Annotated in this window: 42 protein-coding genes, 1 pseudogene and 2 riboswitches (1 of these 45 cut by a window edge); of the genes and pseudogenes, 16 read left to right on the forward strand and 27 right to left on the reverse strand. The window is 72.8% G+C overall.

The window, feature by feature from the left end; genetic code table 11:
• The 5 genes in view from IF61_RS0102020 to IF61_RS0102040 are tightly spaced (at most 25 nt apart) and all read left to right on the forward strand, a layout consistent with a single transcriptional unit that may run on beyond the window.
• A protein-coding gene (locus IF61_RS0102020) for an ATP-binding protein (protein WP_030364419.1) crosses the window boundary here: on the forward strand, nucleotides 1–389 show its final stretch. 1,123 nt of this gene lie to the left of the window's left edge; the window shows 389 of its 1,512 coding nt (coding positions 1,124–1,512); its start codon lies beyond the left edge, outside the window; the stop codon is at nucleotides 387–389.
• Between the two features lie 25 nt (nucleotides 390–414).
• Nucleotides 415–801, forward strand: a complete 387-nt coding sequence (locus IF61_RS0102025) for a roadblock/LC7 domain-containing protein (RefSeq protein ID WP_206329087.1) — start codon at nucleotides 415–417, stop codon at nucleotides 799–801.
• Nucleotides 798–1,163, forward strand: coding sequence for a DUF742 domain-containing protein (locus IF61_RS0102030; protein WP_030364421.1), 366 nt, complete (start codon nucleotides 798–800; stop codon nucleotides 1,161–1,163). The genes IF61_RS0102025 and IF61_RS0102030 overlap by 4 nt, the downstream gene beginning before the upstream one ends.
• Entirely contained in the window at nucleotides 1,144–1,782 is a 639-nt protein-coding gene (locus IF61_RS0102035; protein WP_030364422.1) for a GTP-binding protein, read from the forward strand. The genes IF61_RS0102030 and IF61_RS0102035 overlap by 20 nt, the downstream gene beginning before the upstream one ends.
• Entirely contained in the window at nucleotides 1,779–3,227 is a 1,449-nt protein-coding gene (locus IF61_RS0102040; RefSeq protein WP_030364423.1) for a cytochrome P450, read from the forward strand. Before IF61_RS0102035 ends, IF61_RS0102040 begins: the two co-directional genes overlap by 4 nt.
• A gap of 260 nt (nucleotides 3,228–3,487) precedes the next feature.
• On the opposite strand, the pseudogene IF61_RS36775 reads toward IF61_RS0102040, so the two are convergent.
• Nucleotides 3,488–4,387, reverse strand: a pseudogene (locus tag IF61_RS36775) (terpene synthase family protein); the annotation flags it as partial.
• Between the two features lie 248 nt (nucleotides 4,388–4,635).
• Between IF61_RS36775 and lnt the strand changes: the two are divergent.
• On the forward strand, nucleotides 4,636–6,204 hold the full coding sequence (gene lnt / locus IF61_RS0102050) for an apolipoprotein N-acyltransferase (RefSeq protein ID WP_052392317.1): 1,569 nt from the start codon (nucleotides 4,636–4,638) through the stop codon (nucleotides 6,202–6,204).
• On the opposite strand, the gene IF61_RS0102055 is transcribed toward lnt, so the two are convergent.
• Together IF61_RS0102055 and IF61_RS0102060 are read right to left on the reverse strand one after the other, a co-directional pair.
• A complete protein-coding gene (locus tag IF61_RS0102055) occupies nucleotides 6,176–7,081 on the reverse strand; it encodes a Gfo/Idh/MocA family protein (RefSeq protein ID WP_030364426.1) in 906 nt (301 codons plus the stop codon). The genes lnt and IF61_RS0102055 overlap by 29 nt on opposite strands.
• Nucleotides 7,078–8,289 carry an FAD-dependent monooxygenase gene (locus IF61_RS0102060; protein WP_030364427.1) on the reverse strand — a complete coding sequence of 404 codons (1,212 nt, stop codon included), beginning with the start codon at nucleotides 8,287–8,289 and terminating at the stop codon, nucleotides 7,078–7,080. Before IF61_RS0102060 ends, IF61_RS0102055 begins: the two co-directional genes overlap by 4 nt.
• A gap of 100 nt (nucleotides 8,290–8,389) precedes the next feature.
• On the opposite strand from IF61_RS0102060, the gene IF61_RS0102065 reads away from it, so the two are divergent.
• The 3 genes from IF61_RS0102065 (at nucleotide 8,390) to IF61_RS33155 (ending at nucleotide 10,323) form a co-directional block, all read left to right on the forward strand.
• Nucleotides 8,390–9,043, forward strand: coding sequence for a TetR/AcrR family transcriptional regulator (locus tag IF61_RS0102065; RefSeq protein WP_052392318.1), 654 nt, complete (start codon nucleotides 8,390–8,392; stop codon nucleotides 9,041–9,043).
• Nucleotides 9,044–9,048: 5 nt separating this feature from the next.
• On the forward strand, nucleotides 9,049–9,558 hold the full coding sequence (locus IF61_RS0102070) for a DinB family protein (protein ID WP_030364429.1): 510 nt from the start codon (nucleotides 9,049–9,051) through the stop codon (nucleotides 9,556–9,558).
• A gap of 105 nt (nucleotides 9,559–9,663) precedes the next feature.
• Nucleotides 9,664–10,323 (forward strand): hypothetical protein, encoded by a 660-nt coding sequence (locus tag IF61_RS33155; protein WP_052392319.1) that lies wholly within the window; start codon nucleotides 9,664–9,666, stop codon nucleotides 10,321–10,323.
• 84 nt (nucleotides 10,324–10,407) lie between these two features.
• Here the strand turns inward: IF61_RS33155 and IF61_RS0102080 are convergent, their stop codons facing one another.
• The 5 genes from IF61_RS0102080 to IF61_RS0102100 all read right to left on the reverse strand — a co-directional run bounded on the left by IF61_RS0102080 (nucleotide 10,408) and on the right by IF61_RS0102100 (nucleotide 14,181).
• Nucleotides 10,408–11,106: a uracil-DNA glycosylase gene (locus tag IF61_RS0102080; protein WP_030364430.1), complete on the reverse strand. Its 699-nt coding sequence runs from the start codon at nucleotides 11,104–11,106 to the stop codon at nucleotides 10,408–10,410.
• 110 nt (nucleotides 11,107–11,216) lie between these two features.
• Nucleotides 11,217–11,993, reverse strand: coding sequence for an SDR family oxidoreductase (locus IF61_RS0102085; protein WP_030364431.1), 777 nt, complete (start codon nucleotides 11,991–11,993; stop codon nucleotides 11,217–11,219).
• A 14-nt stretch (nucleotides 11,994–12,007) separates the two neighbouring features.
• Nucleotides 12,008–12,769, reverse strand: coding sequence for a 3-oxoacyl-ACP reductase FabG (fabG, locus tag IF61_RS0102090; protein WP_030364432.1), 762 nt, complete (start codon nucleotides 12,767–12,769; stop codon nucleotides 12,008–12,010).
• Between the two features lie 195 nt (nucleotides 12,770–12,964).
• Nucleotides 12,965–13,360, reverse strand: a complete 396-nt coding sequence (locus tag IF61_RS0102095; RefSeq protein ID WP_030364433.1) for a DUF3037 domain-containing protein — start codon at nucleotides 13,358–13,360, stop codon at nucleotides 12,965–12,967.
• Complete coding sequence (locus IF61_RS0102100) at nucleotides 13,357–14,181, reverse strand: HipA family kinase (protein WP_030364434.1); 825 nt, start codon at nucleotides 14,179–14,181, stop codon at nucleotides 13,357–13,359. The genes IF61_RS0102095 and IF61_RS0102100 overlap by 4 nt, the downstream gene beginning before the upstream one ends.
• 159 nt (nucleotides 14,182–14,340) lie before the next feature.
• On the opposite strand from IF61_RS0102100, the gene IF61_RS0102105 reads away from it, so the two are divergent.
• The gene (locus IF61_RS0102105; protein ID WP_052392320.1) at nucleotides 14,341–14,856 is read left to right on the forward strand and encodes a Rieske (2Fe-2S) protein; all 516 of its coding nucleotides are present in this window, start codon (nucleotides 14,341–14,343) and stop codon (nucleotides 14,854–14,856) included.
• Nucleotides 14,857–14,864: 8 nt separating this feature from the next.
• Here the strand turns inward: IF61_RS0102105 and IF61_RS0102110 are convergent, their stop codons facing one another.
• The gene (locus tag IF61_RS0102110; protein ID WP_030364436.1) at nucleotides 14,865–15,518 is read right to left on the reverse strand and encodes a cysteine hydrolase family protein; all 654 of its coding nucleotides are present in this window, start codon (nucleotides 15,516–15,518) and stop codon (nucleotides 14,865–14,867) included.
• A 149-nt stretch (nucleotides 15,519–15,667) separates the two neighbouring features.
• Between IF61_RS0102110 and IF61_RS0102115 the strand changes: the two genes are divergently transcribed.
• Nucleotides 15,668–16,129, forward strand: coding sequence for a pyridoxamine 5'-phosphate oxidase family protein (locus tag IF61_RS0102115; RefSeq protein ID WP_030364437.1), 462 nt, complete (start codon nucleotides 15,668–15,670; stop codon nucleotides 16,127–16,129).
• A 199-nt stretch (nucleotides 16,130–16,328) separates the two neighbouring features.
• On the opposite strand, the gene IF61_RS0102120 is transcribed toward IF61_RS0102115, so the two are convergent.
• Nucleotides 16,329–17,234 (reverse strand): LysR family transcriptional regulator, encoded by a 906-nt coding sequence (locus tag IF61_RS0102120; RefSeq protein WP_030364438.1) that lies wholly within the window; start codon nucleotides 17,232–17,234, stop codon nucleotides 16,329–16,331.
• A gap of 75 nt (nucleotides 17,235–17,309) precedes the next feature.
• Here IF61_RS0102120 and IF61_RS0102125 point away from each other — a divergent pair, with 75 nt between their 5' ends.
• Nucleotides 17,310–18,353, forward strand: a complete 1,044-nt coding sequence (locus IF61_RS0102125; RefSeq protein ID WP_078659906.1) for a DMT family transporter — start codon at nucleotides 17,310–17,312, stop codon at nucleotides 18,351–18,353.
• Here the strand turns inward: IF61_RS0102125 and IF61_RS0102130 are convergent.
• Nucleotides 18,344–19,675 carry an aminotransferase class I/II-fold pyridoxal phosphate-dependent enzyme gene (locus IF61_RS0102130; protein ID WP_043187377.1) on the reverse strand — a complete coding sequence of 444 codons (1,332 nt, stop codon included), beginning with the start codon at nucleotides 19,673–19,675 and terminating at the stop codon, nucleotides 18,344–18,346. The two genes, IF61_RS0102125 and IF61_RS0102130, sit on opposite strands and share 10 nt — an antisense overlap.
• 35 nt (nucleotides 19,676–19,710) lie before the next feature.
• On the opposite strand from IF61_RS0102130, the gene IF61_RS0102135 reads away from it, so the two are divergent.
• The gene (locus tag IF61_RS0102135) at nucleotides 19,711–20,385 is read left to right on the forward strand and encodes a pyridoxamine 5'-phosphate oxidase family protein (RefSeq protein WP_052392323.1); all 675 of its coding nucleotides are present in this window, start codon (nucleotides 19,711–19,713) and stop codon (nucleotides 20,383–20,385) included.
• An 18-nt stretch (nucleotides 20,386–20,403) separates the two neighbouring features.
• On the opposite strand, the gene IF61_RS0102140 is transcribed toward IF61_RS0102135, so the two are convergent.
• From IF61_RS0102140 to IF61_RS0102150, 3 genes are all read right to left on the reverse strand, one after another.
• On the reverse strand, nucleotides 20,404–21,402 hold the full coding sequence (locus IF61_RS0102140; RefSeq protein ID WP_052392324.1) for an EamA family transporter: 999 nt from the start codon (nucleotides 21,400–21,402) through the stop codon (nucleotides 20,404–20,406).
• Nucleotides 21,403–21,485: 83 nt separating this feature from the next.
• The gene (locus IF61_RS0102145; protein WP_030364443.1) at nucleotides 21,486–22,013 is read right to left on the reverse strand and encodes a Clp protease N-terminal domain-containing protein; all 528 of its coding nucleotides are present in this window, start codon (nucleotides 22,011–22,013) and stop codon (nucleotides 21,486–21,488) included.
• Nucleotides 22,014–22,193: 180 nt separating this feature from the next.
• A complete protein-coding gene (locus tag IF61_RS0102150) occupies nucleotides 22,194–22,805 on the reverse strand; it encodes a PadR family transcriptional regulator (RefSeq protein WP_030364444.1) in 612 nt (203 codons plus the stop codon).
• A gap of 200 nt (nucleotides 22,806–23,005) precedes the next feature.
• On the opposite strand from IF61_RS0102150, the gene IF61_RS0102155 reads away from it, so the two are divergent.
• Nucleotides 23,006–23,821 carry a PhzF family phenazine biosynthesis protein gene (locus IF61_RS0102155; protein ID WP_030364445.1) on the forward strand — a complete coding sequence of 272 codons (816 nt, stop codon included), beginning with the start codon at nucleotides 23,006–23,008 and terminating at the stop codon, nucleotides 23,819–23,821.
• 138 nt (nucleotides 23,822–23,959) lie between these two features.
• On the opposite strand, the gene IF61_RS0102160 is transcribed toward IF61_RS0102155, so the two are convergent.
• Complete coding sequence (locus IF61_RS0102160; protein WP_245684369.1) at nucleotides 23,960–24,760, reverse strand: CPBP family intramembrane glutamic endopeptidase; 801 nt, start codon at nucleotides 24,758–24,760, stop codon at nucleotides 23,960–23,962.
• 181 nt (nucleotides 24,761–24,941) lie between these two features.
• A complete protein-coding gene (locus IF61_RS0102165) occupies nucleotides 24,942–26,447 on the reverse strand; it encodes a glutamate-cysteine ligase family protein (RefSeq protein ID WP_030364447.1) in 1,506 nt (501 codons plus the stop codon).
• Nucleotides 26,448–26,952: 505 nt separating this feature from the next.
• Here IF61_RS0102165 and IF61_RS0102170 point away from each other — a divergent pair.
• Both IF61_RS0102170 and IF61_RS0102175 read left to right on the forward strand, forming a co-directional pair.
• A complete protein-coding gene (locus IF61_RS0102170) occupies nucleotides 26,953–27,540 on the forward strand; it encodes a hypothetical protein (protein WP_030364448.1) in 588 nt (195 codons plus the stop codon).
• 310 nt (nucleotides 27,541–27,850) lie between these two features.
• A complete protein-coding gene (locus IF61_RS0102175) occupies nucleotides 27,851–28,057 on the forward strand; it encodes a DUF5999 family protein (protein WP_030364449.1) in 207 nt (68 codons plus the stop codon).
• A gap of 124 nt (nucleotides 28,058–28,181) precedes the next feature.
• Here the strand turns inward: IF61_RS0102175 and gcvP are convergent, their stop codons facing one another.
• The 11 genes from gcvP to clsA all read right to left on the reverse strand — a co-directional run bounded on the left by gcvP (nucleotide 28,182) and on the right by clsA (nucleotide 42,251).
• On the reverse strand, nucleotides 28,182–31,064 hold the full coding sequence (gene gcvP, locus IF61_RS0102180) for an aminomethyl-transferring glycine dehydrogenase (RefSeq protein WP_030364450.1): 2,883 nt from the start codon (nucleotides 31,062–31,064) through the stop codon (nucleotides 28,182–28,184).
• A gap of 64 nt (nucleotides 31,065–31,128) precedes the next feature.
• A riboswitch (glycine riboswitch) is annotated at nucleotides 31,129–31,253 on the reverse strand.
• A 1-nt stretch (nucleotide 31,254) separates the two neighbouring features.
• Nucleotides 31,255–31,364: riboswitch (glycine riboswitch) on the reverse strand.
• 402 nt (nucleotides 31,365–31,766) lie between these two features.
• The gene (locus IF61_RS0102185) at nucleotides 31,767–33,347 is read right to left on the reverse strand and encodes a DNA polymerase IV (protein ID WP_078659923.1); all 1,581 of its coding nucleotides are present in this window, start codon (nucleotides 33,345–33,347) and stop codon (nucleotides 31,767–31,769) included.
• Nucleotides 33,348–33,414: 67 nt separating this feature from the next.
• On the reverse strand, nucleotides 33,415–34,032 hold the full coding sequence (locus tag IF61_RS0102190; RefSeq protein ID WP_030364452.1) for a MerR family transcriptional regulator: 618 nt from the start codon (nucleotides 34,030–34,032) through the stop codon (nucleotides 33,415–33,417).
• 179 nt (nucleotides 34,033–34,211) lie between these two features.
• Nucleotides 34,212–34,685: a bifunctional nuclease family protein gene (locus IF61_RS0102195; protein ID WP_030364453.1), complete on the reverse strand. Its 474-nt coding sequence runs from the start codon at nucleotides 34,683–34,685 to the stop codon at nucleotides 34,212–34,214.
• A gap of 52 nt (nucleotides 34,686–34,737) precedes the next feature.
• On the reverse strand, nucleotides 34,738–35,547 hold the full coding sequence (gene ftsR, locus IF61_RS0102200; RefSeq protein ID WP_030364454.1) for a transcriptional regulator FtsR: 810 nt from the start codon (nucleotides 35,545–35,547) through the stop codon (nucleotides 34,738–34,740).
• Between the two features lie 41 nt (nucleotides 35,548–35,588).
• Complete coding sequence (locus IF61_RS37675) at nucleotides 35,589–36,422, reverse strand: FHA domain-containing protein (RefSeq protein ID WP_397945316.1); 834 nt, start codon at nucleotides 36,420–36,422, stop codon at nucleotides 35,589–35,591.
• Between the two features lie 130 nt (nucleotides 36,423–36,552).
• Nucleotides 36,553–37,314 carry a DUF881 domain-containing protein gene (locus IF61_RS0102210; RefSeq protein WP_052392325.1) on the reverse strand — a complete coding sequence of 254 codons (762 nt, stop codon included), beginning with the start codon at nucleotides 37,312–37,314 and terminating at the stop codon, nucleotides 36,553–36,555.
• Nucleotides 37,315–37,679: 365 nt separating this feature from the next.
• Nucleotides 37,680–38,012, reverse strand: a complete 333-nt coding sequence (locus tag IF61_RS0102215; RefSeq protein WP_030364457.1) for a small basic family protein — start codon at nucleotides 38,010–38,012, stop codon at nucleotides 37,680–37,682.
• Nucleotides 38,009–38,932, reverse strand: a complete 924-nt coding sequence (locus IF61_RS0102220; protein WP_030364458.1) for a DUF881 domain-containing protein — start codon at nucleotides 38,930–38,932, stop codon at nucleotides 38,009–38,011. Before IF61_RS0102220 ends, IF61_RS0102215 begins: the two co-directional genes overlap by 4 nt.
• A 131-nt stretch (nucleotides 38,933–39,063) precedes the next feature.
• Complete coding sequence (locus IF61_RS0102225; protein ID WP_030364459.1) at nucleotides 39,064–41,559, reverse strand: mannose-1-phosphate guanyltransferase; 2,496 nt, start codon at nucleotides 41,557–41,559, stop codon at nucleotides 39,064–39,066.
• Nucleotides 41,560–41,660: 101 nt separating this feature from the next.
• Entirely contained in the window at nucleotides 41,661–42,251 is a 591-nt protein-coding gene (clsA, locus tag IF61_RS0102230) for a cardiolipin synthase ClsA (protein ID WP_030364460.1), read from the reverse strand.
• Nucleotides 42,252–42,450: the final 199 nt, after the last annotated feature.

A 42,450-nucleotide genomic window follows, 5' to 3' on the forward strand; every position in this document is an offset into this window, starting at 1 on the left:
TCACCGCCAGCAAGCACCCCGGCGGCGACATCGCCCGCGCGGCCAAGCTCCCGCCCATCAAGTCCAAGCGCCGCCCGGGCCAGAAGATCCCACCGCCCGCTCCGCAGACCGCACCGCCGATGATGGAGCACCCCATCCCGCCGCCGCTCGGCGACAGCGGGCTGCCGCAGCGGCGGCGGCGCCGCGGCCCCGCGCCGCTCCCGTTCGGCCGGGGCGCGGCCGAGCGGCGGGAGCGGCCGGCCCCGCCCGCCGCGCCGGCCGCTCCGGAGGAGGCCCCCAAGCAGCCAGGGATGTGGCTGGCCGCCTTCAACCGCGGCATCAACGGGGAGTCCCTGGAGCCGGACCCCGGCCGGGCGAACAGTGATATCCCGTCGGACAAGGAAGAGTAGCCAAGTGACGCAGCCGCGGCTCAACATGGACTGGATGCTCAAGGACCTGGCAACCAGTGTTCCGCAGACCCGCCACGTGATCGTGCTGTCCTCGGACGGCCTGCGCATGGCTCAGCACGGCACCGACCCGGACGCGGCGGACCGCCTGGCCGCCGCCTGTGCCGGACTGCAGAGCCTCTCGACGGCGATCGCCGGTGAATTCCCGCACGGGGACGGACAGATGCGCCTGGTCGTGATCGAGGTCGACGGCGGGTTCTTCTATCTGATGGCCGCCGGGGCCGGGGCCTTCCTGGCGGTGCTCGCCGACGACGACGTGGACGCCGAGCTGATGGGCATGCGGATGCGGGATCTGGTGGCCCGCATCGGTTCGCATCTCACCAGCCCGCCGCGGGTCGGCGGGTCGGTGACATGAGCACGGAGGGACCCGGCTCCCCGACGGCGCCCGGCAGCCCCGACCGGCTGTACATCCTCACCGGAGGCCAGGCCCGCGCGGAGCGGAAGACGGAGCTCGACCTGGTGACGCTGATCGTGTCCCGGTCGGAGGCCGACCCCGGGCTGCAGCCCGAGCACGCCGCCATCGTCAGGATGTGTGCCTATCCGCTCTCCGTCGCCGAGATATCGGCCTATCTGGAGCTCCCGGTCAGCACGCTGACCCTGCTGCTCACGGAGCTGGTGGCGGGCCGGCACGTGGAGGCCCGCCCGCCGGTCCCGGCGGCGGCACTGCCCGACGTACAACTTCTGGAGGCGGTGATGAATGGACTACAGAAGCTCTGACTCCCCGGGGCTGGAGACCTGTGCGGGGCCGCGCAGCGAGGACGTGCTGCCGGCCTCGGCCACCGCGGCCGTCAAGGTGGTCATCGTCGGCGGGTTCGGGGTCGGCAAGACGACCCTGGTGGGCTCCGTCAGCGAGATCCGGCCGCTGACCACCGAGGAGCCGATGACCCAGGCCGGCGTCGGCGTGGACGACGTCGCCGGGATCGAGCACAAGACCGAGACGACCGTGGCCATGGACTTCGGCCGGATCAGCATCAACGACCAGCTGGTGCTGTATCTGTTCGGCACCCCCGGCCAGGAGCGCTTCTGGTTCCTGTGGAACGGCCTGTTCGAGGGCGCTCTCGGTGCGGTCGTCCTCCTCGACACCCGCCGCATGGACGTCAGTTACGACGTCATCGGGCGTCTGGAGGAGAAGGGAGTGCCGTTCGTCGTCGGCGTCAACCGCTTCCCCCAGGCCCCCAGATACCCGATGGAACAGCTCCGCGCCGCCATGGACCTCGACGCCTCGGTGCCCATGGTCGACTGCGACGCCCGCGACCGCGCGTCCTGCCGCGACACCCTGCTCACCCTCATGCGCTACCTCTACACGCTCACCACCGCCTCCACGGAGCACCAGTGACCCTCCCTTCCGAACGCCCCCGCGCCACCTCCCCGGCCGGGCCTCCCCCGCAGTGCCCGGCGCACTCCTCCGGCCCCGGGGGCATCACCCGGCTCTTCGGCCCGGAGGCCGAGGCCGACCCGATGGGGCTGTACGAGCGACTGCGCCAGAAGCACGGCCAGGTGGCGCCCGTCCTGCTGCACGACGACGTCCCGGCCTGGCTCGTCCTCGGCTACCGCGAGAACCTCGACGTGGCGCGCACCCCCTCGCGCTTCTCCCGCGACTCCCGGCGGTGGATCGAGGCGCGCGAGGGCCGCGTGGCCCCGACCCACCCGCTGGCACCGATCACCACCTGGCAGCCGATCTGCGTCTTCGCCGACGGGCGGCAGCACGAGCGCTGGCGCGGTGCCGTCAACGACAGCATCGCCCGCTTCGACAAGCGCGGCATCCGCCGCCACGTCACGCAGTTCTCGAACCAGCTCGTCGACCGCTTCTGCGCCTCGGGCCGGGCCGATCTGGTGCACGAGTTCGCGGAGCAGCTGCCGATGATGGCGATGACGCAGCTGCTGGGCATGCCGGAGGCGTACAGCCCCCAGCTGGTCAACGCCGCCCGGGACATGATCAAGGGCACCGAGACGGCGATCGCGAGCAACGAGTTCGTCCAGGAGACGCTGCGCAAGCTGGTGGCGCGCAAGCGCGTCGAGCCGGGCGCCGACTTCACCAGCTGGCTGCTGGAGCACCCCGCCGGGCTGTCGGACGACGAGGTGCAGCAGCATCTGCGGCTGGTGCTGATCGCGGCCTTCGAGACCACGGCGAACCTCATCGCGAACACCCTGAAGATGGTGCTCACCGACCACCGCTTCCAGGCCTCCCTGGCCGGCGGGCACATGACGCTGCCGGACGCGGTCGAGCAGGTCCTGTGGGACGAGCCGCCGTTCATCACGATCCTGGGCCGCTGGGCGACGCAGGACACGGAGCTGGCGGGTCAGCAGATCAAGGAGGGGGACGCCCTGATCCTGGGGCTGGCCGCGGCAAATATGGACACGGTGATCCGCCCCGATCCCGACGCCCCTGTCCACGGCAACCGCTCGCACCTGGCGTTCAGCGGCGGCCAGCACGAGTGCCCGGGCCAGGACGTCGGCCGGGCGATCGCGGGCGAGGGCATCGACGCCCTGCTGCTGCGGCTGCCCGACCTCACCCTCGCGGTGGAGGAGCCGGAGCTGACGTACCGCTCCACGCTGATGTCCCGTCACCTGACGGGGCTTCCGGTCCGGTTCACGGCACGGGCGCCGCTGCCCCCGAAGGAGACGGTGACGCCCGTGCCGGAGCCGCCCGCCCCGGCTCAGCCGGAGCGGGCCGAGCAGCCGGCCATCCCGGCGCCGCCGGTCCGCCCCGGCGGCGTGGAGCCGCCCGGTTCGCGGCGCTCGTGGTGGAGGTCGCTGCGGCGGCTGCTGTGGCGCCGGTAGCAGCCGGTGTCGAGCTGGTCCCACCACCAGGCGATGGCGGGGACCGGCAGCGGGTCCGGGCTGTCGTCCGACGGGGCCGGCTTCCACCACTCCACGTCGGCGCTCCCGTAGGGGTCCTGGTAGCGGGCGCAGCCCGAGGCCCAGTCCAGGTGCCCGCGGACGAAGTGGCCGAGCGCCACGAGGTAGCAGCGCAGTTCCACCCCGGACCGGGGCCAGATCTGCTCGCGCAAGCGCAGGAAGAGCGTCATGACGCGGTCGCGCATCGCCATGGCCTCTTCCTGGGCGCGGGCGGGCTCCCAGCCCCGCTCCTGGGCGAGGACGTCGATCAGGTTGAGGTTGTCTCCGGCACGCTGGATCTCCTTGTTCCGTGAGTAGAAGTCGTTGTCCCAGGCGACGAGCGTCCAGGTCATCTCGGTGAGGGCCCGGACCTCGGGCCGGTCCAGGTCGCGGTCGTCGAGTTCGTAGCCTCCGGCGATGTCCATCAGGGCCGTGGAAGGAGCCATGCCGATGGCGCGCATCCACATGGCGGCGTAGTCGTTCACGGACGGCAGGACCCGGTCACGGCGGCAGGCGGCCTCCCACACCAGGCCGGTCAGGTAGGTGCGCATGCCCTCGGTCCAGTGGCGCAGCTGAGCCGGTGTCGCGTACTCGGCCAGCTCCAGGCGTACGGTCCGCAGCGCCGCGGCGTGGGGTGACTCATCCGGCCACTCGGGCAGCGGTGCTTCCAGGACGCGCATGATGCGGGAGGTCGCGTGCGCCAGGCCGTGGGCGGTGGCGGTCGACTCGTCGCACAGGGCGTCGTCCAGGGAGAACAGCACGGCGTGGAGCTTGGCCACGGCGGTGAGCGGTCCGGACTGGCCGTAGGGCATGGTCCGGGCCGTGAGGCCGCCGAAGTCGCACCGTGCGAGGCGCTGCCGCTGGTGGGCGGAGGTGTCGAGCTGCTGCTGGAGCATCCAGTCGACCGAGGTGCGGTCGATCTCCCGGACGCTCGGGTGCACCGCCGGCGGTATCGGACAGTAGAAGGGCACGATTTCCAAGGGCTGTACTGATATGCGATCTCGCACGCCCGTCACGGCGCCTCCCCAGGCCGGCTCGCAGCGTTCCTGTCCGCTTTTGCGCGGTACCTGCCCATGGTGGACCGGGGATAACCCGCGGCGCATACCCGGTCACATCTTTCCAGCGCGGGATGCAAGGCTCACTTCGGATCGTTTCTGACTGAACCCGACCAAAGGAGCTTTTCCGATGAGTGGCGACGGTGGAATATTGCACCCCGATGTCGGAGTTTTTTCCCCATGATCCTCCGGTGTTCGAAAACATAAGGGTTGGCCGGATCCCGCTCATGCGTCGTACAGACGAATGGCCGGTGATCTACGGCGCCGGTGACCGTTCGGGCCCAGGGAGGCACGCCATGACGACGCGACCGACGGACGGTCCGTACGCCCGGTTGCTGACCCGGCCCTGGCCGCGGGCGGCTGCGGCGGTGGCGGCGGGAGCGCTGCCCGCGCTCACGTTTCCCACGCCTTCCCTGTGGTGGCTGGCCTATGCGGCGCTCGTGCCCTGGCTGTCCCTGATCCGTACGGCGCCGGGTGCGCGGCGCGCGGCGCTCGACGGCTGGCTCGGCGGTGGCGGATTCCTGCTCGCCGTCCACCACTGGCTGCTGCCGAGTCTGCACGTCTTCATCCTGGTGCTGGCAGCGCTGCTGGGGCTGCTGTGGGCACCGTGGGGCGTGCTGGTCCAGCGGCTGCTGGGGGGTTCGCCGACGCCCGCGCGGGCCGCCGTTGCCCTCGTCGCCGTTCCCTCCGGTTGGTTGATGGTCGAACTTGCCCGTTCATGGGAGTATTTGGGCGGCCCGTGGGGGCTGTTCGGGGCGAGCCAGTGGCAGGTGGCACCCGCCCTGAAGCTCGCTTCTGTAGGCGGGATCTGGCTGGTTACTTTCCTCCTCGTGGCTCTCAACACCGCGTTTTCCACGGTCATTTGGGCTTCTCGCGCGCGTATCACCGGACTAGTCGGTCTGGTGGCGTGTGCAGCGGCCGTCGCCGGGGTGTGGATGTGGGCGCCGTCGCCGCGCGCGGCGGGCACCGTCCGGATCGCCCTCGTGCAGCCGGGAGTCGTCGACGGGGCGGGCAGCGTCCAGCGCCGGTTCGAGCGCGAGGAGGCGCTCACCCGGGGGCTGGCCGGGCAGCGGGTGGACCTCGTCGTGTGGGGCGAGAGCGGCGTCGGCGGCGACCTCACGGAGCACCCGGACCTCCGGAACCGGCTCACGGCGCTGTCCCGCGCGGTGGGCGCGGACCTGCTGGTCAACGTGGACGCGCGCCGCTCGGACCGGCCCGGCATCTTCAAGAGCTCCGTGCTCGTCGGCCCCGGCGGGCCGACCGGGGACCGCTACGACAAGATGCGGCTCGTGCCGTTCGGGGAGTACGTGCCGGCGCGCTCGCTGCTGGGCTGGGCCACCTCCGTGGGCAAGGCGGCCGGCGAGGACCGCATGCGCGGGGACCGCCAGGTGGTGATGCGGCTGCCGGCGGCCCCCTCCGCGCCGGAGGGCCTGCGGGTCGGCCCGCTGGTGTGCTTCGAGTCGGCGTTCCCCGACATGAGCCGGCAACTGGCGCGCGACGGCGCCCAGGTGATCGTCGCGCAGTCCTCCACCTCGACGTTCCAGAACAGCTGGGCCCCGTGGCAGCACGCCTCGCTGGCCGCGCTGCGGGCCGCCGAGACCTGGCGGCCGGTGGTGCACTCGACGCTGACGGGAGTGAGCACGGTGGCGGACCCGCGGGGCCGGGCGGTCGGCCCGCCGCTCGGCACCGGCCGCAGCACGGCCGTCGTCCGTGACGTGCCACTGGCCGGCGGCACCAGCCCCTACGTGCGGTACGGCGACTGGGTCGTCCTGGTCTCCGTGGCGGTCGTGGCCGGCACGTGCGCCGCCGGAGGCGCCGCAGCCGTCCGACGCCGGGTCAGGAAGCCTGGTCCAGGGCGGCCCTGACGATGCGTTCGCACAGCTCGTGGGTGCGCAGCGCGTCCTCGGCGCCGAGGTGCTTGCCCGCCCGTACGGCGTCGAGGAAGGCGAGGACGGCCTGCTCGATGCCGCGCTGTCGGGCGACGGGCACCCAGTCGCCGCGGCGGCGGATGGTGGGCTGTCCCTTGTGGTCGATGACCTCGGCGAGGTTGACCACCTGCCGCTTGGTGTCCTGCCCCGAGACCTCCAGGACCTCCTCGGCGGAGCCGCTCATCCGGTTCATGGTGCCGATGGCCGTGAAGCCGTCGCCGGAGAGCTGGAGCACGACGTGGTGCAGGAGGCCGTCGCGGACCCGGGCGCGGACGTCCACGTGGTCGACGGTCCCGGGGACGAGGAAGCGGAGCGTGTCGACGACGTGGATGAAGTCGTCGAGCACCAGCGTGCGCGGGTCCTCGGGGAGCCCGATGCGGTTCTTCTGCATCAGGATCAGGTCGCGCGGGTGGTCGAGGCACTGGGTGTAGGAGGGTGCGAAGCGGCGGTTGAAGCCGACGGCCAGGCTGACCCCCCGGTCCCGGGCGAGCCCGGCGAGCCGCTCGCTCGTGGCGAGGTCGTAGGCCAGCGGCTTGTCCACGTACACCGGGACGTCCGCTTCGAGGAGGCGGGTGACGAGCTCGGGGTGGGCCGCGGTCGCCGCGTGGACGAAGGCCGCGTCGAGGCCGGCCGCGAGCAGGGAGTCCAGCTCGGTGTGGCACTGCGCGTCCGGGATGCGGTGGGTGTCGGCCACGCGCCGGACGGTGGCGGCGGTACGGGTGTGGAGGTGGAGTTCGAGCCCGGGCTGTGCGGTGAGTACCGGAAGGTACGCCTTCTGCGCGATGTCCCCGAGCCCGATGCAGCCGACCTTCACAGCGCCTCCCTGGTGCGTGCCTTCGTTTGGGAAGCATACGGGCGTACGGGAGGGTGCCAGTCCGCTATGCCGTCGTGGCTGCGGAGGACGACGCGGGGGCCGAAGAGGTTGGCGGCGCCGAGGGCGGCGGTGCGCAGGGCCACGGCCGGCGGGGCGGAGAGGGAGATGAGCCGGCTGATCCGCGCGGAGCGGCGGACGACCTCCGTGGTCCTCGGGAGGCGCTGGGCGGTGTAGGCGGGCAGGGCGCGGCCGGGATCGCCTGCGCCTCGGGCGAGGAGGAGGCCGAGGACGGCGCCGTCCTCGATGGCCTGGCAGCCGCCCTGGCCGAGGTTGGGGGTCATGGGGTGGGCGGCGTCGCCGAGCAGGACGACCCGTCCGCGGTGGTGGGCGGGCAGCGGGGTGGTGGCGTGGTGGACGTCGTTGCGCAGGACGGCGGCGGGGTCGGCGGCGGCGAGGATCGCGGGGACGGGGTGGTGCCAGCCGCCGTAGCGGCGGCGCAGCTCGTTGAGTTCGCCGTCGGGCGACCGTCCCCCGGCGGGGGCCTTGGCCTGGGCGTAGGCGTAGACGCGGCCGTCGTGCAGCGGGACCGTGCCCCAGATCATGCCGCGCCCCCAGGTCTCGTGGGCGGGGAAGGGCTCGGCGGGGCGGGGCACGACGACGCGCCAGACGGTGAACCCGGCGTAGACGGGGCCGGGGTGTCCGGGGAAGAGGAGGGCGCGGGTGGCCGAGTGGATGCCGTCGGCCGCCACGACCAGGTCGGCTTCGAGCTCTCCGCCGGGGGTGGTCACGCGGGCGGGGCGGCCGGGCCCGCCGGGGTCGGCGAGGGCGGCGGGGCTGGCGGTGCAGATGGTGCCCTCGGGGAGGCGGGAGGCGAGGACGGCGACGAGGTCGGCGCGGTGGGCGACGACGACCGGGCCGCCGAAGCGCCGGGCCGCCGCCTCGTTGCTCGTACGGGAGAGCCACCGCCCGCCGGGCAGGCGCAGCCCGCCGTCGGCCTGCCAGCCGGACAGGGCGCGGACGGCGTCGCCGGCGCCGAAGGTGTCGAGGGCGCGCAGGGCGTTGGCGGCAAGGGCGATGCCGGCGCCGACGGGTTCGAGTGCGGCGGCGCGTTCCAGGACGGTGACGGCCCAGCCCTGGTGGTGCAGGGCGGCAGCGGCGGTGAGGCCGCCGATTCCGCCGCCGATGACGACGGCGCGGGGTGCTGACATGGGTTTGCCTCCCGGTTCACTACGGATGTAGTGACGCCAGGCTACTACGGCCGTAGCGATGGCGCACTACTTCTGTAGTGCAGGAGGTAGGTTGGGGATCATGCCCCCTGAGAAGCCCTCCGCGCCGGCCCCCTCGCCCCGCACCACGCTCATCGCCGACACGGCCCTCGCCCTGATCGCCGAGCGCGGCATGCGCGGGCTGACGCACCGGGCGGTGGACGAGGCGGCGGGGCTGCCGCCCGGCTCGACCTCCAACCACGCCCGCACCCGCCTCGCGCTGCTGGAGCTGACGGTGCGGCAGCTCGCCCGGCGCGATGCCGAGGTCCTCACCCCGGCGGAGTTCCCCGGCCCGGCGGAGGGGCTCGACGCGCTGGCGGACGCGATCGCGACCGTGCTGCACGGGCTCATGGTCCGCCGGCGGGAGCACACCGTCGCGCGCTTCGAGCTGGCCCTGGAGGCCTCGCGGCGGCCGGAGCTGCGGGCGATCTACGACGCAGCGGGGCAGGGCTTCCGCGACCTGATGGCGGAGCTGATGGCGGCGGCCGGGTCCGCCGAGCCGCGACGGCACGCACTGTCGCTCGGCGCGTGGTCCGACGGCGTGCTGTTCACCTGCACCGCGGGGCCGTACCACGACCGCACGCCCGCCAGGGAGGAGCTGCGGGAGAGCGTCGGCGAGCTGCTGCACGGCATGCTCGCGGGGAATTCCGGGGGCGGGAAAACCCGTGGCCAGGACGGCGGACGGACGGGAGGATGACCGCCATGACCACCACTGAACGCCGCATGCCCTCCACCATCTCCGACGAGCGCACCGCCCTGGAGAGCTGGCTCGACTTCCACCGCGCCACGCTGGCCCAGAAGGTCGCAGGTCTGGACGAGGAGCAACTGCGGGAAGCCTCCGTGCCCCCGTCGACGCTGAGCCTCATGGGCCTCGTCCGGCACATGGCCGACGTCGAGCGCAGCTGGTTCCGCCGCTGTCTCGCCCGCGAGGACGCCCCGCCGATCTACTACAGCGACGAGGACCTGGACGGGGACATCAACGTCACCTCGGCGGACAGCTGGGAGGAGGCGTACGCCACCTGGCAGGCGGAGATCGCCGCCGCCCGGGACGCGGCGCGCGGGCGGTCGCTGGACGACCTCGGCTTCGCCGCGCACCGCAAGAAGGAGGTCGACCTCCGGTGGATCTACCTCCATATGATCGAGGAGTACGCGCGCCACAACGGCCACGCCGACCTCATCCGGGAGCGGATCGACGGCGCGACGGGGGCCTGAGCGGCGCCGCACGCCTGATCGCACATCACCCGTGCGGGTAATTCCCAACACGGACGGCCGCACAGCAGAGTTGAGCGAGTGCATCGACTGCCTGCAGTAACGGTCATGGCGGCGGTGGCGATGGCAGCGGCCGCCGGCTGTGTGTCCGTCTCCCAGCCGCCCGCCTCCCACTCGCCGCCCCGCCCGCCGGGCCACTCCCGGCCGGGCGACCTCGCGCCGGGCCCGGCCCGCGAGGATCTGATCACCATCGGCCCGGAGGGCTCCGGCGCCCCGCCGGATCCTGCGCAGGGCCCGAGAGCCGCCACGGCCGGGGGCGCTTCGGGGCCGGAGGGCGCGATCGCCCCCTCCGGCGGCTCCGGCTTCCGCGAGCGCCGGGACCCGGCGGATCCCTACGGCTTCGGCGATCCCCCGGGGCCTTCCGACGACGCGGCGGAGCCGTCGCGCTCCTCCGGCTTCCCGCGGCTCTCGCACCCGCCCCGGAGGGCGGGCCGCTCCTGGGCCTCGCCGGACCGGCCCGCGTCCCCGGACCTCAGCCCGTCCGTCCCGCAGAGCGAGGTGCCCGCCCCACCGCCGGAGCAGCACACGGCCGATTCCCCACCCGCATCTGAATCCCGCCAGGAAGCCCCGCCGCCCGCGCAGGCGCCGCCGCCCGCCCCCGCGCCCCGGGCCCGTAACAACAACGTCTGCGCCATGGGCCGGCAGCACGGGCGCTGGCAGCAGGGCGGCGACGCCTCACGGATCTGCGACTCGGTGTACGGGCACTGAGACGGCCGCCGCGGTGCGGCCGGGCCGGAAGCCGGGGCCGGCGGGCACGGTGCCGCCCACGGGCCCCGGCCGGCCCGGGCCCGGTCAGACGGCCGGGACGGCCGCCAGGTCCGGGATCCGCCAGTCGATCGGCTCGTGGCCCTGGGCCGCGACGGCCTCGTTGATCTGGGTGAACGGGCGGCTGCCGAAGAACTTCTTCGCCGACAGCGGCGAAGGGTGGGCGCCCTTGACGACGACGTGCCGGGACTCGTCGATCAGCGGCAGCTTCTTCTGGGCGTAGTTGCCCCAGAGCACGAAGACGGCCGGGTCGGGCCGGGAGGCCACGGCGCGGATGACCGCGTCGGTGAACTTCTCCCAGCCCTTGCCCTTGTGGGAGTTGGGCTCCCCGCCGCGGACCGTCAGCACGGCGTTGAGGAGCAGGACGCCCTGCTCGGCCCACGGCTGGAGGTAGCCGTTGTCCGGGACGTCGTAGCCGAGCTCCTCGCGCATCTCCTTGTAGATGTTCCGCAGGGAGGGCGGGGTCTTCACGCCGGGCCGGACCGAGAAGCACAGGCCGTGCCCCTGGCCCGCGCCGTGGTACGGGTCCTGGCCGAGGATGAGGACCTTCACCCGCTCGTACGGGGTCGCCTCCAGGGCCGCGAAGACCTCCCCGCGCGGCGGGTACACCGGTGCCTTCGTACGCTCCTCCTCCACGAAGTCGGTGAGCTCCTTGAAGTAGGGCTTGTCCAGCTCTTCGGCGAGGACGCCGCGCCAGGACTCGGGCAGCACGTCGGTGACGGTCACGTCAACAACCTCCGGGGTTCGTTCCGTTCTCAGCCCGAGAACTTACCGGTGACCACTGACAACGGCCGATCCGAGGCCGCCCGGACCCGCCCGCCCGGGCGCGGGACCGATCAGAACCCCGCGTTGAGGAAGATCCCGCCGTCCACGACGAGGGTCTGCCCGGTGATCCACGCGGCGGCGTCCGAGAGCAGGAAAGCGGCCGCTCCCCCGATGTCCTCAGGGACCCCGAGGCGGCCGAGCGGGTACGAGGCCACGACCTCCTCCTCGCGCCCCTCGTAGAGGGCGGCGGCGAACTTGGTCTTGACGACGGCCGGCGCGATGGAGTTGACGCGCACCCCCGGGGCGAACTCGTGCGCGAGCTGCAGCGTGAGGTTGACCATCGCCGCCTTGCTCATGCCGTACGCCCCGACGAACGGGGAGGCGGAGATCCCGGCGACCGACGCGATGTTGACGATCGCCCCGCCGTTGTCCTTCTGCCAGGCCCGCCACGTCTGCTGGGCGAAGCCGAGGGCGGAGATCACGTTGGTCTCGAAGACCTTGCGGGCGACGCCCAGGTCCAGCTCGGCCATGGGGCCGAAGACGGGGTTCGTCCCGGCGTTGTTGACCAGGTAGTCGATGCGCCCGAACTCCTCCATGGCGTGCTCGACGGCAGAGGCCTGGTGGGCCTCGTCGTGGGCCTTGCCCGCGATGCCGATCGCCCGGCCGGCGCCGAGCGACTCGACGGCGTCCTTGAGGGCGTCCTCATTGCGGCCGGTGATCACGACGCGGTCGCCGCGGGCGACGAGCGCCTGCGCGATGCCGTAGCCGATGCCGCGGCTGGCACCGGTGACGAGGGCGACCCTGCCGGTGCCCTCCTGCTGCTCCTGCTGTTGCTGTGCTGCGGTCATCTCCGTGCTTCCTGTCAGTTGAGCGGTCCGCCGGCCACGTACAGGACCTGGCCCGAGACGAAGCCCGCCTGCTCGCCGGTGAAGAAGGCGACGGCATGGGCGATGTCCTCGGGCTCGCCCACGCGCTGCACCGGGATCTGGGTCGCCGCGGCCGCCTTGAAGTCCTCGAAGCCCATGCCGAGGCGCTCCGCGGTGGCGGCCGTCATGTCGGTGGCGATGAACCCGGGGGCGACGGAGTTGGCCGTGATCCCGAACTTGCCGAGCTCCTTGGCGAGGGACTTCGTGAAGCCCTGGACGCCGGCCTTGGCGGCGGCGTAGTTGGCCTGGCCGCGGTTGCCGAGGGCGGAGCTGCTGGAGAGGTTGACGATGCGGCCGAAGCCCGCGTCCACCATGTGCTTCTGGCAGGCGCGCGACATCAGGAACGCGCCCCGCAGGTGCACGTTCATGACGGTGTCCCAGTCGCTCTCGTCCATCTTGAACAGCAGGTTGTCACGGGTCACGCCCGCGTTGTTGACGAGGATGAGCGGCGCGCCCAGCCCGGCGGCGATCCGGGTGACGGCGGCGTCCACCTGCGCGGCGTCGGTGACGTCGCAGCCGACGGCCAGCGCCCTGCCGCCCGCCGCCGTGATCCGCTCGGCGGTGCCCGCGCAGGCCGCCTCGTCGAGGTCGAGGACGGCGACCGCGCGGCCTTCCTGCGCCAGGCGCACGGCGGTCGCGGCGCCGATGCCGCGGGCCGCGCCCGTGACGACGGCCACGCGCTGCTCGGGCTCAGGCATACGGGGATCTCCTCACCTCGAAGGCGGCCCGCCCGCCGGCCGCGGGCCGGACAGGTGAGCAACCGCTTAGTAGCTTCAGCGGATCAGACGCTAGAAGCCCCGCCACCCGCTGTCAACGCCTTCCCGCGCGCCGCGTGCGCCACCGGCGCCACAGGTCCGCAGCCCCCCGGCCGGGCGGTCGGCCGGGGCGGCCGCTCAGCGCACCAGCAGGTCCAGCAGCCGCTCGGGCTCGGCCTCCGGATCGGCCGTCAGGCCGGCGTGCACGGGGCCGGGCTGGACGACCGTGCTGCGGGGGGCGATCAGCCAGCGGAAGCGGCGGCCCGGATCGTCGCCGGCGGCCTGGCCGGCCCGCTCCCCGCCGAGGCACACGCCTTCGACGGCGCACAGCGCGGCCCGTACGCCCGCCACGTCCGCGGCCGGGTCGAGGGCCAGCAGCCGCGCCTCGTCGAGGTGGACGCGGGCGGCCACGTACCCCTTCGCCTGGCAGTAGACGACGACCCCGGCGTTGATCTGCTCACCGCGCTCGACGCGGGGGACGACCCGCAGCAGTGCGTACTCGAAAACATCGCGTCCGTTGTGGCGCCCGGTCACTTCCCGGCCCTTCCGTCGAGCCTGACACGCACCCACTCCGGCGCCTGCGAGGGCTTGTCCTTGCTGCGTTCGCCGACCGTGATCCGGTCGCCGATGCTCCCCGCCCGCTCCAGCAGCACCTCGACGTAGCGGCGGCGCACCGCGTCGGGGCCGTCGAAGCCCGGCTCGTCCGCGAGCCACTCGTCGGGCACGTCGGCGGCGACCTCGGTGAGGAGGTCCTCGGTGACGCGCGGCGCGAGCTCGGCGGCGGCCGCGGCGAGGTCGGGGCCGAAGGTCGCGAGGACGTGGTCGGAGGCCTCGTAGGGCTTGCCCGCGGCCGCGGCGGCGCCCGGCCAGTTGTGGTGCCAGATCATGGTGGCGCCGTGGTCGATGAGCCACAGCTCGCCGTGCCACACGAGCAGGTTCGGGTTGCGCCAGGAGCGGTCGACGTTGTTGATGAGCGCGTCGAACCAGATCACGCGGCCGGCCTCGGCCGCGGAGACCTCGAAGGCGAGCGGGTCGAAGCCGAGGGCGCCGGGCAGGAAGTCCATGGCGAGGTTGAGCCCGCCGCTGGCCTTCAGCAGCCCCTGCACCTCCTGGTCCGGCTCGCCGCGGCCGATGACCGGGTCGAGCTGGATCCGGGCCAGCTCCGGCACGCGCAGGCCGAGCGCGCGGCCCAGCTGCCCGCAGATGACCTCGGCGACCAGCGTCTTGCGGCCCTGGCCGGCACCGGTGAACTTCATGACGTACGTACCCAGGTCGTCGGCTTCGACGATCCCGGGGAGCGAGCCGCCCTCACGCAAGGGCGTGACGTATCGGACGGCTGTGACTTCGGGGAGCATTGCCCCAGGCTACTGCGGGACTTCCGCCCGCCTTCGAACGCGGGTGGCCGTGGCTTCGCACGCGGGTGACCGTGGCTTTGAACGCGGGCGGTCCCGGCCCCGTACGACTCCCTGAACCGTCACGACCGGATCTGAACCCGCACGACCAGAGGAGCACACATGAACCACGTGTCACGGGCCGCATCCACCGTCTCCGCCGCTTCCCCCGCGCCCCGGGCCGCGCACGGCTCGACCCGCCGCAGCGTCGTCGCGGCCGCCGGGGCAGCCGGTCTCGTCACCGTGCTCGCCGCGTGCGGCGGAGGGGACGACGACGGTGGGAGCGGCGAGGCGAAGGACGGGGGCAAGGGCGAGGGCAAGGACGGGAGCAAGGGCAAGGACGGGAGCAAGGACGGGGAGCTCGCGAAGGCCGCGGACATCCCGGAGGGCGGCGGCAAGGTCTTCCCCGACCGGAAGGTCGTGGTGACCCAGCCGGCGAAGGGCGAGTTCAAGGCATTCTCCGCGGTCTGCACCCACCAGGGCTGCCTCGTCAAGGACGTCTCCGGCGGCACCATCAACTGTCCCTGCCATGGCAGCAAGTTCGCCATCGCGGACGGGAGCGTAAAGGGAGGCCCGGCGCAGCGGCCGCTCTCCGAGGAGCAGGTCTCGGTCCACGGCGGGTCCCTGCACCTGGAGTGAGCGGGGCGTCAGCCGCGCCGGGGCACGCTCCGCCAGCCGCGCAGGACGGCCTCGGCCGTGGTGACGGTGGCGACGAGCGCCAGGGTGTGGCTGATCACGGCCGCGGTGTACTCCGCGGGCACGCCGGCGATGGCGTCGGCGGGGACGACGGCCGTGTAGCCGAGGTTGACGGCGTCGAAGACGGTGTTGGGGACGGCCACGTTGGCCGAGACGCCGGTGACGACGAGGGTGCGGCAGCCGAGGTTGCGCAGCAGGGGGTCCAGGCCGGTGCCCGCCAGGGGCGAGAGCCCGTGCAGCCGCCGGACGACGAGGTCGCCGTCGCCGACCGGGATCGGGTCGGCGACGCGCACCGCGCGGGTGCCCGCCAGCTGCTGCACGGGCAGCCGCTCGGCGGCGCGGAAGAGCCGGGCGTTGCGGCTGGCGCCGCGGCCGTCGGGGCGGCGTTCGGCGATGGCGTGCACGACCTGGACGCCGGCGTCGTGGGCGCCCGCGACGAGGCGGGCGACGGCGAGGAGCGCGCCGGAGGCGCGTGCGGCGACGGCGAGCTCGGGCAGGGCGCTGCCGGGGCCGACGACGCCGTGCTGGCACTCGACGGTGAGCAGGACGGTCGTCGCGGGGTCGAGCCGTTCGGCGGGCGGGCCGGCCGGGGCGGGCGGCGCCATGGCGGTCCTCTCTCCTGGGGCCGGTGTCCGGCGGGTGCGGGCCGGGGCGGCCCGGGCCGCGTGAGGGTAGCGGGCATTGCGCCGGCGGGGGAAGGGGCCCACACTTTCTGACACTCGGTCAGCCATCGGGATGCGGGGAGGGCACGGGCATGCTCACCGGCCAGCGGCGGGGCCGCCGGATCATGATGACGCGGCCGGAGCTGGACGCGTTCCTCACCGGGCAGCGCACCTGCCGGGTGGCCACCGTGGGGCGCGACGGGCGGCCTCACCTCAGCGCGCTGTGGTTCGTCTGGGACGGGTCGGCGCTGTGGCTGTACTCGCTCGTGCGCAGCCGCCGGTGGGCGGAGCTGCGGCACGATGCCCGGGTCGCGGTGCTGGTGGACGACGGGCGGGAGTACGGGGAGCTGCGGGGCGCGGAGCTGTCCGGCACGGCGGTCTTCGCCGGGGAGGCCCCGCGCACGGGCGAGCCCCGCCCGGAGCTCACCGCGCCGGAGGCGCTCTTCACCGCCAAGTACTTCGGCGGCCTGCCCTCGATGCCGCACGACGGCCGGCACGCGTGGCTCCGGCTGACGCCGGACGAGGTCGTGTCCTGGGACTTCCGCAAGCGATAGGCCGATTCCGGCGGATCGCCCTGTCAGCTTCCCTCCCCCGCGACGGCGGGAGGCCACGACGCAGCAAGCCGGCGGTGCCGAGCCGGCCAAGGCCGTATGCCCACCGCGCCGCAGGCCGAGCGCGCCACAGGCCGGGGCGGCTGCAGCCGCCCCGGTGAAAGGCCGGGGCGCTGTGCCGCCCGCTGCGAGACGGGGCCGGTCAGCCGGCCACCTTCTCGCCGGCAAGGCGCAACGCCTCGACCGCGGCGCGGATGGAGGGGCGGCGGTCCGCGTCGGCGCGCCAGATCGCGTAGACGTGGCGGCGCACGGTGTGCCGTACGGGTACGACGCGCACCCCTTCCGGCACGGGCCCGCGGCCCAGCCGCGGTGCGACGGCGACGCCGAGCCCGGCGGCGATCAGGGCGAGCTGGGTGTGGTGCTCCTCGGCCATGTGGGAGATGCGGGGCTCGATGCCCTTGCCGCGCAGGGTGAGCATCAGCCAGTCGTGGCAGAACTCGCCCCGGGGCCAGGAGACCCAGTCGTCGTCCGCGAACTCCTCCAGGTCGACCAGCTCCCGGCCGGCCAGCGGGTGGTCCACCGGCATCGCCACGTCGGCGCTGTCGTCGAGGATCGGGGCTTTGGCCAGGCCGTCCGGCATGGGCAGCGGCTTGTTGTACCAGTCGAGGACGACGGCGACGTCGATGTCGCCGCGGACGACCCGGGGCACGGCCTCCTCCGGCTCCATCTCCTCCAGCCGGGCCCGCAGCTGGGGGTGGGCCCGGCGCAGCCCGGCGAGGGCCGTCGGGAAGAGGCCGCGGGCGGCCGTGGGGAAGGCGCCGAGGAGCAGCTCGCCGACGGCCTGCCCGCGCTGCGCCTCCAGGTCGGCCTGGGCCAGCTCGACCTGCGAGAGGATCCGCGAGGCGTGGTCGGCGAGCAGCCGGCCGGCGTCGGTGAGCCGCACGCCGCGCCCCTGTTTGGCGAGGAGCTGCTGCCCGGTCTCGCGCTCCAGCTTGGCGAGCTGCTGCGAGACGGCGGACGTCGTCACGTGCAGCCCGTCGGCCGCGGCGCTGACGGAGCCGTGGCGGGCGACGGCGTTGAGGGTGCGCAGGCGCTCCAGGTTCAACATATAAGCAACTCTACGCGATAAACCCCACTTAAATTTACTTGTACTAAGCCGTACAGGGCGGTCATTCTTACGACCATGCGCACCACGGCAACCTCCAGTTCCTCCGTCCCGCCGGGCCTCCCGGTCCGCCCGCTCCCCACCTCCGGTGCCCAGCACCGGCAGCCGCAGCGGGACAGCCGCCCCACCGTTGACTGGAGGATCCGCTTCGGTGCGCTCGCGCTCATCTGGGGCTGCAGTTTCCTGTTCATCAAGCTCGGCACGGACGGCTTCCCGCCGCTGTACGTCGCCTTCGGCCGCATGTTCTTCGGCGCGGTGGTGCTCGTCGCGACGCTGGCCGTCAAGCGGGAGCGCCTGCCGCGCGCCGCCCGCACCTGGGGGCACCTGGCCGTCGCGGCCTTCCTGCTCAACGCCCTGCCGTTCACCCTCTTCGCCTACGCCGAACTGCGCATCCCCTCCACGCTCGCCGGGATCTGCAACGCCACGACGCCGCTGTGGGGCATGGTCCTCTCGCTCGTGGCCCTCTCCGAGGACCGGCCGACGCAGCGCCGGTTCGCCGGTCTGGCGATCGGCTTCGCCGGCGTGCTGACCGTGCTCGGCGCCTGGCAGGGCTTCTCCGGCCAGGACGCGGCGGGCACGGTGATGGCCCTCGTCGCCTCCGCCAGCTACGCGATCGGCTGGATCTACGTCCGGCGCACGCTGACCGACTCGGGCGACTCCAACCTGTCCAAGTCCGGCGCGCAGCTGCTGCTGGGCACGGTCCAGCTGGCGGTGGTCGCCCCGCTGTTCGCGCCGGTGCCGGTCTCCTTCCCCGCCGTGCCGCTGCTGGCCGTCTTCGCCCTCGGAGCGCTGGGCACGGGCCTGGCCTTCCTCGTGCAGTACGGACTGGTCGCCGAGGTCGGGCCCACGATGGCGTCCATGACCACCTACCTCATACCGGTCGTGGCGACCGTCGCCGGCGTGGCCCTCCTGGGGGAGGAGCTCAGCTGGAACACGCCCGTCGGCGCGCTCATCGTGCTGGCCGGCGCCTTCCTGACCCAGAGCAAGGCCGGGCGCAGGACCGGACGGAAGGAGCAGAGCCTCCCCCGCGGGGGCCTGCCGGCGAGGGGCCGTCAGTCGTAGCGCCCCGCCGCCGAAGGACGGGTCGCGGCCGCCAGGGCGTCCGCGACCTGTTCTATCTCGTCCACGGCCAGGCCCGAGACGGTCAGCCGCACCGCGGGAGGCGACGAGAGCCGGAACCGGGCCCCCGGCGCGACCGCCCAGCCCGCATGCAGCAGCCGCGCCACCGCCGCCGTCTCGTCGGGCACAGGGAGCCAGACGTTCATCCCGCTGCGCCCGTGCGCCTCGATCCCCCGCGCGCGCAGGGCCCGGACGAGCGCATCGCGGCGGCGCCCGTACGCGGCGGCCACCTCCGCCGCATCCACCGCGCCGCTGTGCCACAGGTGGACGACGGCGTCCTGCAGGACGTGGCTGACCCAGCCGGGGCCGAGGCGCTGCCGGCCGCGCACCCGGTCCACGGTGACGGCGTCGCCCGCAAGCACCGCGAGCCGCAGGTCGGGCCCGTACGCCTTGGCCACGGAGCGGACGAACACCCAGTGGTCGGTGCATCCCGTGAGGGTGTGCAGGGGGAGGTCGACGATTCCGTGGCCGTGGTCGTCCTCGACGAGCAGCGCCCCGGGGTGGCCGGAGAGCACGGCGCGCAGCTCGCGCGCCCTGGCCGCGCCCACCACCGCCCCCGTGGGGTTCTGCGCCCGCGCGGTGACGATCATGGCCCGGGCGCCCTGCCGCAGCGCGCGGTCCGCCGCCTCGGGCAGCGGGCCGTCGTCGTCGACGGGCACGGGGACGGGCCGCAGCCCGAGGGCCGGGACGAGGTCGAGGACACTGCCCCAGCCCGGGTCCTCGACCGCGACGGAATCGCCCGGCCGCAGGTGCACGGCGAGGACGCGCTCGATGGCATCGAGCGCGCCGGAGGTGACGGCGAGCGTCCCGCCGGGCACCCCGTCCGCGGTGAAGGCGGCCCGGGCGAACCGCTCCAGCTCCGTGTCGACGGCGGGCGCCCCGTAGAGCGCGGGGGCCTGCGCGGCGCGGGCCGCGGCAGCGGCGAGCGCCTCGCCGAGCGGGGGCAGCAGGGCCGGGTCGGGATTGCCCGCCGAGACGTCCCGGACGCCCTCGGGGACCTCGACGTAGATCCGCTCGCGGGCCGTGCTGGCCGGGCGGTGACGCACGCGGCTCCCCCGGCGGCCGGACGTCTCGATCACCCCGCGCTCGCGCAGCGTGCGGTACGCGGCCGCGACCGTATTGGGATTGACACCGAGCTCGACCGCCAGCTCCCGCATGGGCGGCAGCAGTTCGCCCGGGGACAGCTTGCCGGCGCCCACGGCGCGCTCCACGCTCGCGGAAATCTCCGCTGCGCGGCGACCCTCGATCCGATACTCTCCTAGCACAAAGAAGATTATGCACTAGTGCAATGGAGTTCGCAATGACCGCTGCTGCGCCGCCCGCCCCGTACGAGCAGACCGAGCGGACCACGCCGACGCGCGCCCGCGAGCGCGCCTCGTACGACCGCGAGGTCGTGCACGCGATCCTCGACGCGGGCTACGTCTGCCACCTCGGCTTCGTGCGCGACGGGGCCCCGGTCGTGCTGCCCACGCTCTACGGGCGCGTCGGCGACCGGCTCTACGTGCACGGCTCGACGGGCTCGCGCCCGCTGCGCACCGCGGGCCGCGCGGGGGACGCGGGCATGCCCGTCTGTCTCACCGTCACCCACGTCGACGGCCTCGTCCTCGCGCGCTCCGCCTTCCACCACTCCCTCAACTACCGTTCGGTCGTGGTGCACGGCTCCGCCCGCCAGGTGACCGAGGAAGCCGAGAAGCGCGCGGCCCTCGACGCCCTGGTCGAGCAGGCCACGCCGGGCCGGTCGGCGGACTGCCGCCCGGCCTCCCCCAAGGAGCTCGCCGCGACGGCCGTGCTCCGCCTCGACCTCGCCGAGGTGTCCGCCAAGGTGCGCACCGGCGGCGTGAACGACGAGCCCGAAGACCTCGCCCTCCCCCACTGGAGCGGCGTCGTGCCCGTGGCTCCCGCGTACGGCACGCCCATACCCGACAAGGACCTCGCTCCGGGCACTCCGCTGCCGGCCTACGTCACCGCTCTCTGAGCGGCCAGCGCCGGGCGGTCAGGGCCGGGCAGGGCTCGACTCCGCGGACCGGTCCCCCCGGGGCCCGGCCGCCGCGCCGCCGCCCTGGGCCACCGGCGCCGCCGCGGCCTTCTTGGGCGAGGAGGACTGGGCAATGAAGGCACCCGCCAGCACCAACGCGCCGCCCAGGGTCTGGGGCACGGAGAGGCGCTCGCCGAGCAGCACCCAGGCCAGCACGGTCGCGATCACCGCCTCCAGGCAGGCGACCACGCCCGCGACCTGCGGCGACAGCCTGCGCACGGCGAGCACGCCGGTGAGGTACGCGGCCACGGTGGCCACGAGCACGACCCAGCCGAGGAGCAGCGCGGCCGGCACGTCCGTGCCGTTCATCCCGGCGCTCCCGGCGAGCACGGACCAGTCCATGCCCCAGGGGCGGGCGACGGCGGTGAGGACGAGGGCTCCGATGAGGAGCCCGTAGGCGATCACTCCGAAGGGGTCGGCGGGCTCCTCGCCGTCGCTCCCGTGGTCGGAGAGCACGAAGTAGCCCACTTGGCAGCAGGCGGCGCCGAGGGCCAGCAGCAGGCCCACCGCGTCGAAGCTCATGCCCGACCACACCTCCACCACGCAGGCGAGGCCGGCGACGGCGAGCACCACGCCCACGGCCGCGGCGCGGCTGACCGGCCGGCGCTGGACGAAGCGCACCCAGCCCAGCAGGAGCGCCGGCCCGAGGTATTCGACGAGCAGCGCCACGCCGACCGGGATCCGGGATATCGCGGCGAAGTAGCAGGCCTGGACGCCGGCGACGGCCAGCAGGCCGAATCCCGCGAGGAGCGCGGGGCGGCGGGTGACGAGGGCGCGGTGCCGCCAGGCGACCGGCAGCAGCACCAGGGCGGCGCCGGCCACCCGCAGCCACACCACGTGCAGGGGGTCGAGACCCGCCTGGATCAGCGGCTTGGCCGCGACACCGGAACCACCGAACGCGAGCGCGGAGACCAGGGCGAGGCCCAGGCCCGCGCTTTTCCCTTGAGAGGCGTGCATCGGCTCATCATGCCAGCCGATGACATGACCGTCACCCCTTGATGGTCATGACGTACCGATCGCCGGTTCCGCGGCGCCTGACGTCACGGCACCTCATGGCTCATCAGGTCGAGGCCGGCCGCGAGCGCCGCCGTGTCCACGCCCGCCCGGCGCATCACCTCGGCCGCGCGGCACCGGTGGTCCAGGGCGAGCGTCGCCAGGAGGTCCACCCCTTCCGCGTGCTCGCCGCCCCGCGCGCGGGCCCGGGCGAACGCGCCCTCCATGGCGGCGGCCGCCGCGGGTGACCAGCGGGGCGCCCGGCAGTCGAGGAGGACGGGCAGCGAGCCGGAGTCCTCGACGGTGCCGCGCCAGCGCAGCCCGTAGCCGATGGTGCGCTGGACGAGATAGCCGAGCAGCCGTACGGACTGCCCCTGGCCCCGGCCGTCCACGGCGCGGCACACCGCGGGGTCCGCCTCCATCAGGGTATGGAGCAGGTGGGCGGTGTCGACCTGCCGGTCACCGTCCCGCACGGCACGCCTGCGGGCGCCCGTGACCGCGGCCGTCAGCTCGGGGCTGAACAGGCCTTCCCGGACGACGTCCGCCGCCCCCTTGTCTCCTACGCGGCTTTGCACCCTCCCACCCCATCAGTCACGAACCGCCGGGTCATCCCCGCAGGGAAGCATTTGCGCATCCCACCGCGGTTGGGTGCGCACCGCGGATTCCTCCTCCTTGAGGAGGACGGGCGCGCCGTCGTTCTCAGGGGTGTTCCCGGACGGAGCCCGGGAACACCCCTCCGTCGCAGGGCGATCGGCTCAGCCCTCGTCGGCGAGGATGAGGTAGAGCTTCTTGCGCGATTCGTTGATGACGGCGAGGGCCTTCTGTCGCTGCTCGGGGGTGCCGGACTTCCACACCTGCCCGAAGGCCTCCAGCAGCCCGAAGCCGGCCTGCCGTATCTCCTGCACCGCCTCCCAGTCGACGCCGCGACCGGCATCCTCCCAGGGGGCGTCGGGGCCGGCCTCGGCCTCGGAGCGGCCCGCCTCGGTGAGGCTGAACAGCTTCTTGCCGCCCTCGCTCGCGCTCTCGATCAGGCCCTCGTCCTCCAGCATTTGCAGGGTCGGGTAGACCGATCCCGGGCTGGGCTTCCAGGCGCCCCCGCTGCGCTCGGCGATCTCCTGGATCATCTCGTAGCCGTGCATGGGGCGGTCCTTCAGCAGGGTCAGGATCGAGGCGCGCACGTCGCCCCGCCTGGCCCGGCCGCCGTGGCCGCCCCGGCCGCGGCCCCGCGGCCCGCCGAACGGGGGGCCGCCGAAGGGCGGGCCCCCGAAGCCGGGACCGAAGGGGCCGAAGGCCGCCCGGCGGCCGTCGAAGTCGCCCGGACCGTACGGGCCGGGTCCATGGTGCTCATGTCCACGCGAACGTCGCATGACGTTCCTCCCATCGTCGATCACTGTCGTCGATCAACACTGTCGCTGATCGGTCGCGACACTTCAACGATATATCGGAACCGATCGCATGACAATGCCCTGCCCGCAACCGGCAGCGACAGGGCCCGGCCCGCCCGCCCGGGCCACATTTCGCGAATTGGCCCTGGCCTGCGGGTTCTTCGGGCCCGTAGCGTCCGGCCATGCGCATTCGAATCGTCGACGCCTTCACCGACCGCCCCTTCGCCGGCAACCCGGCCGGGGTCGTCCTCTTCGACGGGGCCTTCCCCGAGGACGACCGGCTCCAGAAGATCGCCGCCGAGGTGAACCTCTCCGAGACGGCCTTCGCCCGCCCCCTCACCGGCGCCTCGCAGGACGCCGACTGGGCGCTCCGCTGGTTCACGCCCCTGACCGAGGTCGACATGTGCGGCCACGCCACCCTCGCCACGGCGCACGTCCTGCACACCATGGGCGCGGCCACCGGCACGGTCCGCTTCGCCGCGCGCTGCGGCATCCTCACCGCGACGGCGCACGAGGACGGGTCGATCACCCTGGACTTCCCGACCGCGCCGCTCACCCCGGCCACCCTCCCCGAAGGCGTGACCGAAGCGCTGGGCACCGAGGTGCGCAGCGCCCACGACACCGGCCCGCACATCGGCGACCTGATGGTCGAGCTGGCCGACGAGAAGGCCGTACGGGCCCTGGCGCCCGACATCCGGGCCCTCGGCCGGCTCTCCCGCCGCGGCGTCATCGCCACCGCCCCGGCCGAGGACCCCTCCCGCGGCTACGACTACGTCTCGCGCTGCTTCTTCCCGAACGTCGGCATCGACGAGGACCCCGTGACGGGCAGCGCGCACACCGCGCTCGCCCCGTTCTGGTCCGAGCGGCTCGGCCGCGACGACCTGACCGGGCTGCAGGCGTCCGCCCGTACGGGCCTGGTGCGCACCGGGCTGCGCGGCGACCGCACGCTGCTGACCGGCTCGGCCGTCACCGTCATCGAGGGCGATCTCCTGGCCTAGGCCGCATCCGGCGGATCCAGCGCCGTTGCGGCGGGCGCCGTTCGTCCTTCCCGCCGCAACGGCGCGACACCACGGCGGCGCACGCGGCTCGGCGGCGCCGGACCGCGCCGCAGCCGGACGGAGACCCCGAGCGGGCCGTCAGGCCGTCGGCAGCCAGCCCACCTTGCCCGCGAGCAGCGCGTACCCGACGAACGCCACGACGTCGATCAGCGCGTGCGCGGCCACCAGCGGCCCGACCCGTCCCCAGCGCCGGTAGAGCAGGACGAAGACCACGCCCATCGCCATGTTCCCGAGGAACCCGCCGACGCCCTGGTACAGGTGGTACGAGCCGCGCAGGACCGCGCTCGCCACGAGGGCCGCCGCCGGGGTCCACCCCAGCTGTCCCAGCCGGCGCAGCAGGTACCCGACGACCACGACCTCCTCCAGCACCGCGTTCTGCACCGCGGACGCCACCAGGACGGGGATCTTCCACCACACGTCGGGCAGCGACTCCGGCACCACGGTGAGGTTGAAGCCGGCGGCCCGGACGCCGAGGTAGAACAGCAGGCCGGTGCCGCCGATGGCCGCGGCCAGACCGGTGCCGCGCGTGAGGTCGAATCCCGGGCGGTCCCGGTCGAGCCCGACCGCGCGCAGGCCCGGCGCCCCCTCGCGCAGCAGCAGGTGCGCCACCAGGAACACGGGCACGAGCGCGGTCGCGATGCCGAAGACCTGCCAGGACAGGTCGAGCCAGGGGCGGCCGGGGGCGTGCGAGGCGTTGAGGTGGGCGGCCTGGTCCTTGAGCCCGCCCGGCCTGGTGAGCGCGCCGGTGAAGCTGATCAGCGACGAGACCGCGCTGGCCCCCAGGGACAGCGCCAGGACGAGCAGCGTCTCGCTGCGCAGCGTGCGCCGCCCGACGACGGCCGCGCCGGCCGCCGGGGCGGGCCGGGTGCCCGGCACGATGCCGTCCTCGCCCTGTGCGTTCTGCCGCACCTGCGCCTCCCCTTCCTCCCGCCCCACCAGCGGAGAGGCGCCGTACCGGGCCGCCCGAGGCGGCGGCCGCCGTCACAGCTTGCCCGACGTGCCGGTGTGCGTGGGGCAGGGGGTACGGGTGAGGGGACGTGTCCGCCGCCGGGCGGTGGGCTCAGTCCCCGGGTCCGGCGGGCCAGGTGTGCACCGGCGCCCCGGTGCGCATCAGCTCGCAGTAGCGCCGGGTGGTGACGACCAGCGCCTTGTGCCGGTCCAGGCCGCGCTCCAGGGCCCGGTGGAAGGCGGCGGCCTGCCAGGTGGCGCCGTTGGTGCGGCGGCGGCAGCGGCCCTCGACGACGCCGAGGTAGCGGTCGCGGTCGGAGGGCTCCACGCCCCAGGCGTCGAGCCCGGCCGCGGCGAGCGGCAGCAGCTCCTCCTGCACGAGCCGGACAGCGGGCACCCGCTCCAGGGTGCCGGCGCGGCCGCCCGCCTTGGGCCAGCGCAGCCAGGCGTCGATGCCGTGCCGGCAGGCCGCGTCGAAGTTGTCCGCGGCGACGGCGAAGGGCAGCCGGCTCCACACCGGCCGCGACGCCTCGGCGAGCGCCCTGACCAACCCGTAGTAGAAGGCGGTGTTGGCGATGACGTCGGTGACCGTGGGGCCCGCGGGCAGCACCCGGTTCTCCACCCGTAAGTGGGGCACGCCGTCGGCGACCCCGTAGACGGGCCGGTTCCAGCGGTAGACCGTCCCGTTGTGCAGGGTCAGCTCGTGCAGCATGGGTACGCCGCCCTCGTCGAGCACGCACAGCGGGTCCTCGTCCGCCGAGATGGGCAGCACCGGCGGGAAGAAACGCAGGTTCTCCTCGAACAGCTCGTACGCCGAATCGATCCAGCGCTCGCCGAACCAGGTGCGCGGCCGCACCCCCTGGGCCGTGAGCTCGGGCGGGCGCGTGTCGGTGGACTGCACGAACAACGGCGGGCGGGACTCGCGCCACACCTCCCGGCCGAAGAGGAAGGGCGAGTTGGCGCCCACGGCGATCTGGGCGGCCGCGACGGCCTGCGCGGAGTTCCACACGGCGGCGAACCGCCCCGGCGTCACCTGCAGATGCAACTGCACCGACGTGCAGGCGGCTTCGGGGGTGATCGACTCGGCGGTGCAGGTGAGCCGTTCGACGCCCTCGATGTCGATCGTGAAGTGCTCGCCCCGGGCGGCCACGACCTGCGCGTTCAGCATCGCGTAGCGCGCGTCGGCGGAGAGGTTCGCCGAGACCAGATGACGGTCCTCCAGGGTCGGCAGAATACCGATCATCACGACCCCGGAATCGACTTCCATGGCTTTGCGGTCGGCATAGTTGAGAGTGGTGCGCAACTCCTCGGCAAGCTGGTCGAGGACGCTTCCGGAGAGCCGGTGCGGAACAATGTTCACTTCCAGGTTGAACCGGCCGAGTTCGGTCTGGAAATCACCGCTGGCGATACGCTCCAGCACTTCGGCGTTCACCATGCTCGGCATCCCGTCGGCCCCCGCGAGATTCAGCTCGATCTCCAGGCCCATGAGATTCCTGGGACGGTCGAAACGCTTCTCTTCCAGCAGTCTCGCCAGTGCTTCCAGGCACTGCCGGAGCTTTGCCCGGTGGCGCTGCCGGTCGGCGAGGCCGATGCCCCCGGCCACGACCTTGTCCCCCATTGCAGGGTCCCTCCTCACATGGGTCGCCGCGGCGCCGGCGGCTCGCGTCACGGTCGATGATGCCCAGCCAATGTGATCGATAACGCCCCGCCGGCACCACATACCCGCTACGCTCTCGGCAACGCACCCGGTGGCACATTCCGTGGGCATGACGGACCGTCCGGACATTGCCTATAGCACCCGTGGCAGTGCTGGTGATAAACACCGACGAGATTCGGCCTACCCTGCCCGGGGAAGAATACGAGGTGGCGTGCCCGGCCATGGCACAGAATCACCGAAATCACCCCCTGACGGGGCCCTGATATCTCCTTGCCGGAAATGCCGGCGACAGCTAGCCGAAACACCATGTGAACACGTGTCGTATAAACTTCGGGAACGAGGCGGAGAGTAGGCGCCCGGCCCCGGCAGCCGGTAAGGTCCCGGCCCCCCTCTGACCCCGCACGCCGACAGCGTCGTCCGCACCCTGCCCAGCACCACGTGTCTCCGAAGTGAGAGGCGACCCACCATGCCGCTGCATGTCCCCCCTGCCCCTGCGCCCGCCCTGCGCAGTGTTCTGAACGCCCTCGGTTCCCCCTCGGCCGTGCGCGAGGCCCGCACCCCGTCACTGAAGGCAGCACAAGGGCCGCTGACCCCCGAACTCCCGCTGCCCGTCCACGTGCTGGAGCAGGTGACGGGCCGCGGGGGCGCGCCGCGCAGCCGGCTCGCCGGCTGGCGGTTCCTGATCCGCAGCGCCGAGCGGGTGGTGGCCGCGGGCGAGACGGTGCAGACCGCGGACGGCTGGGCGTTCGCGCACTTCTGCGAGGGCCCCTACCTCGCCTCCACGGAGCGCGCCCTGCGGCAGGCGGAGGCGCTGGCGACCCCGTACCAGCCCCGGCTCCTGTCCGTGCCCGAGCTGTACATGCTCACCCTCTGGCTGCACGGGGACGTCACCGCCGACGCCTCCTCCGGGCTGCCCGGGCCCGGTGACCTCCTGGTGCCGCTCGCCCCCGCGCCGCCGGGCATCGCCGCGCACCGCCCCCACCGGTTCGCCGAGCTGCTGCCGGTCCTGACGCTCCGCCTGGCGCCCGCGCCGCTGCTCAAGACCCCCGCCTGACCCGGCTCCCGCCCCCGTTCTCCCGTCCGTGCGCCCCGCGGCCCCGCCGCGGGGCGCACACGTGTGCTCATCCTCCTGGGCTAGTCCGTACCGGCCACCTACAACCATCCGTCCGGGCTGTCCTGTTCGGAGCAACCGCCCGCACGGGTGACGCGTCTCCAACGAGTGAGGAGCGCTGCCGGGAAATCCCTGCGGAATCACGCCCGTGGGGCAACACTGGTATCGACCAACCGATTCGCCAACGGGGGGCGGCATGAACACCGAATCGAGCCGCACGACAGCCACCACATCGCAGCGAAAGAACCCTCCCATGTGCCAGCACCAGCCCACATGCCCCTCAGCCGACTCCACCGACCGGGAAGCCGCGCACCTCGTGGCGCACCACCCGGAGCAGGGCTGGAGCCTGCTGTGCAACGGCGTCCTGCACTTCGAGGACACCGGTGAGCTGCTGCCGGACGGCCGCGTCATCGCGCCGCACCGGCCGCTGGACCCGGGGAATGTGGTGACGGCCGCCTGAGCTCGCACCACCGCACCAGCACCGCACGCAAGGCACCGCATCCACGCAAAGGGGCCGGCCCGGCGAGATCGCCGGACCGGCCCTCATCAGGTCCGGGCCCCTCGGGAGAGGCCCGCCGTCCTGATCAGCCGTCGTAGTCCTCCAGCGGCGGGCACGAGCACACGAGGTTGCGGTCGCCGTACGCACCGTCGACGCGCCGCACCGGCGGCCAGTACTTGTCGGCGGAGACCCCGGCGGGGAAGACGGCCTCCTCACGGCCGTACGCGTGCTCCCACACGCCCGTCACGGACGCGGCGGTGTGCGGGGCGTTCCGCAGGGGGTTGTCGTCCTTGCTCCACTCCCCCGAGCCGACCTTCTCGATCTCGGCGCGGATCGCGATCATCGCCTCGCAGAAACGGTCCAGCTCGGCGATGTCCTCGCTCTCCGTGGGCTCGATCATCAGGGTGCCGGCCACCGGGAAGGACATGGTCGGCGCGTGGAAGCCGTAGTCGATGAGCCGCTTGGCGACGTCGTCGACGCTCACGCCGGTGGCCTTGGTCAGCGGCCGCAGGTCCACGATGCACTCGTGCGCCACCAGGCCGTTCGGGCCGGTGTAGAGCACGGGGTAGTGCGGCTCCAGGCGCTTGGCGATGTAGTTGGCGCCGAGGACCGCCACCTGCGTGGCGCGCTTGAGGCCCTCGCCGCCCATCAGCCGGACGTACGCCCAGGAGATCGGCAGGATGCCGGCCGAGCCCCAGGGGGCCGCCGAGATCGGGCCGACGCCCGTCTCCGGGCCGGCGGTGGGCTGCAGCGGGTGGTTGGGCAGGTACGGGGCGAGGTGCGCGCGGACGGCGACCGGACCGACGCCGGGACCGCCGCCGCCGTGCGGGATGCAGAACGTCTTGTGCAGGTTCAGGTGCGAGACGTCACCGCCGAACTTGCCCGGCTTCGCCAGGCCCACCAGGGCGTTGAGGTTGGCGCCGTCCACGTAGACCTGGCCGCCGGCCTCGTGCACCTCGGCACAGATGTCGGCGACGTGCTCCTCGAAGACGCCGTGCGTCGACGGGTACGTGATCATCAGGACGGCCAGCTCGTCGCGGTACTGCTCGATCTTGGCGCGCAGGTCCTGGACGTCGATCTCGCCGTCGTCGGCGGTCTTGACGACGACGACCTTCATGCCGGCCATCACGGCGCTCGCGGCGTTGGTGCCGTGCGCCGAGGACGGGATCAGGCAGACGGTGCGCTGCTCGTCGCCGCCCGCACGGTGGTAGGCGCGCACGGCCAGCAGGCCGGCGAGCTCGCCCTGGGAGCCGGCGTTCGGCTGGATGGAGACCTTGTCGTAACCGGTGACCTCGGCGAGCCGCTCCTCCAGCTCGGTGATCAGCGTGACGTAGCCCTGCGCCTGCCCGATCGGCGCGAAGGGGTGGAGCGCACCGAACTCGGGCCAGGTGACCGGCTCCATCTCGGTCGTGGCGTTGAGCTTCATCGTGCAGGAGCCGAGCGGGATCATGCCGCGGTCCAGGGCGTAGTCCCGGTCGGCGAGGCGGCGCAGGTAGCGCAGCATGGCCGTCTCGGAGCGGTGCTCGTGGAAGACCGGGTGCGTGAGGTACTCGCCGGTGCGCAGGAGGGCCTCGGGGAGCGCCTCGGCGGCCAGCGCGTCGAGGGCCTCGACGTCGCCCGCCACGCCGAACGCGGCCCAGACGGAGTCCAGGTGGGCGCGGGTGGTGGTCTCGTCGCAGGCGATGCCCACGTGGTCGGCGTCGGTCAGGCGCAGGTTCACGCCGCGCTCGCGGGCGGCCTCGACGACCTCGCCGGCCCGGCCGGGCACGCGCGCGGTCAGGGTGTCGAAGTAGGAGCCGTGGACGAGCTCGACACCGCCGGCGCGCAGGCCCTCGGCGAGGATCGCGGCGTAGCGGTGGGTGCGGCGGGCGATGGCGGCCAGGCCCTCGGGGCCGTGGTAGACCGCGTACATGCCCGCCATGACGGCGAGGAGCACCTGCGCGGTGCAGATGTTGCTGGTGGCCTTCTCGCGGCGGATGTGCTGCTCGCGGGTCTGCAGGGCCAGGCGGTAGGCCTTGTTGCCGTCGGCGTCGACGGAGACGCCGACGAGACGGCCCGGGAGGCTGCGGGCGAACTGCTCGCGCACCGCCATGAAACCGGCGTGCGGGCCGCCGAAGCCCATGGGCACGCCGAAGCGCTGGGTGGTGCCGACCGCGATGTCCGCGCCGAGCTCGCCGGGCGAGGTCAGCAGCGTCAGGGCCAGCAGGTCGGCCGCGACGGTGACGACCGCGCCGAGCTCGTGGGCGCGCTCGATGACCGGGCGCAGGTCGCGCACGGCACCGGAGGCGCCGGGGTACTGCAGGAGGACGCCGAAGACGCCGCGCTCGGCGATCTCGTCGGGGATGCCCGCGCTCAGGTCGGCGACGACGACCTCGACGCCCGTCGGCTCGGCGCGGGTCTCGATCACCGCGACGGTCTGCGGCAGGGTGTCGGCGTCGATGAGGAAGACGCCCTTCTTGACCTTGCCGACGCGGCGGGACAGGGCCATGGCCTCGGCGGCGGCGGTGCCCTCGTCGAGGAGGGAGGCGCCGGAGGTGGGCAGCCCGGTGAGGTCGGCGACGACGGTCTGGAAGTTGAGCAGGGCCTCCAGGCGGCCCTGGGAGATCTCCGGCTGGTACGGCGTGTAGGCCGTGTACCAGGCGGGGTTCTCCATGACGTTGCGCAGGATCACCGGCGGGGTGAACGTGCCGTGGTAGCCCAGGCCGATCATCGGGGCGAGGACCTCGTTGCGGTCGGCCAGCGTCCGCAGCTCGGCGAGCACCTCGGCCTCGCTGCGGGCCTCGGGCAGGGCCAGGGCCCCCACGCTCTTGATCACTTCCGGCACGGCGGCGGCGGTGAGCTCGTCCAGCGAGCCGAAGCCGACCTGGGCGAGCATCTTCGCCTGGGCCTCGCCGTCGGGGCCTATGTGGCGGCGCTCGAACGGGGTGTCCCGCTCCAGGTCGGAAAGGGCAATGCGGTGGGCAGTCATCTGCGGAGGCCTCCTGGTCGTTGCGACCTGCGAGGGGTACCACGGCGCGGGTACCCGGACGGCCTCCCCCTCTGTCATCTCAACCTGAGAGCTTCACCGGCCCGCGGCACGCGCGACCCGGCTTTCACCGTCGGTGAGGAGGGGCTTCGGCGCTGTGGCTGACCGGGCCCGCCCTGCTTTCCAGAGTGACCTTGTCCGTGCGGTACGGGTGCCTGAGAGATTCCGGGGAGGATTTGCTCCTTCGGCGCCTCCGCCGACCCCGCTGGGCGGGCTCCCGGAGGACTCTCCCGCACGGATTCTGCGGCCACTCGCCAGACTACCAGCGCATGTTTCCCGCCGGATCTCCCGAGTGGCCGCTTCCCGCTTTGTGTTTTTGGGTGGGAGAAGGCGCCGATCCTGGGAGGAAACCGTGCAGAGCGACATCGATCCCCGGAGCCTGATCGGCTGGAAGGTCTTCGACCGGGGCGGGACGAAGATCGGCACGGTGGACGAGGTCTATCTCGACGACGCGACCGGCGAACCGCTGTGGGCGGCGGTACGGACCGGCTTCTTCCGGCGGGACGCGTTCATCCCCCTGGCGACCAGTGAGATCGCCGGGGAGAGCCTGCGCACCCCGTACGACCGGGCGCTGATCAAAGAAGCCCCGGACTTCGGCGTCGGCCGCCACCTCTCGCCGGAACAGGAGCTGCAGCTCTACCACCACTACCGCCTGGACATTCCGGGCATGGGGCGGGAGCCGGGGCCGGCGCCAGGGCCGGGACCGGCTGCAGGGCCGGGACCGGGACCGCTTCCCGAACCGCCGGGGACGGCGCCGGGATCGACCCCGTCTTCGTCTTCGTCTTCGGGGACAGGCCCGGATCCGGGCCCGGGGCCGGGCGCCGTCGCCTGACCCGTGGACGGGCCCGGCAGGCCCGCATCCCCGCCCGGCAGGGCCTCCCTCACGAGCGGCAGCGGCTCGCCCGGCTCCAGATCCGGGTCGTCGACGGCGAACGTCCGTACCCGGCCCGGCTCCGACCAGGGCGTCTCGAAGCGGACCGTGACCCGGCCGACCCCGCTGCCCTGCACCCACCCCGCCCCGTACTCGGCATGGTGCACGTCCAGGCCCGGAAGCCACCGCCGCGGCCGCTCCACCGCGCCCGCGGCCTCCCCCGGCTCCGCGCCGGAGCCCCGCACCGGGTCCGTCGTGGCCGACGCCGCGGCGGACGCCTCGCTCGCGGCCTGCGCGAACAGATCCTCCTGGGTGTAGTCGGCGAGGCCGCTGACGCCGACGCCGAGCAGCCGGACCCCCGTCGTGGTGTCGACGCCGTCGATCAGCCGGGCCGCCGCCTCCCGGACCACCGCGGGGTCGTCCGTCGGGCCGCGCAGGGTCTCGGAGCGGGTCAGCGTGGAGAAGTCGTAGCTGCGCACCTTGATGACGACGGTGCGCCCCGACCGGCCGGCCGCGCGCAGCCGCTGGACGCAGCGGTCGGCGAGCCGGGCGATCTCCAGCTGCACCCGGGTGCGGTCGGTCAGATCCTCCTCGAAGGTGTCCTCCACGGACACGGACTTGGCGTCCCGCTCGGCGACGACGGGGCGGTCGTCATGGCCGGTGGCCATGGCGTACAGCCCCGCGCCGTGGGCCTTGCCCAGCAGCCGCACCAGCTCCGCCTCGCCCGCCTCCGCGGTCTCGGCGACGGTGGCGATGCCCGCCCGGCGCAGCGTCTCGGCGGTGGCGGGGCCGACGCCCGGGATGACGCGCACGGACATGGGCCACAGCATTTCCAGCTCGGTGCCGGGCGGGATGAGCAGCAGGCCGTCGGGCTTGGCGTCCTCGGAGGCGATCTTCGCGAGCATCTTGGAGGCGGCGAGCCCCACCGACCCGCTGAGGCCCGTGGCCGCGTGGATGTCCCGGCGCAGGCGCTCGCCGACGGCCCGCACGGCCGCCGGGGTGGGCTCGACGCCGCCGGCCTCCAGATCCACGAACGCCTCGTCGAGGCTCAGCGGCTCCACCAGCGGCGACAGGGCTCGGAGCAGGCCCATGACCACCTCGCTGACGTCGCGGTAGAGCGAGAACCGCGGGGTGAGGTAGGCGGCGTTGGGGCACAGCCTGCGGGCCTGCGCCGTGGCCATCGCGGAGCGGATGCCGAAGACCCGCGCCTCGTACGACGCGGTGGCCACCACTCCGCGCGGCCCGATCCCGCCCACGACCACGGGTTTTCCGCGCAGGCTGGGCTTGGCCGCCTGCTCGGCCGAAGCGTAGAAGGCATCCATGTCGAGATGCAGGATGGTCGGCGCGCTTCTCACGACACCGATGCTGCCGCATGCCACTGACAATCGCACTCACGTGCGACACGGGCCGCGGACGCGCAGGTCAGCCGACGCGGTTGCGGCGGCGCGCCAGCTCGTCCGCGGGGTTGGGGCGGACGAGCGTCTCGCCGGTGTCCACGCGCTCGCCGTGCAGCTGGGACAGCGCGCTCTCGACGTCGCGCCAGACGACGCCCACGGCGATCCCGAAGACGCCCTGCCCGCCCTGAAGGAGGTCGACGACCTCGTCGGGCGAGGTGCACTCGTAGACCGTCGCGCCGTCGCTCATGAGCGTCATCCGCGGCAGGTCCGCCATGCCGCGCGAGCGCAGGTGCTGCACCGCCGTGCGGATGTTCTGCAGGGAGACCCCCGTGTCCAGCAGCCGCTTCACGATCTTGAGGACGACCACGTCCCGGAAGCTGTAGAGCCGCTGGGTGCCCGCGCCGACCGCGCCCCGCACGCTCGGCTCGACCAGTCCCGTACGCGCCCAGTAGTCGAGCTGGCGGTAGGTGATGCCGGCCGCGGCGCACGCCGTCGGCCCTCGATAGCCGATCAGATCGGCCTCCGGCCCGCGCGGGGCGGTGACCGCCGCTGCCGGGCCCGCATGACGGGGTGCCTGTTCGACCGCTCCCCCGAACAGCGGATACGGACTGCCGACCGCCGTCCCGTCGCCCATGCTTCTCACGCCGACCTCCGTCCTTGACCTGCCCTCTCGACGGTAGGCAGTCACCAGGGGTGCGTCAACGATCGCCACACTCGGCACGCCGAGTGATAATCACCCAGAGAGTGGTTTTGCGTGCCCCTGCGCCGGGAAAGGCTAGTCGAATGCGCCGCGGCAGGCCGTCACGAGCCGCTCCGGCCGGGTCACTGGCTGCTACTGCCGAAGTCCTCCGGCGAGATCTGGTCGAGGAACTCGCGGAACTTCTCGACCTCGTCCTCCTGCTCGTCCGGGATGGCGATCCCGGCGTCGTCCAGCACACCGTCGCTGCCGTAGATCGGCGTGCCGGTGCGCAGGGCCAGCGCTATGGCGTCGGACGGCCGGGCGCTGACCTCCACGCCGCTGGCGAAGACGAGCTCCGCGTAGAACACACCCTCGCGCAGGTCCGTGATGCGGACCTCCGTGAGCTGCTGGCCGACCGCTTCCAGCACGTCCTTGAAAAGGTCGTGGGTCAGCGGGCGGGCCGGGGCCATGCCCTGCTGGGCAAAGGCAATGGCCGTCGCCTCTCCCGGTCCGATCCAGATCGGGAGGTAGCGGTCGCCTCCCACTTCACGCAGGAGCACGATCGGCTGGTTGGAGGGCATTTCCACCCGGACACCCACGACATCGAGCTCGTTCACACAGCAACCCTAGGACGTGCCCGGCAGGTTTGGGTAGTCGGGCACTCGCCGGTCAGTGCGAGCCCGCGTGCAGGGCCGCCTGCACGAGCGCCGCGTGCAGGCGCACGGACAGCGTGGCCAGCTCGCGCGTGGTGGCCTCGGCATGCGCCCTGGTCTGCGGATTGCGGTGCCGCCGCAGCGGTGCGACCACCTGTTCGACCAGGCCGGCCTGGCGGTCGGCGGCGGCCTTCATGGCGCGCAGGTGGCGCGGCTCCAGGCCGAAACGGCCCAGGTCGGCCACGAGGCGGGCGACGGCCACCGCATCGGCGTCGAATCCGCCGTCCGGGTGGGGCGTGACCAGCCCGTACGACTGCCACTCCACCAGCTCACTCTCCGTGACACCGGTGGTACTCAGCAGCTCTTCCCGGCCGATCCGCGCGGGCGGGGCGGGCACGGGCGCGTCCAGCCCCACGCCGGTGGCGCGGACGACGTCACCGGCGACGCCGGGCGGCCCTGCGTCGTGGCCGTCGGCGGCCACGAGCGCGGCGTCACGCGGCTTCGCGGGGGCGGGCAGCTGTGGCGCCTCGCCCCGGGCCCGGGCCTCCAGGTGCTCCTTGATGACCCGCAGCGGGAGATAGTGATCGCGCTGCATGCGCAGGACGCAACCGAGCCGCTCCACGTCCTCCGTGCTGAACTTGCGGTATCCGGACGGCGTGCGCTGCGGCTCCACCAGACCCTCCGCCTCCAGGAAACGAATCTTGGAGATGGTGACCTCGGGGAACTCCTCGCGGAGCAGGTTGAGCACCGTGCCGATGCTCACCAGCCGTCCTTCCGCGCCGGCGGCACCGGGAGACCCGGCACCGCCCGACGGTGTTCGAAGCATGGCCCTTCCTTGGGGTCCCCCCGGACGGAGTCCGGGGAGGGTCAGATGCCCCGCTGGCTGCCGTAGAAGACCAGCCGGTACTTGCCGATCTGGACCTCGTCGCCACTGTTGAGCGACACCGAGTCGATCCGCTCGCGGTTGACGTACGTGCCGTTGAGGCTGCCGACGTCGGAAACGGTGAAGCTGCCGTCCTGACCTCTGCGGAACTCCACGTGCCGGCGGGAGACCGTGACATCGTCCAGGAAGATGTCGCTCTGCGGGTGCCGGCCCGCCGTGGTGATCTCGCCGTCCAGGAGGAACCGGCTGCCGGAGTTCGGCCCGCGCCGGACCACCAGCAGCGCCGAACCCAGCGGCAGCGCGTCGACGGCCGCCTGGGCCTCCGGGGAGAGCGACGGGATCGGCGTCTGGCCGGTGGTCTCGGAGTCGTACGCCTCGAGACCGGAGATGGAGATGGTCGAGGTCGTCTCCGAGGCGCGCTCGGCCACGGCACCGGGCCGCAGCGGGGCGCCGCAGTTGGAGCAGAACCGGCTCGCCTCGGCGTTCCGGTGGCCGCACCTCGTGCAAACCGGCAAGGCAGACCCTCCGCTCGAGGTCGCTGGTGCCCCGAAACCTATGCGCCCGGTGGCAGCAGGGTCAACAGCCGACCCGCCCGGAATGTCTCCTCCCGGAGCCGCCGTCTCGTCCCGGAACAGCGGACGCCCCTCGTGGGCGCCCTCCTGGCCCTGGCCGCCCTCCACGTGGCGCGACGCGCGGTGGCGGGCGCTGCCGCCGTCCTGGCGTGCGCTCTTGCCGAACAACTTCGCAAACAACTTCACGGGCGATTCCCCTTGACCGAAACAGACCCGCCCGTGGGGCAGGACAAACCCTCGATGCACTCACCGTCCGACCCGGACATCCATACAACGTCCGTGGTCAACAGACAGTTTCCACCACGCACCCTCGACTTGGTGCGCCGACCCCCCGCAACCTCGTGGCCTCCCTCCGAAGCCCGCACGACCGCCCGCCTCACTGCGATGACGACCGAGCGTAGTCAGGCCGCTTCGCCGGGCGCAAGGCGTCCACAATGATCTTCTCAGACCGCTGGACCGATACGCCCGCCTGCTCCTTCTCCAGCGTCTGCACCACACCGCCGGGAATGTTGAGCGCGGGCTCCAGGTCCTGCGGCTTGCCGATCACCTTGAACCGGTAGGGCTGCGAGACCTTCTTGCCGTCGATCTCCACCCTGCCCGCCGCACCCGAGAAGTACGTGTCGGCGGCCACCCGGACGTCGTTGATCTGGATGGCCTCAGCGCCCGCGGCCCGCAGCTCCTGGATGGCGTCCAGCAGCTTGTCGGCCTCGACCAGGCCCTTGGGGTCGCTCACCGTGAGCTCGATGCCCGGCCCCTGCGCCCCCACCGTGCCCGCGAGGATACCCAGCTGCTGCTCCTTCTGCGCGGTCTGCTTGCGGGCCTCCGCGGCCTGGTTGGAGCTGCTCTCGAGCTCGGTGCGCTGGTTCTCCAGGCGCCGCTTCTCGTCCTCCAGCCGCTTCGTGCGGTTGTCGAGCTCGTCCAGGATCCGTACGAGGTCCTCCTGCCGGGCACCGCGCAGCGCGCTGTTGTCGCTGGTCGACCGGACCTGGATAGCCAGGCCCAGCCCCAGGACGCACAGCAGCACCGCGACGGTGAGCTGGGCCCTCGTCAGCCGCGGCGGCCAGAGACTGTTCAGCAGGCGCTGACGGCCCGTCACGGGTGCGGCGGCGGGCGGAGGCGCGGGAGTGAGCTCGGGCACGGGCCCGGGGGCGGCAGCGGCCCCGGATGCGGACCCGGCGTCAGGAGCGGGCCCCGGCCGGGGCCCTACGGATTTCTCCGGCTCGTTGCCCTCGCCGCCCTTGTCACTCCTGCCGGTTTCGTCACTCCTGCCGGCTTCCCCGGCCTCGCCCGGCCCCGCAGGCGTGGCGGCCCTTCCGGACCCCTCGGCTTTACCGTCTTTTGAGGTCTTAGCGGTCTTAGGGGCCTTCTCGCCCTTCTCGGCCTTCTCCGGCTTAGCGGACTTCGCGGCTTTCTTCGGCCCCTCGGCCGGCGTCGGCTCCTCCGCGGAAGCCGGCTCACCGGGCGGGTTCTCTTCGGGCGTGTTGCCGTCGGTGCTCATCGGCCTCACGCCCGGAAGACGTGCCGGCGGATCGCGGCCGCGTTGGAGAAGATGCGGATGCCCAGGACGACCACGACTCCCGTGGAGAGCTGGGCCCCGACCCCGAGCTTGTCGCCCAGGAAGACGATGAGCGCCGCCACGACCACGTTGGACAGGAAGGAGACGACGAACACCTTGTCGTCGAAGATCCCGTCCAGCATCGCCCGGAGGCCGCCGAACACCGCGTCGAGCGCCGCCACGACGGCGATGGGAAGGTAGGGCTCGACCACCGTCGGCACCACGGGACGGACGACGAGTCCGACCACAACTCCCACGACGAGGCCCAATACGGCGATCACGATGTGCCCTTCCCTGTGTCGGTGGCGCGGCCGGCCGCGCCACCCTCCTGCGCCTGTGCGGTACGTACGATCAGGCTCGGCGCGGCCGGCAACCGTACCTCCCCCTGAGCGGAAATGCTGTAGCGAACCCCGTACTTCTGCTGCAGAGCGCGCAGGTACAGCCCGTCGGCGCTGCGCTGGAAGGCGTTGGCGAACTGCTGTCCGTCACCGATCGCGAGCACCGTGTACGGCGGCACCAGCGGTCTGTTGTCCACCAGTATGGCGTCACCGGCGGCCCTGATCGCCGACAGCGCCGTCAGCCGCTGCCCGTTGACCGAGACGGCCTCCGCCCCGGACTGCCACAGGCCGTTGACGATCCGCTGCATGTCACGGTCGCGCACCCGGCCCGTGTCGGAGAAGCCGCTGCTCTCGCGCGGCCCGCCGCCACCGCTCTGCTTCGTCTGCTTGGCGTCGTCCACGACCAGCTTGACCCCGGGGCCCTGCACGGCGGTCGCGCCCGCGAGCAGCGCCACCAGGTCGGCCTTGTCCCCGCCGTGCTTCTCCAGGACGTCACGCTGCTTGGTGCCGACGGCGTCCCGCAGGGTGTCGACGTTCTTCTGCAGCGCGTCGGCCGCCGAGGTCTCCCGCTCGATGCGGTCGATGAGCTGCTGGCGCTCCTTGGCCAGCGTCGGTGCCGATATCTGCGCCTGCGCCGCCCCCAGCGTCACCACCACAGCGGCCAGCAGCAGGGCACCCGCGAGGCCCAGCTTGGCCCGCAGCGGGCTGGGTAGCCCGCTCCCGCCCTCCGTCTTCCGCCGGGCCGCCGCCTCGGCGTAGCCGTCGTCGAGGCTGTGGTCCATCACATTGGTCAGCAGCGACATGGAGGCGTCGGGGCGCGGCGGCGGCGTGGGCGTGCTCCGATCGGGGGGCTGCTGCGACATGCCGCACATCGTCGCACGTCGGGGGCGTCGTCTCCCAATGGCCCCACCGGCGCGCCGGACGCGGGATCACTCCGCTGCCGGTCCGGCCCCAAGGAGACGACGCCCGCCGGGTCCTGACCGGGCGTCCGCGGTCAGCGCCCGGCGCCGTCCACGACCGCCGACCACTCGTCGAGCAGGGCCTGCGCCGAGGCGTCGTCGGGCCCCTCGGCCCACAGGTGCGTCACCGCCTCGGCCGGGTCCGGCAGCACCATGACCCAGCGCCCGTCGGTCTCCACGACCCGCACCCCGTCGGTCGTGTCCACGTGCCGGTCCCCGGCCGCCTCGACCACGGACCGCATCACGAGCCCCTTCACGGCCCACGGCGTCGGCAGGTCGCGGCGGAGCACGTGGGCGCGGGGGATGCGGGCGTCTATCTGGCTGAGCGTGAGCTGAGTGCGCGCCACCAGGCCGATGAGCCGGACGAACGCGGCGGTCCCGTCGAAGACGCTGGTGGATTCGGGGACGATGAAGCCGCCGCGCCCGTCCCCGCCGAAGATCGTGGTGTCCGCGCGGCCGACCCTGGTCAGGTCGTCGGGCGACGTCGTCGTCCACTCGACCTGCGTGCCGTGGTACGCCGCCACCTGCTCGGCGATACGGGTCGTGGTCACCGGCAGGGCCACCTTACCGCTGCGCCGCTCGGCGGCGACCAGGTCGAGCAGGACGAGCAGCGCCCGGTCGTCCTCCACGATCCGGCCGCGCTCGTCGACCAGGGAGAGCCGCTCCCCCACCGGGTCGAACCGCACGCCGAACGCGGCCCGCGCCGAGGCCACGATCTCCCCGAGCCGCACCAGGCCGGAGCGGCGGTCGTCCGCGGTCTCCGTGGGCCGGGACTCGTCGAGCCCGGGGTTGATGGTGAACGCCTCCACACCGAGCCGGCCGAGCAGGCTGGGCAGAACAAGGCCTGCGCTGCCGTGCGCCGCGTCCACCACGACCTTGAGCCCGGCCTCGGCGACCCCGCTGGTGTCCACGGACCGCAGCAGCGAACCCGCGTACGAGTCGTAGACGCTGGAGGGGAAGGAGAGGTCGCCGATCTCCCCGGGGAAGGCCCGGCGGTACTCCTGGCGGGCATAGACCCGGTCGAGCTTGCGCTGCCCGGCCTGGGAGAGGTCGGCGCCGCGCTCGTCGAAGAACATGATGTCGACGGAGTCCGGCACGCCCGGCGTCGTACGGATCATGATGCCGCCGGCGCTGCCGCGGGCCGTCTGCTGGCGGGCCACCGGCAGCGGGACGTTCTCCAGATCCCGTACGTCTATGGCGCTGGCCTGCAGGGCGGAGATCACGGCGCGCTTGAGCGCCCGCGCACCGCGGGAGTGGTCACGCGCCGTGGTGACGGTGGAGCCCTTCTTGAGCGTCGTGGCGTACGCGCCCGCGAGCCGCACCGCGAGCTCGGGCGTGATCTCCACGTTGAGGATGCCGGACACGCCGCGCGCGCCGAAGAGGTGGGCCTGGCCGCGGGACTCCCAGATCACCGAGGTGTTGACGAACGCGCCGGCCTCGATGGTCTTGAACGGGTAGACGCGGACGTTGCCCTGAATAATCGATTCCTCACCGACCAGGCACTCGTCGCCGATGACGGCGCCGTCCTCGATCCGGGCGGCGCGCATGATGTCGGTGTTCTTGCCGATGACGCAGCCGCGCAGGTTGCTCTGCTGGCCGATGTAGACGTTGTCGTGGACGACGGCCTTGTGGAGGAAGGCTCCGCTCTTGACGACGACGTTGGAGCCGACGACGGTGTGCTCGCGGATCTCGGCGCCGGCTTCGACCTTGGCGTAGTCGCCGATGTAGAGCGGGCCGCGGAGCGTTGCGTCGGGGTGGACCTCGGCACCTTCGGCGACCCAGACGCCGGGCGAGATCTCGAAACCGTCTATGTCGACGTCGACTCTGCCTTCGAGCACGTCGGCCTGCGCCTTGACGTAGCTCTCGTGGGTGCCGACGTCCTCCCAGTAGCCCTCGGCGACATAGCCGTAGACCGGCTTGCCCTCCTTCATCAGCTGGGGGAAGACATCACCGGACCAGTCGACGGGGACATCGGCCTCGACGTAGTCGAAGACCTCGGGCTCCATGACGTAGATGCCCGTGTTCACCGTGTCGGAGAAGACCTGACCCCAGGTGGGCTTTTCGAGGAAGCGGTCGACCTTGCCGTTCTCGTCGACGATGGTGATTCCGAATTCCAGGGGATTGGGAACACGGGTGAGACAGACGGTGACGAGGGCGCCCTTCTCCTTGTGGAAACGGATCAGGTCGCTCAGGTCGAAATCGGTGAGGGCGTCTCCGGAGATCACCAGGAAGGCGTCGTCCTTGAGCGCCTCCTCGGCGTTCTTGACGCTCCCCGCGGTGCCGAGTGGCTTTTCCTCGTTGGCATAGGTGAGCTCCATGCCCAGTTCCTCGCCGTCCCCGAAGTAGTTCTTGACGAGGGAGGCGAGGAACTGCACCGTCACCACGGTCTCGGTGAGTCCGTGCCGCTTGAGCAGTCGCAGCACATGCTCCATGATCGGCCGGTTGGCGACCGGCAGGAGCGGCTTGGGCATGCTCGAGGTCATGGGGCGAAGGCGGGTGCCTTCACCACCGGCCATCACGACGGCCTTCATGTCGGAAGCGTCCTCCTTGCGAGACGACGGTCACGCCGAACAACGGTCATGCCGACTTCACGCCCGGGACGGCCGGAGTATGGCCGGGGTCTGCGGCGGGCTCAGTCGGCCGTGGCGTCAGCCTTGACCAGGCGGCGGACCTGGACCACATAGAGGATCCCTGCCCACCAATAGAGGGTTGTACCCCATCCGGCGAACGCCCATCCGAAAATCGCGGCGAGTGACGGCAACCAGCCGTGTCCGTCACTGAGAAGCAGCAACGGGAACGCGTACATCAGGTTGAAGGTCGCGGCCTTGCCGAGGAAGTTCACCTGCGGCGGCGGATAGCCGTGGCGCCTCAGGATCCACACCATGACCAGCAGCATCGCCTCTCGGGCGATGAGGGCGGCGGTCAGCCAGAGCGGAAGGATCTCACGCCATGTCAGGCCGAAGAGGGTGGAAAGGATGTAGAGGCGGTCGGCTGCCGGATCGAGCAGCCGGCCGAGGCTGCTGATCTGATTCCAGCGGCGGGCGAGTTTTCCGTCGAGGTAGTCGCTGACGCCGCTGAGCGCCAGGACGAGGAGCGCCCACCCGTCGTGCCTCTGGAGAATCAGCCACAGGAAGAGGGGGACGCCGACCAGGCGCGCCATGCTGAGGATGTTCGGGATGGTGAGGACGCGGTCGGTCTGGACTCGCGTCTCCTGGACCTCCACCCGGGGGCCTCCTGTGGGAAATATGTGAACGATACCCCCTGACCTTACCCTCCGGTGCGGTGCGGGTACCGCGAGGGGCGGGCGGCGGAAACGGCCCGGGAACGCGAAAAAGCCCTGGCGGGAACTCAAGGTTCCCACCAGGGCTTTCTCTAAAAATTGTTCGGCGGCGTCCTACTCTCCCACACGGTCCCCCATGCAG

This window comes from Streptomyces roseoverticillatus (genome assembly GCF_000719265.1).
In the GTDB taxonomy this organism is placed as follows: domain Bacteria; phylum Actinomycetota; class Actinomycetes; order Streptomycetales; family Streptomycetaceae; genus Streptomyces; species Streptomyces roseoverticillatus.

Coding starts and splice junctions, on each gene's coding strand:
- IF61_RS0102165 (WP_030364447.1), bottom strand. CDS start 26,447: ATGGGGGACAAGGTCGTGGCCGGGGGCATCGGCCTCGCCGACCGGCAG.
- IF61_RS0102120 (WP_030364438.1), bottom strand. CDS start 17,234: ATGTTGAACCTGGAGCGCCTGCGCACCCTCAACGCCGTCGCCCGCCAC.
- IF61_RS0102115 (WP_030364437.1), top strand. CDS start 15,668: ATGCTCACCGGCCAGCGGCGGGGCCGCCGGATCATGATGACGCGGCCG.
- IF61_RS0102065 (WP_052392318.1), top strand. CDS start 8,390: ATGCCCCCTGAGAAGCCCTCCGCGCCGGCCCCCTCGCCCCGCACCACG.
- IF61_RS33155 (WP_052392319.1), top strand. CDS start 9,664: ATGGCGGCGGTGGCGATGGCAGCGGCCGCCGGCTGTGTGTCCGTCTCC.
- IF61_RS0102035 (WP_030364422.1), top strand. CDS start 1,144: ATGGACTACAGAAGCTCTGACTCCCCGGGGCTGGAGACCTGTGCGGGG.
- IF61_RS0102105 (WP_052392320.1), top strand. CDS start 14,341: ATGAACCACGTGTCACGGGCCGCATCCACCGTCTCCGCCGCTTCCCCC.
- IF61_RS0102220 (WP_030364458.1), bottom strand. CDS start 38,932: ATGTCGCAGCAGCCCCCCGATCGGAGCACGCCCACGCCGCCGCCGCGC.
- gcvP (WP_030364450.1), bottom strand. CDS start 31,064: ATGACTGCCCACCGCATTGCCCTTTCCGACCTGGAGCGGGACACCCCG.
- IF61_RS0102155 (WP_030364445.1), top strand. CDS start 23,006: ATGCGCATTCGAATCGTCGACGCCTTCACCGACCGCCCCTTCGCCGGC.
- IF61_RS0102225 (WP_030364459.1), bottom strand. CDS start 41,559: ATGAAGGCCGTCGTGATGGCCGGTGGTGAAGGCACCCGCCTTCGCCCC.
- ftsR (WP_030364454.1), bottom strand. CDS start 35,547: ATGCTTCGAACACCGTCGGGCGGTGCCGGGTCTCCCGGTGCCGCCGGC.
- fabG (WP_030364432.1), bottom strand. CDS start 12,769: ATGCCTGAGCCCGAGCAGCGCGTGGCCGTCGTCACGGGCGCGGCCCGC.
- IF61_RS0102150 (WP_030364444.1), bottom strand. CDS start 22,805: ATGCGACGTTCGCGTGGACATGAGCACCATGGACCCGGCCCGTACGGT.
- IF61_RS0102030 (WP_030364421.1), top strand. CDS start 798: ATGAGCACGGAGGGACCCGGCTCCCCGACGGCGCCCGGCAGCCCCGAC.
- IF61_RS0102060 (WP_030364427.1), bottom strand. CDS start 8,289: ATGTCAGCACCCCGCGCCGTCGTCATCGGCGGCGGAATCGGCGGCCTC.
- IF61_RS0102135 (WP_052392323.1), top strand. CDS start 19,711: ATGACCGCTGCTGCGCCGCCCGCCCCGTACGAGCAGACCGAGCGGACC.
- IF61_RS0102170 (WP_030364448.1), top strand. CDS start 26,953: ATGCCGCTGCATGTCCCCCCTGCCCCTGCGCCCGCCCTGCGCAGTGTT.
- IF61_RS0102025 (WP_206329087.1), top strand. CDS start 415: ATGGACTGGATGCTCAAGGACCTGGCAACCAGTGTTCCGCAGACCCGC.
- lnt (WP_052392317.1), top strand. CDS start 4,636: ATGACGACGCGACCGACGGACGGTCCGTACGCCCGGTTGCTGACCCGG.
- IF61_RS0102110 (WP_030364436.1), bottom strand. CDS start 15,518: ATGGCGCCGCCCGCCCCGGCCGGCCCGCCCGCCGAACGGCTCGACCCC.
- IF61_RS0102070 (WP_030364429.1), top strand. CDS start 9,049: ATGACCACCACTGAACGCCGCATGCCCTCCACCATCTCCGACGAGCGC.
- IF61_RS0102140 (WP_052392324.1), bottom strand. CDS start 21,402: ATGCACGCCTCTCAAGGGAAAAGCGCGGGCCTGGGCCTCGCCCTGGTC.
- IF61_RS0102175 (WP_030364449.1), top strand. CDS start 27,851: ATGTGCCAGCACCAGCCCACATGCCCCTCAGCCGACTCCACCGACCGG.
- IF61_RS0102100 (WP_030364434.1), bottom strand. CDS start 14,181: ATGCTCCCCGAAGTCACAGCCGTCCGATACGTCACGCCCTTGCGTGAG.
- IF61_RS0102125 (WP_078659906.1), top strand. CDS start 17,310: ATGCGCACCACGGCAACCTCCAGTTCCTCCGTCCCGCCGGGCCTCCCG.
- IF61_RS0102085 (WP_030364431.1), bottom strand. CDS start 11,993: ATGACCGCAGCACAGCAACAGCAGGAGCAGCAGGAGGGCACCGGCAGG.